The 57,671-nt window shown below is 71.4% G+C and carries 48 protein-coding genes (1 of these 48 running past the window's edge); 18 read left to right on the top strand and 30 right to left on the bottom strand.

Annotation, left to right across the window (positions count from 1 at the left end; translation table 11 throughout):
* Positions 1–101 precede the first annotated feature (101 nt).
* Complete coding sequence (locus IDM40_RS16380) at positions 102–1,340, bottom strand: MFS transporter (protein ID WP_193122885.1); 1,239 nt, start codon at positions 1,338–1,340, stop codon at positions 102–104.
* Positions 1,341–1,408: 68 nt separating this feature from the next.
* Between IDM40_RS16380 and IDM40_RS16385 the strand changes: the two genes are divergently transcribed.
* Positions 1,409–2,401: an ArsR/SmtB family transcription factor gene (locus tag IDM40_RS16385; protein WP_193122886.1), complete on the top strand. Its 993-nt coding sequence runs from the start codon at positions 1,409–1,411 to the stop codon at positions 2,399–2,401.
* Between the two features lie 20 nt (positions 2,402–2,421).
* Here the strand turns inward: IDM40_RS16385 and IDM40_RS16390 are convergent, their stop codons facing one another.
* Positions 2,422–2,829, bottom strand: a complete 408-nt coding sequence (locus IDM40_RS16390; RefSeq protein WP_193122887.1) for a helix-turn-helix transcriptional regulator — start codon at positions 2,827–2,829, stop codon at positions 2,422–2,424.
* A 107-nt stretch (positions 2,830–2,936) separates the two neighbouring features.
* Between IDM40_RS16390 and IDM40_RS16395 the strand changes: the two genes are divergently transcribed.
* Positions 2,937–3,470: a DinB family protein gene (locus IDM40_RS16395; protein WP_193122888.1), complete on the top strand. Its 534-nt coding sequence runs from the start codon at positions 2,937–2,939 to the stop codon at positions 3,468–3,470.
* A 290-nt stretch (positions 3,471–3,760) separates the two neighbouring features.
* Here the strand turns inward: IDM40_RS16395 and pcrA are convergent, their stop codons facing one another.
* Complete coding sequence (gene pcrA, locus IDM40_RS16400; RefSeq protein ID WP_193122889.1) at positions 3,761–6,076, bottom strand: DNA helicase PcrA; 2,316 nt, start codon at positions 6,074–6,076, stop codon at positions 3,761–3,763.
* 205 nt (positions 6,077–6,281) lie between these two features.
* Between pcrA and IDM40_RS16405 the strand changes: the two genes are divergently transcribed.
* Positions 6,282–7,211 carry a nucleoside hydrolase gene (locus tag IDM40_RS16405; RefSeq protein ID WP_193123024.1) on the top strand — a complete coding sequence of 310 codons (930 nt, stop codon included), beginning with the start codon at positions 6,282–6,284 and terminating at the stop codon, positions 7,209–7,211.
* A gap of 105 nt (positions 7,212–7,316) precedes the next feature.
* Here IDM40_RS16405 and IDM40_RS16410 read toward each other — a convergent pair whose 3' ends face one another.
* On the bottom strand, positions 7,317–8,000 hold the full coding sequence (locus IDM40_RS16410; protein ID WP_193122890.1) for a response regulator: 684 nt from the start codon (positions 7,998–8,000) through the stop codon (positions 7,317–7,319).
* A gap of 107 nt (positions 8,001–8,107) precedes the next feature.
* The gene (locus IDM40_RS16415; protein WP_193122891.1) at positions 8,108–9,307 is read right to left on the bottom strand and encodes an ATP-binding protein; all 1,200 of its coding nucleotides are present in this window, start codon (positions 9,305–9,307) and stop codon (positions 8,108–8,110) included.
* Between the two features lie 243 nt (positions 9,308–9,550).
* Here IDM40_RS16415 and IDM40_RS16420 point away from each other — a divergent pair, with 243 nt between their 5' ends.
* Together IDM40_RS16420 and IDM40_RS16425 are read left to right on the top strand one after the other, a co-directional pair.
* Positions 9,551–10,996 (top strand): PspC domain-containing protein, encoded by a 1,446-nt coding sequence (locus IDM40_RS16420; RefSeq protein WP_193122892.1) that lies wholly within the window; start codon positions 9,551–9,553, stop codon positions 10,994–10,996.
* Entirely contained in the window at positions 10,977–11,213 is a 237-nt protein-coding gene (locus IDM40_RS16425) for a hypothetical protein (protein ID WP_193122893.1), read from the top strand. The genes IDM40_RS16420 and IDM40_RS16425 overlap by 20 nt, the downstream gene beginning before the upstream one ends.
* Before the next feature lie 157 nt (positions 11,214–11,370).
* On the opposite strand, the gene rsmA is transcribed toward IDM40_RS16425, so the two are convergent.
* Together rsmA and IDM40_RS16435 are read right to left on the bottom strand one after the other, a co-directional pair.
* A complete protein-coding gene (gene rsmA / locus IDM40_RS16430) occupies positions 11,371–12,255 on the bottom strand; it encodes a 16S rRNA (adenine(1518)-N(6)/adenine(1519)-N(6))-dimethyltransferase RsmA (protein WP_193122894.1) in 885 nt (294 codons plus the stop codon).
* Between the two features lie 213 nt (positions 12,256–12,468).
* A complete protein-coding gene (locus IDM40_RS16435) occupies positions 12,469–13,641 on the bottom strand; it encodes a resuscitation-promoting factor (protein ID WP_216630906.1) in 1,173 nt (390 codons plus the stop codon).
* Between the two features lie 290 nt (positions 13,642–13,931).
* Here IDM40_RS16435 and IDM40_RS16440 point away from each other — a divergent pair, with 290 nt between their 5' ends.
* From IDM40_RS16440 to IDM40_RS16450, 3 genes are all read left to right on the top strand, one after another.
* A complete protein-coding gene (locus tag IDM40_RS16440; protein ID WP_193122895.1) occupies positions 13,932–15,038 on the top strand; it encodes a CaiB/BaiF CoA transferase family protein in 1,107 nt (368 codons plus the stop codon).
* A gap of 111 nt (positions 15,039–15,149) precedes the next feature.
* On the top strand, positions 15,150–17,435 hold the full coding sequence (locus IDM40_RS16445) for a hypothetical protein (protein ID WP_235997675.1): 2,286 nt from the start codon (positions 15,150–15,152) through the stop codon (positions 17,433–17,435).
* A 564-nt stretch (positions 17,436–17,999) separates the two neighbouring features.
* On the top strand, positions 18,000–18,353 hold the full coding sequence (locus IDM40_RS16450) for an STAS domain-containing protein (protein WP_193122896.1): 354 nt from the start codon (positions 18,000–18,002) through the stop codon (positions 18,351–18,353).
* 58 nt (positions 18,354–18,411) lie between these two features.
* Here IDM40_RS16450 and IDM40_RS16455 read toward each other — a convergent pair whose 3' ends face one another.
* The 12 genes from IDM40_RS16455 to ectA form a co-directional block, all read right to left on the bottom strand.
* Positions 18,412–19,122, bottom strand: coding sequence for a M50 family metallopeptidase (locus IDM40_RS16455; protein WP_193122897.1), 711 nt, complete (start codon positions 19,120–19,122; stop codon positions 18,412–18,414).
* Between the two features lie 146 nt (positions 19,123–19,268).
* The gene (locus IDM40_RS16460; protein WP_193122898.1) at positions 19,269–19,715 is read right to left on the bottom strand and encodes an SRPBCC family protein; all 447 of its coding nucleotides are present in this window, start codon (positions 19,713–19,715) and stop codon (positions 19,269–19,271) included.
* A gap of 14 nt (positions 19,716–19,729) precedes the next feature.
* Entirely contained in the window at positions 19,730–20,716 is a 987-nt protein-coding gene (locus IDM40_RS16465; protein ID WP_193122899.1) for an NUDIX hydrolase, read from the bottom strand.
* Entirely contained in the window at positions 20,713–22,770 is a 2,058-nt protein-coding gene (locus tag IDM40_RS16470; protein WP_235997682.1) for an RNA degradosome polyphosphate kinase, read from the bottom strand. The genes IDM40_RS16465 and IDM40_RS16470 overlap by 4 nt, the downstream gene beginning before the upstream one ends.
* 243 nt (positions 22,771–23,013) lie before the next feature.
* Entirely contained in the window at positions 23,014–23,961 is a 948-nt protein-coding gene (locus tag IDM40_RS16475; protein WP_193122901.1) for a CPBP family intramembrane glutamic endopeptidase, read from the bottom strand.
* A gap of 263 nt (positions 23,962–24,224) precedes the next feature.
* Positions 24,225–25,046, bottom strand: coding sequence for an ectoine/hydroxyectoine ABC transporter ATP-binding protein EhuA (gene ehuA, locus IDM40_RS16480; RefSeq protein WP_193122902.1), 822 nt, complete (start codon positions 25,044–25,046; stop codon positions 24,225–24,227).
* The gene (ehuD, locus tag IDM40_RS16485; protein WP_193122903.1) at positions 25,033–25,668 is read right to left on the bottom strand and encodes an ectoine/hydroxyectoine ABC transporter permease subunit EhuD; all 636 of its coding nucleotides are present in this window, start codon (positions 25,666–25,668) and stop codon (positions 25,033–25,035) included. Before ehuD ends, ehuA begins: the two co-directional genes overlap by 14 nt.
* Positions 25,669–26,394, bottom strand: coding sequence for an ectoine/hydroxyectoine ABC transporter permease subunit EhuC (ehuC, locus tag IDM40_RS16490; RefSeq protein ID WP_193122904.1), 726 nt, complete (start codon positions 26,392–26,394; stop codon positions 25,669–25,671).
* 6 nt (positions 26,395–26,400) lie between these two features.
* Positions 26,401–27,264, bottom strand: coding sequence for an ectoine/hydroxyectoine ABC transporter substrate-binding protein EhuB (gene ehuB / locus IDM40_RS16495; RefSeq protein WP_216630925.1), 864 nt, complete (start codon positions 27,262–27,264; stop codon positions 26,401–26,403).
* Positions 27,265–27,877: 613 nt separating this feature from the next.
* Entirely contained in the window at positions 27,878–28,288 is a 411-nt protein-coding gene (locus IDM40_RS16500; protein ID WP_193122906.1) for an ectoine synthase, read from the bottom strand.
* Positions 28,289–28,489: 201 nt separating this feature from the next.
* Positions 28,490–29,755, bottom strand: a complete 1,266-nt coding sequence (gene ectB, locus IDM40_RS16505; RefSeq protein WP_193122907.1) for a diaminobutyrate--2-oxoglutarate transaminase — start codon at positions 29,753–29,755, stop codon at positions 28,490–28,492.
* A gap of 93 nt (positions 29,756–29,848) precedes the next feature.
* Positions 29,849–30,352, bottom strand: a complete 504-nt coding sequence (gene ectA, locus IDM40_RS16510; protein WP_193122908.1) for a diaminobutyrate acetyltransferase — start codon at positions 30,350–30,352, stop codon at positions 29,849–29,851.
* A 767-nt stretch (positions 30,353–31,119) separates the two neighbouring features.
* On the opposite strand from ectA, the gene IDM40_RS16515 reads away from it, so the two are divergent.
* From IDM40_RS16515 to IDM40_RS16525, 3 genes are all read left to right on the top strand, one after another.
* Positions 31,120–31,383, top strand: coding sequence for a WhiB family transcriptional regulator (locus IDM40_RS16515; RefSeq protein WP_193122909.1), 264 nt, complete (start codon positions 31,120–31,122; stop codon positions 31,381–31,383).
* Between the two features lie 122 nt (positions 31,384–31,505).
* Positions 31,506–32,117, top strand: a complete 612-nt coding sequence (locus IDM40_RS16520; protein ID WP_193122910.1) for a copper resistance protein — start codon at positions 31,506–31,508, stop codon at positions 32,115–32,117.
* 21 nt (positions 32,118–32,138) lie between these two features.
* On the top strand, positions 32,139–32,768 hold the full coding sequence (locus IDM40_RS16525) for a copper resistance CopC family protein (RefSeq protein ID WP_193122911.1): 630 nt from the start codon (positions 32,139–32,141) through the stop codon (positions 32,766–32,768).
* Positions 32,769–32,877: 109 nt separating this feature from the next.
* On the opposite strand, the gene IDM40_RS16530 is transcribed toward IDM40_RS16525, so the two are convergent.
* Positions 32,878–33,639: a PP2C family protein-serine/threonine phosphatase gene (locus tag IDM40_RS16530; RefSeq protein ID WP_193122912.1), complete on the bottom strand. Its 762-nt coding sequence runs from the start codon at positions 33,637–33,639 to the stop codon at positions 32,878–32,880.
* A gap of 797 nt (positions 33,640–34,436) precedes the next feature.
* On the opposite strand from IDM40_RS16530, the gene IDM40_RS16535 reads away from it, so the two are divergent.
* Together IDM40_RS16535 and IDM40_RS16540 are read left to right on the top strand one after the other, a co-directional pair.
* Positions 34,437–35,711, top strand: a complete 1,275-nt coding sequence (locus IDM40_RS16535) for a glycosyltransferase (RefSeq protein ID WP_193122913.1) — start codon at positions 34,437–34,439, stop codon at positions 35,709–35,711.
* Positions 35,712–35,844: 133 nt separating this feature from the next.
* Positions 35,845–36,807, top strand: coding sequence for an anti-sigma factor RsbA family regulatory protein (locus tag IDM40_RS16540; RefSeq protein WP_193122914.1), 963 nt, complete (start codon positions 35,845–35,847; stop codon positions 36,805–36,807).
* Here the strand turns inward: IDM40_RS16540 and IDM40_RS16545 are convergent.
* Positions 36,797–37,144 carry an STAS domain-containing protein gene (locus IDM40_RS16545; protein ID WP_193122915.1) on the bottom strand — a complete coding sequence of 116 codons (348 nt, stop codon included), beginning with the start codon at positions 37,142–37,144 and terminating at the stop codon, positions 36,797–36,799. The genes IDM40_RS16540 and IDM40_RS16545 overlap by 11 nt on opposite strands.
* A gap of 244 nt (positions 37,145–37,388) precedes the next feature.
* Positions 37,389–38,126, bottom strand: coding sequence for an ANTAR domain-containing response regulator (locus IDM40_RS16550; protein ID WP_193122916.1), 738 nt, complete (start codon positions 38,124–38,126; stop codon positions 37,389–37,391).
* Between the two features lie 191 nt (positions 38,127–38,317).
* Here IDM40_RS16550 and IDM40_RS16555 point away from each other — a divergent pair, with 191 nt between their 5' ends.
* A complete protein-coding gene (locus tag IDM40_RS16555; protein ID WP_193122917.1) occupies positions 38,318–39,475 on the top strand; it encodes a GAF domain-containing protein in 1,158 nt (385 codons plus the stop codon).
* Between the two features lie 56 nt (positions 39,476–39,531).
* Here the strand turns inward: IDM40_RS16555 and IDM40_RS16560 are convergent, their stop codons facing one another.
* Together IDM40_RS16560 and IDM40_RS16565 are read right to left on the bottom strand one after the other, a co-directional pair.
* Positions 39,532–40,170, bottom strand: coding sequence for a response regulator (locus IDM40_RS16560; protein WP_193122918.1), 639 nt, complete (start codon positions 40,168–40,170; stop codon positions 39,532–39,534).
* Positions 40,171–40,217: 47 nt separating this feature from the next.
* Positions 40,218–44,666: a HAMP domain-containing protein gene (locus tag IDM40_RS16565; RefSeq protein ID WP_193122919.1), complete on the bottom strand. Its 4,449-nt coding sequence runs from the start codon at positions 44,664–44,666 to the stop codon at positions 40,218–40,220.
* A 362-nt stretch (positions 44,667–45,028) separates the two neighbouring features.
* On the opposite strand from IDM40_RS16565, the gene IDM40_RS16570 reads away from it, so the two are divergent.
* Entirely contained in the window at positions 45,029–47,200 is a 2,172-nt protein-coding gene (locus IDM40_RS16570) for a SpoIIE family protein phosphatase (protein ID WP_193123027.1), read from the top strand.
* Positions 47,201–47,243: 43 nt separating this feature from the next.
* Here the strand turns inward: IDM40_RS16570 and IDM40_RS16575 are convergent, their stop codons facing one another.
* Positions 47,244–48,212, bottom strand: coding sequence for a DMT family transporter (locus IDM40_RS16575; RefSeq protein ID WP_328807040.1), 969 nt, complete (start codon positions 48,210–48,212; stop codon positions 47,244–47,246).
* 154 nt (positions 48,213–48,366) lie between these two features.
* The gene (locus IDM40_RS16580; RefSeq protein WP_193122921.1) at positions 48,367–48,972 is read right to left on the bottom strand and encodes a response regulator transcription factor; all 606 of its coding nucleotides are present in this window, start codon (positions 48,970–48,972) and stop codon (positions 48,367–48,369) included.
* Between the two features lie 254 nt (positions 48,973–49,226).
* Between IDM40_RS16580 and IDM40_RS16585 the strand changes: the two genes are divergently transcribed.
* Positions 49,227–51,179 carry a S1C family serine protease gene (locus tag IDM40_RS16585; RefSeq protein ID WP_193122922.1) on the top strand — a complete coding sequence of 651 codons (1,953 nt, stop codon included), beginning with the start codon at positions 49,227–49,229 and terminating at the stop codon, positions 51,177–51,179.
* 91 nt (positions 51,180–51,270) lie between these two features.
* Here IDM40_RS16585 and IDM40_RS16590 read toward each other — a convergent pair whose 3' ends face one another.
* A complete protein-coding gene (locus IDM40_RS16590; protein WP_193122923.1) occupies positions 51,271–52,170 on the bottom strand; it encodes a LysR family transcriptional regulator in 900 nt (299 codons plus the stop codon).
* 121 nt (positions 52,171–52,291) lie between these two features.
* Between IDM40_RS16590 and IDM40_RS16595 the strand changes: the two genes are divergently transcribed.
* Complete coding sequence (locus tag IDM40_RS16595; RefSeq protein WP_193122924.1) at positions 52,292–53,431, top strand: diaminopropionate ammonia-lyase; 1,140 nt, start codon at positions 52,292–52,294, stop codon at positions 53,429–53,431.
* Positions 53,432–53,434: 3 nt separating this feature from the next.
* Here IDM40_RS16595 and IDM40_RS16600 read toward each other — a convergent pair whose 3' ends face one another.
* The 3 genes from IDM40_RS16600 to IDM40_RS16610 form a co-directional block, all read right to left on the bottom strand.
* Positions 53,435–54,901 (bottom strand): sensor histidine kinase, encoded by a 1,467-nt coding sequence (locus IDM40_RS16600; RefSeq protein ID WP_193122925.1) that lies wholly within the window; start codon positions 54,899–54,901, stop codon positions 53,435–53,437.
* 5 nt (positions 54,902–54,906) lie between these two features.
* Positions 54,907–55,602 carry a response regulator transcription factor gene (locus IDM40_RS16605; RefSeq protein ID WP_193122926.1) on the bottom strand — a complete coding sequence of 232 codons (696 nt, stop codon included), beginning with the start codon at positions 55,600–55,602 and terminating at the stop codon, positions 54,907–54,909.
* A 110-nt stretch (positions 55,603–55,712) separates the two neighbouring features.
* Positions 55,713–56,660, bottom strand: coding sequence for an HpcH/HpaI aldolase/citrate lyase family protein (locus IDM40_RS16610; protein ID WP_193122927.1), 948 nt, complete (start codon positions 56,658–56,660; stop codon positions 55,713–55,715).
* Positions 56,661–56,801: 141 nt separating this feature from the next.
* On the opposite strand from IDM40_RS16610, the gene IDM40_RS16615 reads away from it, so the two are divergent.
* On the top strand, positions 56,802–57,671 hold the start of the coding sequence (locus IDM40_RS16615; RefSeq protein WP_193122928.1) for a molybdopterin-dependent oxidoreductase. Its footprint extends 1,467 nt past the window's final position; the window shows 870 of its 2,337 coding nt (coding positions 1–870); it begins with the start codon at positions 56,802–56,804; its stop codon lies beyond the right edge, outside the window.

The following is a 57,671-nucleotide window of genomic DNA, read 5'->3' on the forward strand; positions in this document are numbered from 1 at the left end:
ACCGGCACGCCCGCGAGATCCGCGTTCGTTTCGCTCGGTCGTCTCCACTCTACCCCTGTACCGGAGTGCTCGTGACGGGTTCGGGGAGACCCGTCCGTGGCTCACCGCACTTCCGGGTCCCGCCGACGGAACGGGGAGAACGCCAACGGCATCCACGCCAGAGCCATCACGGCCGCCCCGACCGCGAGAGCGGTACGCACGTCCGCGGCCTCCGCGAGCACACCCGCCGCGAGCGAGCCCAGGGTCAGGGCCCCGGTCATCAACAGGCGCATGGTTGCGGTCATACGCCCGAGCAGGGCGTCGGGGGTGAGCCTCTGGCGCAAGGTCGTCTGGACCACGTTGAGCAGGCCGACCCCGCCCTGGGAGAGCGCCCAGACGGCGCACACCGGCCAGAAGGCGGACTCGCTCAGGAACGGCACCGCGAACGCGGTCGCCCCTGCGAGCACGGTGGCAACGATCAGTGCCCGCCCCGTCCCGATGCCCGCGGCCAGCGCCCCGGCGACGAGCGAACCCGCCACTGCCCCGGCGGCACCGACCATGAAGAACAGCCCCACCCGGCTCTCCGGAAGGCCCAGGTCACCCACGATCAGCACCGGGGCCAACACCAGGAGCGGGCTCAGGCCCAGGTTCAGGATCAACGTGGAGAAGGCGATCGGCCGCAGGAGCGAGTGACCGAACACGTGGCGCACACCCTCGGCGATCTCCGCGGACATCGACCGCGATCGGCGTTCCGGATCCGGTTCACTCACCCGCACACCCGTGGTCACCGCGGCAGAGGCGCACTGCACCACCCCGTTGAGCAGGACCGCGTGCGGTGCGCCCAGGGTCTGCACGAGGTAACCCCCGACACCCCGTCCCGCGACCACCGCCGCGGACCCCATCCCCGCGAGCGCCGTGTTCGCCGGCATCAGTCGCTCCCGGCCGACGACGGCAGGCAGGAACCCCTGTTGGGCGGTGCGGGAGAAGAGCGCGGCCACCCCGCCCAGGAACGCGCACACGTACAGCTGCGCGAGTGTCAGCACGCCGGCGGCCCACGCGAGCGGGATCGACAGCAGCACCACCCCGTGCAGGAACTGGCTGAGCACGATCACGGGCCGTCGCCGGACGCGGTCGGTCCACGCCCCGGCGGGCAGGCCGACGACCAGGTACGCGGCCGTGCTCAGGGCGCCGAGGAGCCCCACCTGCCCGGGCCCGGCGTCCAGGGTGAGCACCGCCAGCAGCGGCAGGGCGAGCGCGCCGACCTCGGTACCCAGGTCGGCCATGGTGCGGGCCGCGAAGAAGCGGCGGAACGGCGCGGACGAGAACGGCCCGCGCGCAGTGTCATCGGAGAGCGTGGTCATACCCGGGATGCTCGGCCCGAGACGGGGTCCGCCACCATGGGTTCGGACATGGCCGAACCGGAGGCGTGATGCTCGAGCTGACCTTCACCACCGAAGAGATCGCCCGGACCCGGTTCGCGATCTCCCCACTGTGGGAAACGGTGGCTGCGCGCATGCAGCTCAGCCGCCCGTCCCCCTCACCCGTGCATCGACGGTGGGCCGCGCAGGTCGCCCCGCGTGTGAGCGGCAGGGACCCCGAGTGGCCGCTGCTCGCCGAGCTCGTCCCGCCGGGCGCTCGGCGCATGCCCGCGCTCGTGTGCCCGGTCCCCGCCCGGTCGATGCCCGATCTGGAACGGGAGCTGGAGGGGCTGCGCGCCCAGACGCCCGAGTTCGTGCGGACATCCCTCGACATGGTTCCGACTGCGCAAGGGCCGGAGGTCGACCGGTTGCGCGACGACCCCGTGGACTGCCTCCGGCGGCTGTCGGACGAGCTCACCGCGTACTGGGAGACGGCGGTCGCCCCCTACTGGCCGCAGGTGCTGACGCTCCTGGAGAGCGAGGTGCTCCACCGTGCACGGCGTCTGGCCGAGGGCGGGGTGGGCCACGCGTTCGGTGACCTGGACCCGGGCATCCGGTGGAAGGACGTGACCCTGCACGTCCCGAGCCGTACCGCCGACGGCAGACGTGACCTGGACGGGCGGGGGCTGGTGCTGACCCCGACGGCGTTCGAGTACCCGGGTGTGTGGCACATCCTCTCTCCCCTGGCCCCGCCCACGGTGCGGTATCCGGCGCGCGGTCTCGGCACGCTCTGGGAAGGGCGTTCGGCCCCGGTACCCGAGGCGCTGACCGGGGTGCTCGGGCGTACACGCGCACGACTGCTCGCCGAGCTGGAGACCCCCGCGGGCCAGGGCGATCTCGTCCGGCGCACAGGCAGGTCGAAGGCCTCGGTCTCGGAGGGCCTCACCGCCCTGCGGCGGGCCGGTCTGGTGAGCCGCCACCGCACCGGACGGCACGTCCTGTACACGCGCACCGGGCTCGGGGAGCACCTGGTGGAGAGTTCGGGGACGTCCGACGGGCGGTGACCCCCGAACGCCGGGAACGCTCAGCGGGTGTGCGGGGCCCCGCGGTCCTCGGCGAGCAGGTCGACCAGTTTGGCGAAGGCCGAACGTGCGGTCGCGGAGGTGAAGGGGCCCACGGCCACGAGGGCGGCGAGCAGCGCCGAGACCTCCCCCGCGGTGAAGACCGCAGCCGGGACCGTGCCACGTGCGGCCAGCCGGTACCCGCCGCCGGGCCCCGTGGTGACAGCGAGCGGAACGCCGGCGTCGCGGAGCCGGGCGATGTCGCGCTCGACGGTCCTGGTGCTCACCCCGAGGCGCTCGGCCAACTGGCGCGCGGTGGTCACCTGCGGATCGCGCACGCGCAGGTTCTCGATGAGGGCGTGCTGCCGTTCGACCAGGGGCACGACCTGGTGTGCCTGGATCTCCGGACCGCCCGGTTCCGACTCGTTCACGCGAGCAGCATGACACGACACGGTTCACGCAAAGACCGTCACAGCCTTGTCGGGCATGCCGGTGCAGGATCGAGGTACCGGCAAGCACACGAGGGACGGAGCCCGCCATGACCTGGACCGATGACCTTCTCTTCCAGCTCGACTTCTACTGGGACCGGATGCTGATGCCGCGGTTGGAGGGGCTCACCGACGAGGAGTACCTGTGGGAACCCGTGGAGGGGTGTTGGAGCATCCGTCCGCAGGAGGACGGGACGGGGATGATCGACTGGTCGTTCCCGCCGCCGGAACCGCCGCCGTTCACGACCATCGCGTGGCGCATGGCGCACCTCTCGGTGCTCGTCCTCGGTATGCGGGCGAGCTCGCACTTCGGGGACGGCTCGCTGACCATCGGGACCGCGCAGTGGCCGTTGACCGCCGCCGAGGGGTTGGAGTCCCTGCGCCGCTACCACGCGGAGTGGCGGAACGGCCTGGCCACGCTCGACGACGCGTCCATGGCGGAGCCCGTCGGTGAGGCGGAGGGCCCGTGGGCGGAGTACCCGATGTCGACGTTGGTGCTCCACCTGAACCGGGAGATCTTCCACCACGGCGCCGAGATCGCGCTGTTGCGGGACCTGTACCGCGACGGGTTCCGCAAGGGCTGAGCGCCACAGGCCACCGGGGGCCGGGACCACTGGGCCAGCAGCAACCGGGCTGCGGGGACCGCGTGCAGCGGTGACCGGGTTCGCCCGAAGGGCGAGCCCGGTCCGGGCCCGCGCGCCGAGGTCCTCCGGGGGGCCGACACCGACGGGGCGTTCGGCCGACACGGCGGTCGAGCCTCGGCCGGCACGTCCCGCCTCGGGCCACGCTGTGGGTGAGGCCTACGGAGGGCTGTGGCCTCGGTCTGATCCGGGGCACCCGCGCAGGCGGGCCGGGGCGACCGGCCCGCCCGGGGTCAGAGCTTCTGGATCGGGGCGTACTTGACCATGAGGTCCTTCTCCCCGATGTCGGCCCCGAAGTCGATGCGGGCCTTGGTCTTGTCCCCGCCGCCCTCGACGAGCTCTACACGGCCCATCCCGAAGGAGTCGTGGTTGACCAGGTCGCCGACGCTCAACGTGGGCGCGGCCGGCGCGGACTGCTTGGGGCGCCCGCCGCGGGACCCGCCGCCGAAGCCGGAGGAACCGAACCCGCCGCCGAGGCCGCGGCTGGGCGGCGGGGCCAGGGTGGACTCCTCGCGCTTCCACTCCACGAGGTCGGAGGGGATCTCGTCGAGGAACCGCGACGCCGGGTTGTACGACGGGGTGCCCCAGGCGCTGCGCACCGCGGCCCGGCTGATGTACAGCTTCTTCTGCGCGCGGGTGAGCCCGACGTAGGCCAGGCGGCGCTCCTCCTCGAGCTGCTGTTTGTCGCCGAGGGTGCGGTTGTGCGGGAACACCCCGTCCTCGAGCCCGGTCAGGAACACGACGGGGAACTCCAGCCCCTTCGCGGCGTGCAGGGTCATCAGGGTGACCACGCCGCCCTCGTCGTCCTCGTCCGGGATCTGGTCGGTGTCGGCGACCAGGGCCACACGTTCGAGGAAGTCCACGAGGGTGGGGTCGCCCGGGTCGGTGACGGGCTCGCCGTCCGCCTCCTCGGGCGGTTCCTGTTCGACGAGCGAGGCGAAGGTGGTCTCGAACTCGCGGGCGACGTCGACGAACTCCTCGAGGTTCTCCACCCGGGTCTCGTCCTGGATGTCCTTGGAACCGGCGAGCTCCGACAGGTACCCGGTCTTGCTCAGGACCGCCTCGACGATGTCCGCGGGGCTGTTGTCGGGCACCAGCGCGGCGAGCTCGTCGAGCAGCGCCACGAAGTCGCGCACGGCGTTGGCGGAGCGCTTGGCGATGCCGGGGATCTCGTCGACGCGGCGCAGGGCCCTGGCGAAGGAGATGCGTTCCCGGGCGGCGAAGAGCTCGACGGCCTCCTCGGCGCGGGCGCCGATGCCGCGCTTGGGCACGTTGAGGATGCGCCGCAGGCTGACGGTGTCCTCGGGGTTGGCGAGCACGCGCAGGTAGGCGAGGACGTCGCGGATCTCCTTGCGCTCGTAGAAGCGCACGCCGCCGACGATCTTGTACGGCAGCCCGGTGCGGATGAAGACGTCCTCGAAGACCCGGGACTGTGCGTTGGTGCGGTAGAAGACCGCGACCTGGGAGGGCAGCACGCCCTCCTCGTCGGTGAGCCGGTCGATCTCACCGGCGACGTGGCCGGCCTCGTCGTGCTCGTTGTCGGCCACGTACCCGACGAGCGCGCTGCCCTCGCCCTGTTCCGACCACAGGTTCTTCGCCGGCCGTCCCTCGTTGCGGTCGATGACGGCGTTGGCGGCGGTCAGGATCGTCTGGGTGGAGCGGTAGTTCTGCTCCAGGAGGATCGTGCGCGCGTTCGGGAAGTCGCGCTCGAACTCCAGGATGTTGCGGATCGTCGCCCCGCGGAACGCGTAGATCGACTGGTCCGCGTCACCCACCACACACAGTTCCGAGGGCGGGACGGTTGCGTTGCCCGGGTCCTCGTCGGTGCCGACGAGTTCGCGCACGAGCGCGTACTGGGCGTGGTTGGTGTCCTGGTACTCGTCGACGAGCACGTGGCGGAACCGGCGCCGGTAGTGCTCTGCGACGTCCGGGAACATCTGGAGCAGGTTGACGGTGACCATGATGAGGTCGTCGAAGTCGACGGCCCCGGCCTCGTGCAGGCGGGTCTGGTAGAGGCGGTAGGCCTCGGCGAGCTTCTTCTCCTGCTCGTTCTGCGCCTGCCCGGCGAAGGTGTCGTAGTCGACGAGCTCGTTCTTGAGGTTGGAGACCTGCGCGGAGAACGACCGGGGCGGGTAGTGCTTCGGGTCCAGGTCGAGCTCCTTGCAGACAAGCTGCATGAGCCGCTGGGAGTCGTTCGAGTCGTAGATCGTGAAGCTGCTCGGGTATCCCAGGCGGTGGCCCTCGCGCCGCAGGATGCGCACGCACGCGGCGTGGAAGGTCATCGTCCACATGGTGTTGGCGGCACGGGCGCCGAGGAGGGCCTGGATGCGCTCCTTCATCTCGGCCGCCGCCTTGTTGGTGAACGTGATCGCGAGGATCTCACCGGGGCGCACACCGCGTTCGGCCATGAGGTGGGCGATGCGGTGGGTGAGGACACGGGTCTTGCCCGAGCCGGCGCCGGCCACGATCAGGAGTGGACTGCCACTGTGCGTGACGGCGTCGCGCTGGGGACCGTTCAGACCTTCGAGAAGCTGCTCTTGGGACGACACGCCATCCAGGTTACGGGCGACCGGGGACGGTCCGGTCCGGTACGCCGTCGGCCGGAGCGGGACGGAGCGCGGGCACCGGCCCCGACCAGGGTGCCCTCCGGCCCGTGCAGCCCCTGGGCACGACGGGTCCGGCCCAACTCCTAAGCTGGTTCGGTCCAGGTCCCGACGCGGGGCCGCAGCAGTACCTTCTGGGGGTTCCTTGACCATGCGCGTCTTCGTCGACTGCGACCCGGGGATCGACGACGCGGTCGCTCTCGCCTACCTGGCCGCCCGGCCGGACGTGGAGATCGCCGGGGTCGGTGCGGTCTTCGGCAACAACGCCGTCGAGGTCACGGCCGACAACGCCCTACGGCTCCTGGAGCTGTACGGGCGCCCCGACGTCCCGGTGGCCGTGGGATGCGCGCGCCCGCTCGTGCAGGAGCCGCGCCTGGCCCCGCACGTGCACGGCGCGAACGGGCTCGGCGACGTGGAACTGCCCGAGCCGGCGCGCAAGCCGGTGGCGGAGTCGGCGCCCGAGCTGCTGGTCCGGTTGGCGCGGGAGAACCCGGGCGAGCTGGACGTGCTCGCGGTGGGGCCGCTCACGAACCTGGCCGTGGCCGTGGGGATGGAGCCGAAGCTGCCGCAGTTGGTGCGCAAGCTCGTGGTCATGGGCGGTGCGGTGAGCGCCCCCGGCAACGTCGGTCCGCACGGCGAGGCCAACATCGTCAACGACCCGGAGGCGGCCGAGACGGTGTTCGGCGCCGGTTTCGACCTGGACCTGGTCGCGCTGGACGTGACCATGGAGACGGTCGCCACGCCGGAGTGGCTGGCGGAGCTGGCGCTGGTGTCCGGTGAGAAGGCGCAGCGCACGTCGGGGTTCCTGGACTTCTACGCGGGGTTCTACGCCGGTATCTACGGTGTGCGCCAGTGTGCGATGCACGACCCGCTGGCCGCCGCCGTGCTGGTCGACCCGCGGCTGATCACCGGTTCCTTCGAGGCGCCGCTGCGGGTGGAGACGGCCGGAACGCTGACGCGCGGCATGACCGTGGCCGACCGGCGCCCGGTGCCCAGCGCGGACGAGCGCAGACCGGTGCGGGTGATCACGTCGGTGGCCGACGCCGAGTTCCTGCGGCTGATGCTCGACGCCCTGCGCTGACGCCCTGCCCTGAGGCCCGGGCCCTCCCCCGGGCCCGCCCGGACACAACTGCGCCCGCCTCCCTCGACGGGGGCGGGCGCTACGTCTGCGCGGCGGATGGTCCGGTCAGACCAGGCGGCGCGCGGTCGCCCAGCGGCTGAGTTCGTGCCGGTTGGACAGCTGGAGCTTGCGCAGCACCGAGGACACGTGGGTCTCCACCGTCTTGACGGAGATGAACAGCTCCTTGCCGACCTCCTTGTACGCGTACCCGCGCGCGATGTGCCGCAGGACCTCGCGTTCGCGCTGGGTGAGGCGGTCCAGCTCGGGGTCGACGGGCGGGGCGTCGGTCGCGGAGAACGCGTCGAGCACGAACCCGGCCAGGCGGGGCGAGAAGACCGCGTCGCCGTCGGCCACCCGCACGATCGCGTCGGCGAGTTCACGGCCGGAGATGGTCTTGGTGACGTAACCCCGGGCGCCGCCGCGCACGATCCCGATGACGTCCTCGGCCGCGTCGGAGACCGACAGGGCCAGGAACCTCACCTGCGGCTGCCGCGCCAGGACCCGCCGCAGCACCTCGACGCCGCCGCCCCCGGGCAGGTGCACGTCCAGGAGCACGAGGTCGGGCTGCTTCTCCGCGATGACGTGTACGGCGCCGTCGACGTCGCCGGCCTCCCCGACGACCTCGACGGCGTCGCCGAGTTCGCCGCGCACGCCGCTGCGGAAGAGGCGGTGGTCGTCCACGATGACGACGCGGGGCACCGCGCCGCCTTCACTGAAGCTGGGGCTGGGGCTGGTCTTGTCGTCGTCCACACTGTGGACCCTACCCACAGGCGTCCCGGCCTCGGCTCCGACTGTCCGGTTCCGGTCGCGACCCGGTTCCGCGGGGTTCACGGCTCCGGGGTTCGCCGGTCGTGGTCTCACAGGTTCGGGATGCGGGGCATGCGGAGCTGCACCTCCGTGCCCTCGCCGGGTTCGGTGCGCACGCGCGCGGAGCCGCCGTGGCGTTCCATCCGGCCGAGGATCGAGCCGCGCACGCCCATGCGGTCCTCGGGCATCTGCTCCAGGTCGAACCCGACACCGCAGTCGCGCACGAACACGAGCACTTCCTCCTCCTCGACCTCCCCGAAGACCGAGATGGTGTCGGCGCCCGCGTACTTGGACGCGTTGACCATGGCCTCGCGGGCGGCACGGAGCACCGCGCTGAGCCCGTCGTCGATGTCGCAGTCGCCCACGCACACGACCTCGATCGGAACGCCGTGTTCCTCCTCGACCTCGGCGGCGACCCGTTCGAGACCGGGGCGCACGGTGGTCTCGGCGTCGGCGGGGCGTTGGTAGAGCCAGCTGCGCAGCGCACGTTCCTGCACACGGGCCAGGCGCTGGACCTCGCGGGGGTCGTCGGCGCGGCGCTGGATCAGGGTGAGGGTGTGCAGGACGGAGTCGTGGATGTGGGCGGCGAGTTCGGCGCGTTCGGCGTTGCGGATGCGTTCGCGGCGTTCCTCGTCGCGTTCGCGCACCAGACCGATGATCCAGGGGGCGGCGACCAGGGCGATCCCCGCGATGATGGTGAACGCGAAGGTCAGGCCCGCGCGGGCGTTCTGGAGCTGCTCCTGGAAGACGAGGAACCCGATGACTCCCACGACGATGAGCAGCACACCGGCGCCCGCGCGCATGAGGGCCTTGCGTCCGACCGGGACGACGTTCGTGCTCATCCACTCGTCGCGCTGGGCGGGGTTGGCCTGCTGCCACAGGATGACGGCCCCCAGCGTCCCGAAGACCATGAACCACAGGAGCGGGTCGAACACGCCCCCGAACAGCAGGAACAGCAGCCCAAGACCCAGGGCGAGGGCGGTGTAGGCGATGAGCTGGGAGACCTCACGGCCCTTGCGCTGGTGGTCGGGGCCCTCCTCTTCTGCGGGGGCCTCCTCCTCGGGCACGAAGAAGTACAGCGCGAGGTAGATCGGGACCCCGACCCCGCCGATGGACAGCGCCATGAACGCCAGCCGCACCACGACCGGGTCGACCCGCAGGTGGCGGGCCATGCCGGAGGCCACACCGGCCAGGAGTCTGCCGTCCACCGCGCGGGTGTACCGCGGGGTGTGGGTGGGCGCCTGTGCCACCGCCCGATCACCGCTTCCGTCGTCGTCGTTGGTCCGGCGCGCCCCGCCCGTGCGCGGGGCCGTCAACCCAAGAATGCACGGTGCGGGCCCCGCCGGTCATCGGGGCACGGCCCTGGCCGGCTCGTGGGGCAGGTCAGGGGTGGGGTCAGGGTCGTCCCCGATGCGTGCGGGGAAGCTGCTGGGCGACGATGGTTCCGGTACCTCCGCAGGAACGACGGTGCCGCCGCTGGAGAGAAGGACGAGATGGCTGACGCTCCGAGGTCCGGGGTGCCCGAGGGCGGGGAGCCGCCGGGCGCGACCGGTCCGGCCCCCGGGCCCGCGCCGGAGCTGCGCAAGGGCGAGGACCGTGTGCTCACGGGTGTGTGCTCGGGCCTGGGCGCGTACACGGGTGTGGACCCGGTGGTGTGGCGTGCCGCGTTCGTGCTGACCGCGTTCGCGGGCGCGACGGGGGTGCTGCTCTACGTCGCCGCGTGGATGCTCATGCGCGACACCGGGGGCGGTCCCTCGACGCTGGAGCAGATGCTGAACAGGGCGTTCCCGTCCGCGGTGGTGCTGAAGCTGTTGGCGCTGGGTCTTGCGTTGGCGACGGCGATGAGCCTGGTCGGCGGGTTCGGCTGGGGGACGATGGTCCTGGCGACCCCGCTCATCATCGGGCTGCTGTCGGCGCGCAACCGGGGGGTGGACCTGCGGTCGACCTTCCTGGGGTTGCGCGGTGAGATGCGGCGTACGGAGCCGGCGCCGGCGGTGCCCGTTCCGGAGCCGACCCCCTCCTATTACAACCCGGCCCAGCCGTGGGCGTCGGCCTCTCCCGGGCCGGTCGACCTGGCGGTGGTCTCGGAACGTTCCTCGCAGGGCGTGGAGCCCGACCACGAGGAGGACGACGAGGACGACCCGGAGGACGACGACCACACGGGCGGTGCCGAAGAGGCGCAGTGCCCGAAGGGGTTCCCACTGGCCTCGAGCGTGTGGTGGGTGCTGGTCGCGACCGTCGTGCTCGCGCCGATGCTCTTCTTCGGGTGGGGTTCGGAGCTCTGGAGCGGGGACACCGCACGGCTGCTCATCGGGCCCGACACGGGGGTGTTCTTCGTCGCGGGGGCTCTCGCGTTCGTGGGGCTCCTGGCGATCGTGGGCACCTGGTGGGGCAACCCGTCCGGGCTGTGGTTCCTGGGGATCGTGCTGAGTCTGCTGGCCGCGACCGCCTCGGTGGCCGACCTGACGCGGATCGGTTCGGCCACCTGGGAGCCGCGCACCGTCGCCGAGCTGGAGGAGGGCGATCACCGGGTGACGTTGGGCAGCGGGGTCATGGACCTGCGGATGCTGCACGACCTGGAGCCGGGCGAGGAGGTCGACGTGCAGGTGTCGGTCAACGGCCACACCCAGCTGCACCTGCCCGAGCACGCGCGGGTGGAGCTGACCTCGTGGGTGGGGCTCGGCGGGATCCAGGAGGAAGGGACGGACGCCGGGCCCTCCGGTGCCGATGTGGACTTCCACCGCGTGTACGAACCGGTCGAGGAGGACGGTGAGGAGCGGGACGGCGAGGACGCCGAGCGCGACCCGGCCGAGGGTGAGGACGCCGACGCCGGCAGCGACGGTGAAGGTGGAGAAGAGGCCGGACCGCCGGTGATCAATCTGAGGACCGACTCCTACGTCGGGCACGTGGAGGTGGAGCATGGCCGCTCGGGGAACTGACTGGGGGTCGATGGTCGCCGGCCTGCTGTTCGTGGGCCTGGCGGTCGCCTTCGTCCTGCGCGGGACCGGCGACTGGTCGTTCCCGGTGTGGTGGGTACTCCCCGCGCTCGCGGTGGGGTTGGCGCTGGCCGCGGTGGCCCGGCGGCTGTCGCGCAGGGCCCCGGCCGAGGAGACCGGGGGCACGGACCGGGAGCCGGGGCCGTCGCAGGAGGGCTGACGCGGGGTCCGTGAGCGGATCCTGTTCCGGACCCCGATCCCCGGGCCCGGCCAGGACGTCCCGATGAGGGGCACGGACGGCCGTCGAGCGCATCGAAGAGGAGCGGCGCTCGGCGGCCGTCGGCGTGTGTGCGGGGCCGGCGGGACGGGCCCTGCGTTCAGGAGGGGCGGTGCTCGGCGATGGCCGCGAACTGTTCGACGGTCAACGACTCGCCGCGCGCCCGCGGGTCGACGCCGGCGCCGCGCAGGGCCTCCTCGGCGGCGGGCGCGGACCCGGCCCACCCGGCCAGGGCGGCGCGCAGGGTCTTGCGGCGCTGGGCGAAGGCGGCGTCGACGACCGCGAAGACCTCCTCGCGGGTGGCGGAGGTCGTGGGCGCGGGACGGCGGACCAGTTCCACCAGGCCGGAGTCGACGTTGGGGGCGGGCCAGAAGACGTTGCGTCCCACGGCGCCGGCACGCCGGGCGTCGGCGTACCAGGCGATCTTGGCCGAGGGCACCCCGTAGATGCGGCCGCCGGGCTCGGCGGTGATGCGGTCGGCGACCTCGGACTGCACCATGACGAGCACACGCCGGATGCCGGGCAGGAGCTCGAGCAGGTGGAGCAGGACCGGGACGGACACGTTGTAGGGCAGGTTCGCCACCAGGGCGGTGGGTTCCGGCCCGGGGAGCTCCTTCACGCGCATGGCGTCGGCCGGGACCACGGTGAGCCGGTCGGCGAGGTCCGGGGCGTGGTCGGCGACGGTGCCCGGGAGCGCCTCGGCCAGGGCGGGGTCGACCTCGATCGCGGTCACGTGGCGCACGTGCGGGAGGAGGGCGAGGGTGAGGGATCCGAGCCCGGGCCCGACCTCGACGACCACGTCCTCGTCGGTGACGCCGGCCACGCGGACGATGCGGCGGACGGTGCCGTGGTCGATCACGAAGTTCTGGCCCAGGGTCTTGGTGGGCCGGACACCGAACCGTTCGGCGAGCTTGCGCACGTCGGCGGGCGTGAGCAGGCGGGAGCGGTCGGCGGGGTCGGGTTCGGGTGTCTGTGTCACCCCCACATCTTGCCATCCCCGCAGGACCGGACCCGGAGCGCACGGCTCCCCGTCCCCCGAGCGCGGTACTGGCCCCACGCGCACACGCGCGTGCACCCGTCGCACGCGCGAGAACCGACCGGAGACAGGTCGTGCTCCGCGTGCACACACGAACGCAGGGCCCACCGGAGGCAGGCCCTGCGCCATGGACCGAAGGGTGCCGGGGCCCGGCACCGGGGGTCACTCGTGGAGGTGGACCCCGCAGGTCGGCCACTGGCTCTGCCAGTCGCCGCCGACGTCGTTGTAGAGCTGCTGGGCGCGCTGGGTCTGCTCGTCCGGGCTGGCGTCGGAGGGCAGGCCGGTGCCGCCCACGGACTGCCAGGTGTCCTCGCTGAACTGGTAGAGCCCGTAGTAACCGCCCGCGGAGTTCACGGCGTTCGGGTCCCCGCCGGACTCGCAGTCGGCGAGCCCGGCCCAGTTGAGGTCGGCCGCGTCGCCGCCGCCCTCGGGCTCGGAACCCTCTTCCTCTTGCTCCTGGGTGCCGACCTTGACGAGGCCGTCGACGGGTTCGGTGACGACCTCCTCGTCGAGCTCGTACTCGCGCTCCTGGCCGTGGTGGAGGATCGTCGCGGTGGTGACCTCCTTGACGCCGTCCTCGGCCTCGGTCACGACCTCGCGCTCACCCTCGGGTAGGTCGGGGTCCTCCTCCTCTTCCTCCTCGGCCTCGATCGGGACCTCCTCGACGACCGGCTCGTCCAGCACGGGCGTGATGGAGACGGAGGTCTCGGGGGTCACGGGTTCGTCGAGCCCGGGGCGGACGATGTCGTGCTCGCCCACCTCCACGTCCGCGGCGTCGAGCACGTCCTGGACGGTCTCCCCCGTGGTCCGGGTCTCGGTGCGCACGGTGTCGTACATGACGACCATCCGCGGCGCCTGCTCGGCGGTCACCTCCAGGCCGTCCTCGGGGATCTCGGTGTCGGGGTCCTCCGACATGTCGACGCCCTCGAGGTCGAGGCCGAGCTGCGGCAGACCCTCCTCCAGGGTGGCCGCGTGCACGCCGCCGGAGACCTCGCGGCCGTCGAGCTCGACGGTCAGGTCGCGCGGGGACCGCACGACCACGTGGTCACCGGAGGCGACCTCGGTGTCGAGCGAGGGCGCGACGGCGTCGTCATCGTCGAGGGTGACGTCGGCGGCGTCAAGCACGTCCTGGACGGTGCCGCCGCCGAGGGTGCGCACGGACTGCTGGTCACCGTCGTTGTCGAGGGTGACGCCGTCGTCCATGGCGTAGGCGGTCCCGCCGCCCACGGCGACCAGGGCCAGGGCGGCGCCTCCGGCGATGAGGATCGCGGGTTTGAGGCGGCGTTCGCGGCTCGCGTTGGCGCGGCGGCGCCTGGGGGTACGGGTTCCGGACATGACGGGAGGTGCCCTTCCGAGGGACTGGGGTGTCAGACAGTGTCGGGCGCGGGTGGAGGCCCCACTGCTGCTGCACATTAACACCCCCACCGAAACAGATTGCGGACTTGGCCGAAACCCGGGAACGGGATGTGCGCTTCGCCCCGTTCACCCCTTCGGGCAGGTCCGGGGCCCGCTCCCCCACCACGGAGGGCCCACCCGCGTCGGCCCCGACGAGGGGTCGGCGTGACGCGGGCCACTCCCACCCGGCACAATGAAACCGAATCTCGTTCTACTCAAGGAGAGCGCCAATGGGCACGGGCCCCCTGCACGGAATCCGCGTCGTCGAGTTCACCGGGATCGGCCCCGCACCCATGGCCGGGATGCTCCTGGCCGACCTGGGTGCGAGCGTCATCCGCCTCGACCGCCCCGCGGCCGCCGACGCCATGAACGACGGCGCGCCCGGACCCCACATGAGCGAGGGGCGCACCGTCATGGCCGCCGACCTCAAGTCCGAGGAGGGCATGGAACTCGCCCGCGACCTCGTCTCCCGCGCCGACGTCCTCCTCGAGGGGTTCCGGCCCGGGGTCATGGAACGCCGCGGACTGGGCCCCGAGGACGCCCTCGAACTCAACCCGCGCCTGGTCTACGCACGTGTGACCGGCTGGGGTCAGGACGGCCCGCTCGCCCACACCGCCGGCCACGACATGAACTACGTGTCCCTCAACGGCGCCCTCCACTCGATCGGCCGCGCCGGCGAGGCCCCGGTGCCCCCGATCAACCTGCTGGGCGACTTCGCGGGCGGGACCATGTTCGTGGTCACCGGCGTGCTCAGCGCCCTCGTGGAACGTCAGACCTCCGGGCGCGGGCAGGTCGTGGACGCCGCCATGGTCGACGGCAGTTCGCTCCTGCTCTCGATGATGCTCGAGGACCGCCACCGGGGCGGCTGGAGCGACGAGCGCGGTACGAACTACCTCGACACCGGCGCCCCCTGGTACGACGTCTACGAGTGCGCCGACGGCCGCCACGTGTCGGTGGGCTGCATCGAGCCGCAGTTCTACGCCGCGTTCCTTGAGGGCACCGGGCTCGCCGGCGAGGACCTGCCCGGCCAGTGGGACCGCGAGTCCTGGCCGGCCCTGCGCGCCCGGTTCGCCGAGGTCCTGCGCACGCGCACCCGCGACGAGTGGGCGGAGGTCTTCGACGGCACCGACGCCTGTGTGATGCCGGTCCTCTCCCCCGGCGAGGCCCCCGACCACCCGCACGTGGCGGCCCGCGGCAGCCTCACCCGCGGGGAGGACGGCAGGATCGTCCCCGGCCCCGCGCCCCGGTTCGACCGCACGCCCGGGCAGGTCACGCGGGCCACGCCTCAGCCCGACACCTCCCGGGTCCTGAAGGAATGGGGCATCGACGGGGCCTGAATCGACCCGGTCTGATCGGCCCGGCCCCGAAAACGCCGCTTTCCCCCGTACGAGGGGGCCCGATCACTATCGTGAGCCGCTGAAAACGCCGCGCACGAGGGGGTCAGGGCCATGTCGGAGGGGCGACGGACCACGGCGGGGACGGTCGGCCCGCGGGCCGTGCGCCCCCTCCTGCTGCTGTTGTCGGCGCTGCTGCTCCTGGGCGCGGCCCCGGCGGCAGCGGCGCCGTCCGAGCCGGCCCCGGACCCCGACGCCACCGCCACCCGCGAGGGTCCGGTGGTGATCGTGGGGGTCCCGGGTCTGCTGTGGTCCGACGTCTCCCCCGACACCACCCCGCACCTGTGGGAGATGGCGGGCGAGGCCTCCATCGGCAACGTCTCCATCCGCAGCGCGACCTCCCGGACCTGCCCCACCGACGGGTGGCTGACCGTCTCGGCCGGGCAGCGCGCGGTCGCCAAACGCGCTGAGTTCACCGTGTGCGAGCCGGCGCCCACCCCGCGGAGCAGCGGGTCCGGCGCGTTCGTGCCCGGCTTCGACACGTTCATGGCCGACAACCGGGACTCGGAGTTCGCCGCCCCCGTCGGCCTCCTGGGGCAGAGCGTGCGCGAGGCCGGCGGCACGACCCTGGCGGTGGGCCCGGGCGCCGCCCTGGGCGCGGCCGACGGCCGGGGACACGTCGACCACTACCTGTCCGACCCGGCCGACCTGACCGCCGACCGCCTCGACGGGGTCTCCCTGGCCGCGGTGGAACTGGCCGAGCTCACCAGCCTCCACCCGGACCCCGCCCGGGCCTCCGCCGTCTCCGAGGGCGCCGAGCCCGCCGAACCCGATCGCGACGAGGTACCCGAGCGCGACCGCGAGGAAGCGCTGCGGGTCGTCGACGACCGGATGCGCGCGCTCCTGGACGTGCTGCCCGAGGGCTCGGCCCTGAACGTGGTCGGGGTGTCCATGGACACCGGACCGTCCGAGCTCACCGTCGGCATGAGCGCCGAGACCACCGCCGAGGGCCTGAACGGCGACGCCGGATACCTGGCCTCGGAGTCCACGCGCCGCCCCGGGCTGGTGGTGCTGACCGACACCACGCCCTCGGCCCTGGCCGAGCTCGGCCTGCAGCAGACCGCGCCGACCAGCGGGCGCGCCTGGCACACGACCGAACGCCCCGACACCACGGGGGGCGCGGTCGGGGAGCTCGAGGACTTCAACACCGCGGCCGTGGTCGTGGGCGCCGCCGTCCCCGGGTTCTTCACCGGGCTGGTCGCGTTCCAGCTGCTCACCTACGCCGCGGCCGCCTTCGCGCTCAGCCGGTTCTCGGGCCGGCGCCCCGGCGAGCGCGGCAAACGCGCGCTGGTGCTGTCGGTGACCCGGGTCGTGGCGCTTGCGGCCGCGGCGTTCCCGGTGGCGAGTTACCTGGCCAACCTGGTCCCGTGGTGGGCCTCGGCGACACCCCTGGCGGCGCTGCTGGTGTGTGTACTGGCGGCGGACGCGCTCGTGGTGGGCGCGGCGCTGCTGGGGCCGTGGCGGCACAGCGTCCTCGGCCCGATGACGGTGGTGGCCGGGTCGACCGCCGCGGTGCTGCTGATCGACATCTGCCTGGGCGCGAACCTGCAGATGAACTCGCCGGTGGGGTACTCCCCGATCGTCGCGGGACGGTTCTACGGGATCGGCAACATCGCCTTCGCGGCCTTCGCGACCGGGATGCTCATGGCGGTCGCCGGGATCGCGCACGAGCTGATCCGCAGAGGCATGCGCACGCTCGCTGTGTGGGTCGGCCTGGCCGTGGGGGCCACCTCGGTGGCCGTCATCGGCTGGCCGGGGCTGGGCACCGACTTCGGAGGGGTGATCGCGCTCGTCCCGGGTGTGGCGGTCACGGTCATGATGATCGCCGGGGCGCGCATCACCGTGCCGCGGGTGGCCGGCGCGGTGGCGCTCGCGCTGGGTTCGATCGCCCTGCTGGCCTGGTGGGACCTCCTGCGTCCGGTGAACGAGCGCAGCCACTTCGGGGCGTTCGCGGCGCAGGTGGCGGACGGGGACGCGGTCACGGTGCTCACCCGCAAGCTCACCTCGATGCTGGGCACGCTCGGCAACTGGCAGCTGACCCTGCTGGCCGGGTGTGCGCTGGTCTTCCTGTTCCTGGTGCTCCGGCGGCCCACGAACTGGCGTATAGGCGCACTGCAGCGGGCCTACGAGGACGCGCCGATGCTCCGGGCGGGGCTCACGGGTTCGCTCGTGTGTGCCCTGGTGGGGTTCGCGGCCAACGACTCGGGTGTGGCCATCCCGGCGATCGCGTTGACGGTGGCGGTCCCGCTGACGCTGTCGGCGTGTGTGTGGGCGCTGCAGGGGCGCGAGGAGGAGGCCGCCGAGGGTTCCGTTCCGATCGCCGACACGACACGGGCATGAACGACGTCACACCGAGTAGGGCACGGAGAAACGCGCGAGCACGACCATGCGTCACTCACGTCACGAAACGGCCACAGGGCTGTGGTACAGTCCGGGGCTGGACGGCCCTCTTGGCGACAAGCAAGGTACCCAGTACCATCCGAGAGCGGCCGATGACCCACCATCCCCGGATCCCGCACGGAACGGCCCCCGCCGTCCGTTCGGAACCTCCATCTGGCCGTGGAAGGGGAATGCCCGCCCCCACGGGAGGGTTCTGGGTTCTGAAAGAGGCAGCGAGCCGACCGGCCCCGCGCACACCGCGGACCGACCGCCCGCCCGGACCCCGGCGGAACTTCCGCCGGAGATCGATCGTTCGACGAGCAGCCGTGCTTTCCCAGACAGACCAGGAGACGACAGCGTTCCGTCCCCGACCCCGGCCCGGGGCACCACGCGAGGAACCAGATGAACCGACAGCTTGGCCTTCCCGGTAACACTCCGAAAGCAGTGGCCGACACGAACACCTGGAACGGTGTTCTCCCGGCCGCGTCGACCCATCGGGCACGTCCCGAACTCGCCGGAGTCGCAATGCCCGACCTGACCATCTCCTCCACCCTGCATTCGGCCGGGCGTGTCCTGGCGCTGAACGGGGAGATCGACATGGCCACCGAGAACCGCTTCCAGGAGGCGGTCACCGAAGCTCTGACGACCCAGCCGCACGGCCGGGTCGTGCTCGACTGCACGGAGCTGCGGTTCATCGACTCCAGCGGCCTGCGGGTCCTCATCCGGGCGCACAAGACCGCCAAGGAGCAGCAGGCGCTCCTGGCCGTGGCCGCGCCCGTCCACCGGGTGATGCAGACGCTGCGCGTGACCTCGCTGGACACCCGCATCCCGGTCTTCGGCACCGTGACCGAGGCGCTCACGGCCCCCAACTCCCAGTAGGGCCCCGCCGGCACAGGACGGACGGCCGGCCCGGTACCCCACCGGCCGCCCGGCACCGCTACTGGAGCAGCAACAGCCACACGCCCAGACCGGTCACACCGATGTTGACCAGGGCGAAGACGACCACCCACAGCGTGCCCGGCATACCCGTGAGCCGGGCCAGCTGGTCCGCGTCGGAATGGGGCGAGGGCTGGCGCATGCGCTGCGACTGCAGCTCGAAGACCGGGCGCACGCCGGCGAAGAGCAGGAACCAGATGAAGACGTAGGCGAACGCCGCCTGCACCTCCGGTTCGGTGTACCAGCTCACGCCGAAGACCACCGCACCCGTCGCGACGATCGACACCACGCCGTAGACGTTGCGGATCATCACCAGCATCAGCGCCAACAGCACGATGCTCAGCCACAGCAGCGCCGTGATCCGGTCGGCCATGAGCATGAGGATGCCGAGCAGGCCCACCACGGAGGGCGCGACGTACCCGGCGAACACCGTCAGGATCATGCCCGGGCCGGTCGGCTTGCCGCGGGAGACCGTCACCCCCGAGGTGTCGGAGTGCAAGCGGATCCCGGTGAGCTGGCGGCCGCTCAGCAGGGCCACGAGCGCGTGCCCGCCCTCGTGCGCGATGGTGACGACGTTGCGGCCCACACGCCAGGTCGGGCCGAGCACGACCGCCAGCAGCGCCACCACCGCGGCGCCGACGACGATCCACCGCTCCGGCTCGGGTTGGACCGTGAGGACCTCTTGCCACACGTCACCGAAGGTTGTTCCCACCACTGCTCCCTGAGTCGACAGACGGGCGGGCCCGACCGCGGCGCTCACGGCTCAGGGGGGAGCCGCGGGGCGCGGGCCCTCGCCGAACTGTAGGACATCTCGGAGATCTGCGTGTGACCGGAACTTTCCGGAAGAGGTGTGCCCCGTCAGACCCGGTTCTCGGCCTCGGCGACCTCGCGCAGGCGCAGCAGGGTCTGCTCGATCGCCTCAGCGTTCTTGCGGGGGAACCCGGTCAGCACGTAGAAGAACGACGGGCCGCGGGAGTAGTCGAAGGTCTCCCGGACCCGGGTGCCGCCGTCCGGGAGCTCGCCGAGCTCGTAACCCCAGCGCTGCGGGCCCGTGGTCTTCCAGACCAGGCGCCGCCCCTCCTCGAACTCCACGACCTCGTTGCTCATCCGGTACGGGACGCCGTACATACGCATGTCCACCCCGAACCGGACACCGGGCGCCAGGCGTTCGGGGCCGAAGGTCGGGCCGCCCACGGAGCCGGACCCGTCGATCTCGGAGTGGCGGGCGGGGCGGGCGATGATGTCGAAGACCACCGAGGCGGGGGCGTCGACGTCGATGGTGCGGGAAACCTTGTGCGTGGCCATGAGCCCATCCTGCCTCACGGCCGGACGGTGTGGCGTTCGGCTCCGGCGAGTGCGCCGCCGTCCGCGGACACGTGCAGCACCCACAGCGAGCCCTTGCGCAGGCCCAGCTGCTGGGTGACGGGCGCGCCCAGGCGTTCCAGGGCCTCGGCCATGAGATGGGGCACGAGTTCGCCGTGGGTGCACACGACCACGGGTTCGCACCGGTCGAGCAGCGCGGCGAAGGCGGCGCGGGCCTCGCCGATGTCGTAGGACCGCCCCGTCGGCCGCACGGTCAGGGCGCGCTCGGTGTACATGGGAGCGTCGCACTCGACCGTGTAGGGCAGCAGCGACTCCGTGCAGCGCGCGGCGGCCGAGGAGACCGCGTCCGGCCTCCCGTAGGGGGACAGCAGCCGCGGCAGGGCGAGGGCGTCGGCGCGGCCCTGTTCGTCGAGGGGGCGCAGGAGGTCGTTGCCGCTCCACCCGCGTTTGTCCCCGGCCGACATGTGGCGCACGAGCACCACCGGGAACGTGCGGGCCGGGCCGGCGCGGAAGTTGTCGAGCACACGGACGTCGTGGTCGTAGGTGATGCGCGTGCGGGCCTCCTCCAGGGGCACCCACTCGACCAGGTCGATCTCGTCGTCGGGTCTGCGGTCGAGCTCCGCGCGGGGGTCGGCGGGGGTCGCGGCCCACCACTCGACCTGCTTGGGCCAACCGTCCTTGAGGTAGCGCTGCGGCGGCAGGCGGCGGCCCAGGACCGGGGTCACACCGGTCTCCTCGGCGACCTCGCGCACGGAGCCCGTGATGATGTGCTCGCCGCCCTTGAGCTTGCCCTTGGGCAGCGTCCAGTCGCCGCGGTCGGGGCGGCGCACCAACACGACCTCGCGCCCGCCGCCGGGAGCCTCGCGCCACAGGACGGCCCCGCCGGCGCGGATCGGTTCGAGGTACCCGCCCACCGCGGTCTCGCGCGGCGGGAAGGCACTGGTCACGCGGATGCCGTCGGGGGTGCTGTGCTCGTCCTTCACGCGTGCTCCACCACCCGGAACCGGCGGTCCCCGCGCAGGGCGTCCTGCAGGTCGACCAGGCGCCGGCCCTGGTCGTCGCGTGTGTGCCGGGTCCAGGAACCGTCGGGCTCCAGGTGCCACGAGGTCGTGCCGTCGTCCATCGCGAAGTCCATGAGCCCGATGAGCCGCCGCCGCTGTTCACCGTCGGAGACCCGGATGAGCGCCTCCACACGCCGGTCGAGGTTGCGCGGCATGAGGTCGGCGCTGCCGATCCACACCTCGGGGTCACCGCCGCCCTCGAAGACGAACACCCGGGAGTGCTCCAGGAACCTCCCGAGGATGCTGCGCACCCTGATCCGGTCGGACAGCCCCGGCACCCCGGCCCTGAGCACGCAGCTGCCGCGCACCCACAGGTCGACGTCGACGCCGGCCTGCGAGGCGCGGTAGAGCGCGTCGATGATCTCCTCGTCGACGAGCGAGTTCACCTTGATGCGGATGCGCGCGGGCCGTCCGGCAAGGGCGTGCTCGATCTCCCCGCCGATGCGCTGCATGAGGCCCTCGCGCAGGGCGGCGGGAGCGACCATCAGCCGGCGGTAGTGCCTTTTTCGGGAGAACCCGGTGAGGCTGTTGAAGAGGTCGCTGACGTCCTGCCCGACCTCGGACGCGGCGCTGAACAGCCCGAGGTCCTCGTAGATGCGTGCGGTCGCCGGGTTGTAGTTGCCGGTGCCGACGTGGCAGTAGCGGCGCAGGACCCCGTCGTCGTCCTTGCGGATGACCATGGAGAGCTTGCAGTGGGTCTTGAGTCCGACGACGCCGTAGACGACGTGGCACCCGGCGCCCTCGAGCTTGCGGGCCCACTCGATGTTGTTCTGTTCGTCGAAGCGCGCCTTGACCTCGACGAGCACCACGACCTCCTTGCCGGCGCGGGCGGCGTCGATGAGCGACTCGACGACGGGCGAGTCGCCGCTGGTGCGGTAGAGCGTCTGTTTGACCGCGACGACGTCCGGGGCGGTGGCGGCCAGCGCCAGGAACCGTTCGGTGCTGGTGGCGAAGGACTCGTAGGGGTGGTGCACGAGGACCTCGCGTGCGCGGATCGCGGCGAACAGGTTCCCGGAGGTCAGGGCCTGCGGTTCGACCGGGACCATCGGCGGGTAGCGCAGTTCGGGCCGGTCGAGGTCGGCGATCTGCGCGAGCCCGGCCAGGTTGAGCGGTCCCGGGACGCGGTGGATCTCCTCCTCCTCGGCGCCGAGCTCGGCGGTGAGGATGCCCAGGACCTCGTCGCTGATGTCCTGCTCGACCTCCAGGCGCACGAGCGGGCCGAACCGGCGGCGCAGGAGCTCGTTCTCCAGGGAGTGCACGAGGTCGTCGGTCTCGTCCTCGTCGACCTCGAGGTCGGCGTTGCGGGTGACGCGGAAGGCGTGGTGCTCGACGATCTGCATGCCCTCGAACAGCTGCGGCAGGTGTGCGGCGATGACGTCCTCGACCGGCACGAACCGGCCGCCGCCCGCGGTGTCGAGCTCGATGAAGCGCGGCAGGGCGCTGGGCACCTTCACGCGGGCGAACATGCGCCGTTCGTCGCGCGGGTCGCGAACGGTGACGGCGAGGTTGAGCGAGCGCCCGGAGATGTAGGGGAACGGGTGCGCGGAGTCGACCGCGAACGGGGTGACCAGCGGGTAGACGGACCGGTGGAAGTACCCGTGCAGGAAATCGCGTTCGGGCTGGTCGAGCTCGTTCCAGCGCAGGATGCGGATGCCGACCTCGGCCAGGGCCGGGCCGACCGAGCGCACGAAGCAGGCCGCGTGCCGGAGCATGAGCTCGTGCGTGACCCCGGAGATGCGTTCGAGGAGGTCGCGCGGGTGGTGGCCGCTGGCGGAGGCGACGGAGAGCCCGGTGGCCTCGCGGCGCTTGAGCCCTGCGACGCGGACCATGAAGAACTCGTCGAGGTTGCTGGAGAAGATCGCCAGGAAGCGGGTGCGTTCCAGGAGGGGGATGTCCTCGTCCTCGGCGAGTTCGAGAACCCTCTGGTTGAACCGCAGCCACCCTTCCTCCCGGTCCATGAACCGGTCGGAGGGCAGTGTGTCGGTGACGGTCCGGGGTGCGGGGATCGATTCCGTGCTCACCGTGGCCAGACTCCCCCCGTTGCGGAACGTTCCGGTGACGCCCGTATGAGAAGAAGGCGACCGGAAAGCAACCTCTGCACTCATGACTCCCCAGTTCGACACATAAGCTGACGAACCGGGCAAATCAGACTACGAGGGTCCGCCTCCAACGCCGTGAAAAGCAGGCGGAAAGAAAATGCAAGCCGAAGAGGCCGGCCGTCACAGCGCGTCGACGATGCCGAAGGTCAGGTCCGGCGGCACCAGGACCATGAACACACCGACCCGCATGAACACGTTGAGCCAGAGGTTGCGGAAGCACGCCCACAGGTACCCGTAGAACAGCCCGGCCGCCGAGTAGGTCAGCATGGCCAGGCCGATGTCGTGGACCAGGTCGTCCCCGGGCAGCTGGGAGACCGCGTCGAAAGTCTGCACGAGCGCATAGGTGAGGGCGAAGGCCACGGAGGTCGACACGATCCCGCCCCAGCGCCCCATGAAATGCTCCAGGCGCGTCTGGAGCATGGCCCGGAAGAAGATCTCCTCACAGAGGGAGATGACGGTGAACGCCGCGAGGAACCCGATCAGGGCGATGCTCGGCGGCGGGTATCCGGTGTAGGGCACGAACAGCACCGTCATGAGCCCCAGGGACACCACGACGGGCAGCAGACCGCTCCACCGCCACGGTTCGCGCACCCTGAGGGCGATGCTGGGCATCTGTGCTCCGCGGCCGTCGGTGGTCACCCCGGAGCGGTCCAGGATCAGCACGGGCAGCGTGAACAGGAACAGCACCCGGCACACGAGCGAGACCGACATCGCCAGGTCGGCGCCGATCTCGGTCTCGAAGACGTCGAAGACCAGAGTCAGCACGACCATCGACAGCAGGAACGCCGCCAGCAGGGCCAGGAGGAACACCGTCTCGGAGCGGAGCGGGTGCCCCACGAACGCGCGCACGACCTGCGCGTCCAGGGCACGCCGATCGCCCAGCGCCCGCGCCAGGGCCCAGATCAGGACCCCGCCGATCAGCAGCGCGCCCCAAGAACCGAGATAGAACGGGAGACCGTCACCGAACACGTGCGCACGCAGTTCGGCGTGCAGTCCCACCGACAGCGCGACGAGTGCGATGGCGAGGGCGGTCCACGCCGGGAGCCCCCATCTTCGGACCGTGGTCACAAGTGTCCCCCCTGTCTCAGAACCCCCATTCTGCCTATGCAGCGACTAAACGCTGCTTAATCACCACCGCATGTCGCTTCGCGAAGAACTGGCCCCATCCACCCGCAGAAGCGAACAGAAACCACAGATCAGAAAAGAGCGAGCACAACGGAATGCAATGGACCGGGGCGGGAGGAAAAGAGCGGGGAAAGCCCCCGGACACGGAACGGCCACCGCGCGGTGCGCGGAGGCCGTGAGGACGGGGCGGGCCGGGGCCCGGGACCTCAGCCGTTCTCCAGGACGGACTTCAGGAAGGCCTGGGTCCGCTCGTGCTGGGGATCGTTGAAGATCTGGTCCGGGTGGCCCTCCTCGGCGATCCGGCCCTTGTCGAACATCAGCACCCGGTGCGAGACGTCACGTGCGAAGCTCATCTCGTGCGTCACGCACAGCATGGTGATGTCGGTGGTCTCGGCGACCTCGCGCAGGACGTCCAGGACACCGGCCACGAGCTCGGGGTCCAGAGCCGAAGTGACCTCGTCGAGGAGCAGGATCTCCGGCTGCATCGCCAGGGACCGGGCGATGGCCACACGCTGCTGCTGGCCGCCCGAGAGCTGGGTGGGGTGCGCGTCGACCTTGTCGCCCAGGCCGACCAGCTCCAGCAGCTCCTCGGCGCGGGCGTTGGCCTCGTCCCTGGGGGTGCCGAGGACGTGCACGGGGGCCTCGGTGACGTTCTTGCGCACCGTCATGTTCGGGAACAGGTTGAACTGCTGGAAGACCATCCCGAGGCGCTTGCGGCGGGCCCGCAGGTAGCTCTCGCTCGCCGGCGCGAAACCGGAACCCCGGGGCATGTGGCTGAACGGCTCGCCGCCGACCCAGACCATGCCCTCGGTGACCTTCTCCAGGGTCATGAGCAGGCGCAGGATCGTGGTCTTGCCGGAACCGCTGGGCCCGATGAGGGTGACCCGCTCACCGGGGGCGACACGGAAGTCCAGGTGGTCCAGGACGGTGAGGTCACCGAAGCGCTTGACCACCTGGTCGAACACGATCAGGTCCTCGCCCGCGACACCCTGGTGCAGGTCGTTGTCAGGGGTATCAGACGGCGACATAACGCTTCTCCAGTCGACGGATGATGATCGCGGAGGGGATGCTCACGACCAGGAACAGGAGGCCCACCAGGGTGTAGGCCTCCACGACCCGGAAGCTCTCGCTCCCGACCCGCTGGGCCTGGGTGAGCAGTTCCGTCACACCGATGGCGAAGAGCAGCGGTGTGTCCTTGAACATCGAGATCAGGTAGTTGCCCAGGGCCGGGATGACCTTGCGGATGGCCTGCGGGAGCACGATGGCGCCCCAGGTGCGGCTCGTGGGCAGGCTCAGCGCCCGTGCGGCCTCCCACTGGCCCTTGGCCACGCCCTCGATGCCGGAGCGGTAGACCTCGGCGGTGTAGGCCGCGTAGTGCACGCCCAGGACCACCACACCGACCGTGAAGGCCGAGATGTTGGCGGGCGTCAGCAGGAACACGAACACCACCTGGATGATCAGGGGTGTGGTCCGGATGAACTCCATGACGAAGTGCAGGACCCCGCCGATGATCGGCACCCGGCGCACGATCGCCACGAGCAGCCCCAGCGTCAGCGCGATGGAGTAGCCGATGAGCGTGAGCTGGACGGTGGTGAGGAGCCCGTTGAGCAGGTCGGGCATGGCCTCGAAGGTGAACTCGAAATCCCACATCTACTTCGCCACCCCCACCTGGGTCCCGACCGTCGGCGGCCGCAGCAGCGACAGGAGCCCGCCCCCGGCAGGGGCACGCCCCAGCTTCTGGTTGGCGCGGCGTTCGAGCAGTCTCATACCGAAGATCAGCACCTGTGCCAGCAGGTAGTAGAGGACGAAGGCGACGCCGAACGCCAGGAAGGTCTCACCGGTGGCCGAGCGGATCTGCTGCGCGACCGAGGTGAGGTCGACGATCCCGACGAGGTAGACGACCGCGGTGGCCTTCATGAGCTCGATGATCAGGTTGCCGAACGTGGGCAGCATCTGCGCCCAGGCCTGGGGCAGCACGACCAGGCGCACGCGCTGGAACCACGAAAAGTTCAGCGCGACGGTGGCCTCCACCTGGGCCTTGGGCACGGCGTTGATGGCCGCTCGCACGACCTCGGCACCGTAGGCGCCCACGTTGAGCCCCAGCGCGAGGATCGCGGCGAAGATCGGGTCCAGCTCGAAGCCGGTGAGGTCCGGGAACGCGAAGACGAACCAGAACATCACGACCAGCGCGGCGATCCCGCGGAAGGTCTCCACGTAGACCGTGGTGATGGCCCTGGCCCACCAGAAGCGCGTGGTCCCCAGGACGCCCACGACCATCGCTAAGACGAACGCGAGCGCGGCCCCGCCGACGGTGAGCTGGAGTGTGATCCAGGCACCGTCGACGTAGCGCGGTAGTTGTTGTTCGAGGAATTCCAAACCGGATCAGCCGCCCTCACCCGAGCACAGCTCTTCGGTGCTGGTGCCGTCGGGCAGGTCGTCCTCGGTGAAGCCCCATTCCTCGCCGAGCTCGAGCAGGCGGCCGCTCTCGGTGAACTCGGCGACCACGCGGTTGATCTCCTCGAGCAGCTCCGTGTCGCCCTGGCGGACGCACAGGCCGCCCCAGCCCTTCTCCTCGAACCCGTCCATGACGGGGAAGAAGGGCTCGGTGACGTCGAAGTCGTCCTCCTGCCCGCGCTCCTGGAGCAGGTAGTTGTGGGAGACCGCCAGCATGGAGACCGCGTCCACACGGCCGGCCTCCAGGTACTCGAAGCCGGTCGTCTGGTCGGGGATGAGCTCCATCTGGTCCTCGGACACACCGAAGTACTCGGCGTAGGTCTGCTCGACCGAGGCGTTGAGGACGGCCAGACGGACGTCCGAGTCGGCGGCGATGTCCTCGAAGGTCTGGATGCCGGTCGGGTTGCCCTTCTCGACGAGGAAGGCCTCCGGGGAGGTCGCCGTCGGCTCACTGAAGGCGACCTCCTCGCAGCGCTCCGGAGTGATGAACACACCGGCGGCGAGGATGTCGAACTGGTTGTTCTGCAGCCCCGGGATCAGGCCGTCCCAGCTGGTGGCGGTGGCGACGATCTCGGGGATGCCCAGCTCCTCGAACACGGCCTGGGCGACGGCGGGCGACTGCCCCGCGGGGTCACCGGAGTCGTCGACGAAGCCGAACGGGATCTCGTTGGCAAGGCCCACCCGGACGAACCCCTGCTCGCGCAGGTCGTCCAAGGAAGCACCTTCGTCGGCCCTGGAACACGACACGAGGGTGGGAGCGAGCGCCGCGGTGGCCAGGCCGACCCCGCCCAGACGGAAAGCATCCCGGCGTCCCCAGGCCCCACGGCTTCTCGCACGTACCTTCTTCTTCACGACTGCTCCTCAGAATCACTCGCGGGAGCGGTGCCACCGCCCTGGCAGAACGGGACGGCGGCGCCGCACATTCGGATGGTGGGACGCCTGGTGTGGGCGAACCGCGGCGTGGTGCCGGTCGACGTACGCCGTCGTCGGGGCAGGGCTCGGCGGCGCTGGTACGGGGTGTCCCTCCCCCGGCCCCGGACCCCGGTAACGACAGACATTTGCTCCGTTATGCACTGGTTATGCGGTTCCCACTATCGGGCGACAGGATCATTCTGCTGGCCAGGGCTGGTTACCTGTGCATTGTGACCCTGCGTCCCCCCTCTTGCCACCCAGGGAAGTATTTCCCCATTCGGTCCATTCTCGAACGCGGAATCATGATTTTCGGCAAAGGAGCGGTCACACGAAGATCACGCTTACTGCAATTGGTAGGACGAAGAAACGACCTGGAAACAACAAGAGCGGGGCCGAGGGTTTCCTCGGCCCCGCTCCCGGAGCTTTGCGCCCCGACGGGCGCGGCGTCCCCGACAGGTCGGGGACGTTCCCGACTAGGCGGGGGCGTTCCCGACTAGGCGGGGGCGTTCTCCGCGTCGTCCTCGACGACCAGCGGGTAGACGCCGTTCTCGTCGTGGACCTCGCGGCCGGTCACCGGCGGGTTGAACACGCACAGGACACGGAAGTCGGTCTTGGGGCGGACGGTGTGCTGCTCGTGACCGTTGAGCAGGTAGAGGGTGCCCGGGGTGATGATGTGCTTCTCCCCGGTCTCCTCGTTGGTCAGCTCGGCCTCACCCTCGATGCAGTGCACGAGCTCGATGTGGTTCGCGTACCAGAAGGTCGACTCGGTGCCCGCGTACAGGACGGTCTCGTGGAAGGAGAAGCCGACCTTGTCCTTGGCGAGGACGATCCGACGGCTGCGCCAGTTCTCCGTCTTGATGTCGGCGTCGGTGTCGTTGACCTCGTCCATGTTGCGAACGATCACTGCTGACTCCTCAATCGCGCTGCTGCGCCTCGTGCGTGGTGGTCGACACGGTGCGGGGCCGGTCGGCGGTCCCTGCGACCAGGATCCTCCGACCGACCCCGTTCCGTCAGTAGAAAGTGGGGGCCACGTGGGAAAAATTCCCGTGGCCCCCACGCCGGCCGGGGTACGGCCGGCAGAGGCTCAGAAGCCCCGTTGCGCGCTCTAGGCGGCCTTGCTCTGCTTGACCGCGGCGCGGGTCGCGTCGGCGATGATGTCGAGGCCCTGCGTGAGCTCGGCCTCGGTCGCGGTCAGCGGCGGGAGCAGCTTGAGGACCTCGTCCTCCGGGCCGGAGGTCTCGAGCAGCAGGCCGCGCTCGAAGGCCTCCGCGGAGACCTCGTTGGCCAGCTCGGTCTGCTCGAAGGCCAGACCGCGGGCCAGGCCGCGGCCGCGCACGTGCGCGCCGGTCTCGGGGTGCTCGGCGGCGATCTCCTGCAGACGCGCCGCGACGAGTTCGCCCTTGGCCTTGACGGCCTCGGAGAAGGAGTCGTCGCTCCAGTAACGGCGCAGGCTCTCGGTACCGGTCACCATCGCGGGGTTGAAGCCGCGGAAGGTGCCGTTGTGCTCGCCCGGGCCCCACACGTCGTGCTCGCGCTTGAACAGCGTGAGCGCCATCGGCAGGCCGTAACCGCTGATGGACTTGGACAGCGTGACGATGTCGGGCACGATGCCGGCCTCTTCGAAGGAGAAGAAGTTGCCGGTACGGCCGCAGCCCATCTGGATGTCGTCGGCGATCAGGAGGATGCCGTACTCCTTGCAGAGGTCGGCGAGCCCCCGCAGCCACTCGGCGCTGGCCGCGTTGATGCCGCCCTCGCCCTGCACGGTCTCGACGATCACGGCGGCGGGGGCGTCCAGGCCCGAGCCGCTGTCCTCGAGGAGGGTGCGGAGCCAGAGGAAGTCGGGGGTCTGCCCGTCGAGGTAGTTGTCGAAGGGCATCGTGGCGACGTGGTCGAGCGGAACGCCCGCACCGCCGCGCTTCATCGAGTTACCGGTCACCGCGAGGGCGCCCAGGGTCATGCCGTGGAAGCCGTTGGTGAAGTTGATGATCGTCTGGCGGCCCGTGATCTTGCGGGCCAGCTTCAGGGCAGCCTCGACGGCGTTGTTGCCCGCGGGGCCGGGGAACTGGACCTTGTAGTCCAGCCCCCTGGGTTTGAGGATGATCTCCTCGAAGGTTTTCAGGAACTCGCGTTTGGACGAGCTGTACGCGTCCAGGCTGTGCACGATCCTGTCGTCGGTCAGATAGTCGATGAGGTGGCTCTTCAGCTCCGGGTTGTTGTGCCCGTAGTTGAGGGAGCCGGCCCCGGCGAAGAAGTCGAGGTAGGGCTTGCCGCTCTCGTCGTAGACGTGGCTTCCGAGGGCCTTGTCGAAAACGACAGGCCAGCTCCGGCAGTATCCGCGGACTTCGGACTCGAGGCGCTGGAAGGTCTCCATCGTGTGTTCCTTGGTTCCTTTCCCCAAGTTCGTGGGCTCATGGCTTGGACGACGGGGCGGTTCAGGATCGGTCGATCCGGTGCGGATGGTCAGTCACGCTTCTTGACTCGGACGGGCCCCGAGGGGTCCGATACGGACGAGGTCCTCGGGCTCGTGCGGGGTTCCGTCCTGCGGGAAGTGTTCGGTCCCGAAGAGGGGGCTCCACACGGCCTCGGCGCCGCGGTCCCTTGCGAAGGAGCCGAAGAGCGCCCGTGAAGCCGTGTTGTCCGGCGTCACGGTCGCCTCGAGGTAGCGCAGGCCCTGATCGGCGATCGCGTCGCCGATGAAGTCGAGCATCCGGCGGGCCAGCCGCTGTCCGCGGTACGCGGAGTCGACGGCGACCTGCCAGAGGAAATACGTGTCCGGGCTGTCGGGGCGCACGAAACCGGTGACGTAGGCGGCCACCCGGCCGTCGTCGTCGCGGGCGACGACACTGGAACGGGCGAAGTCGCGGCACCAGAGCGTGTAGGAGTACGGGGAATTCACGTCCATCCCCGTCTCACCCGCCAGCCGCCACATGTGCGGCCCGTCCTCCGGGGACGGGTGCGACAGTTGCACACCTCCCAGGCCCGCGGCCTGTGTGGCCTCAGAGCCTGTGGCCCCGTTGTCGGTCCGGTCGCGTGCATGGAGGTCAGTTCGTTGATGTGGCACGTCGATCGAACTTAGCGAACGATCCTCAAGAGAGTTTCAGACCGCAAGCGCCTACATGTTTGGGCGGTTCAAAACTGGGGAGGACTAGCCTATTTGGTAGCTCTTCGGGTTCACCCTCGGTGCACCGGGGCCACCGCGACGGAGGGTCAACGGCGCAGCTCATCCCCCACTCACCAGGGGCTCCGGACTCTCTCACGAGGGGGCGTTCGCCCCGCGGACGGCACCGAGTGTCACGCCGCGACGACAACCGCCACGGTCAAACATAGAGCTTCATGGCGGCAGATTAAGCGTGCGTTAAGTCACATCAATTCGGTGGAAACCTCGAGACATAACGGGCCCAACGCTTGCAGCGTACATCACACGCCGGTAACGGCGCAGGGGTTCCGCACGCAAAATCCCCCGTCACACAGGGGTTCCACCCTCCGCCCGTGCCCCTCGCCCGGGGGCGCCCCCATGCCTCCCGGATCCCCCGAAACCACCGGGACCAGCACCGAAGGTCCTTGCCCTCGCTCCGACTTTCGAGCAGACTCCGTGTAGTACGACCTCATGTAGTACTACACTTGGTCGCGTCGCACGGACGGCCCCGAGACCCGTCCGGCGGCCACAACTCTTCTCTGCGCCCGCCGTGGGTCCCCCGCACGGGCCAGGATCAGCACGACGGATCGGAGGCGCCCGTGAACCGCCTGTACCACGAGAGCGAGGACTGGGTCCTGCAGGGCAACTGCCGCTCCTACGACCCCGAGATCTTCTTTCCCGTCAGCAGCACCGGCATCGGGCAGGCCGACACAGAACAGGCCGTCGCCGTCTGCCGCAGTTGTACTGTTCGCCAAGAGTGCCTGCGGTGGGCCCTGCGAGCCGGAGAGGCGCACGGCGTCTGGGGTGGCACCACCCCCGAGGAACGCCGCTACATGCGGCTCGAACTCGCCCCGGCCAGCTGAGACGACGGCACGGGCCGCCGGACACGAGGCCGTCCGGCGGCCCCCGCTCTGTCCCCGCGAGGGGACCGTCCCTGTGAGGACGGCCCTTGCGGGCGTACAGGGCTTTGCCTAGGTTCGATCCCGTGCGACCCGCTCATGGCACGCTCCACGCGCTGCGCACCGCCTTCCTGGCCGGTGCGTCCACCGGGCTGGCCTACGGCGGGCACAACCTCTGGGCGCCCGAACCGGCCTCGTCCGCCGGGTTCTTCGCCGCGACCGCGTTCCTCTTCCCCGTCCTGCTGTTCTTCACCCGCAGGATGCGCGGGATGGGCGACATCTTCGCGGTCATGGCCGCCGCCCAGGTCGGCATCCACCTGATCCTGCAGGGCTCGGGCGGCGCCGCACACAAACTCCTCGACGCCGGCGCCGACCACAGCGGCCACGGCCTGCTCACGCACGTCCTCGGGTTCGCCCCCGGGATGCTGTTCGCACACCTGTGGGCCGCGCTCCTGGCCGCCGCACTGCTCGCGCACGGCGAGGCCGCGCTGTGGGCCCTGGCGTCCCTGCTCTCACGGTGGCTCCCACAGGGCCTGCGCGCCCGTGTCCCGGTCGTGCACCGGGCCGCCGTCCGTCCCCTCCACCGGGACGTCCCAGCTCTCTCAACGGTCGACCTCTCCACGCACGGACCACGCGGGCCTCCCGGTTCGGCCGCTTTCCGTGCCGAACCGGAGCGCACCGACGCGCTCCGGACGTGAGACGACCCTGAGAGAAGGAAGATGACCACCCCGAACACCACGGCCCGCGCGGCCGCCCTGGCCCTTGCCCCGTTCACCGCGGCCGCACTCGTCCTCGCCCCGGCCCCGGCGCTGGCGCACGACGTGCTCATCTCGTCCTCGCCCGAGGACGGCGAGAGCCTGGACACCGTGCCCGAGGAGGTCGTGCTGACCTTCAACAACAACCCCCTGGAGACCGGCGACGGCAACGCGATCGCCGTGACCGGGCCGGACGAGGAGACCACCTACGAGACCGGCGGGCTCGAGTTCGACGGTGCCGACGTCACCACCGAGCTCGAACCGCTCGACGAGGCCGGCGACTACACGATCGGGTACCGGATCGTCTCCTCCGACGGCCACCCGATCCAGGAGACCCTGACCTTCTCCGTCTCCGAGGAGGCCGTGGCCGCGGCCGCGCCCGAGGAGGACGAGGACGCCCAGGAGGACGACGCCGCCGAGGAGGAAGCGGCCGAGGAGAACGCGGACGACGCCGCGGAGGAGACCGGTGCCGAGGAGGCCGCCGACGAGGGCGGGATCTCCGGCACGACCGTCGCGGTCATCGTCGTCGCCGCGGTCGTGGTCCTGGCCGCGGTGATCCTGATCGCCGTGCGCATGCGCAAGAGCACCCAGTAGGCGCACACGTCCCCTGAGGACACGGACACAGCACAGGGCCCGGTTCCCCTCCGCGGGGGCCGGGCCCTGTCATGTGTGCTGGGTGCGCGCGGTGCGTGTCCGCGGGGGCTCAGACGCGGCGCGCGAGCATGATGCTGATGTTGTCCTTGCCGCCGCCCTCCATGGCGGCCTGCCACAGCGCGTGCACGGCGGCCTCGTCGCTGCCGGCCTCGGCCATCATGCGTTCCATCTCCTCGGTGGAGACCAGGTCGGAGAGGCCGTCGCTGCACATCAGCCAGGTGCTGGGGTCAGGGGCCTCGTCCCGGCCCACGTGGGGGACCATCGTGCCGCCGGAGCTGCCGCCCAGGGACTGGGTGATGAAGTTCGTGGTGACGGGACGGCCGTCCTCGGACGGGGGCAGAGCCGGGGAGTCGTCCTCGCTCAGCTGGCGCAGCCGCCCGCCCTCGATGCGGTAGGTGCGGGAGTCGCCGACGTTGAACCAGAAGTTGCCGTCGCCGTTGAGGAGCACGCCCGCGACCGTGGTCCCCATCCCGGAGAACTCGGTGTGCTGCTTGGCGTGGTCCTTGATCTCCTCGTCGATGTTGCCGAGGATCTGGGCGATGTGGTCCGGGCCCTCCAAGCGGGCCCCCACCTCGGCCATGCGGTGCACGGCGTGCTCGGACGCTATCTCCCCGGCCGCCTGGCCCCCGATGCCGTCGGCCACCGCGAGGATCACGGGTTCACCGACGGGGAGGACGCAGCGGACCGGCGCGGTCATGTTCGCGCCGGCGACGGTGAGAGCGCCCATGACGATGGCGTCCTCGTTGGCAGGGCGGACCGCGCCCCGGTGCGTGAGGGCGGTGACAATGACTTCCCCACCAGCGACACCCATACGCCCTTCCTCCGTTTCGTCGGCCGTGGCCGGTTGCCCGGCACGTGGCGCCGGACCATTGGTCGAGTCCCGTTCAACGTCTGGATTCTGCAACCGTACCGAGCTACCGCCGGAGTCGGTCAAAATCCGCGTACATCATGGCGGAAAACACCCGGATACGCAGTTCCCGCCCGGCATTCCGCGCCCGGAAATGCAACGGCGGGAGACCGGCCGAACGCCGCACGCCCGATCCGACAGTAACGGTGCGCAGCGCATCCCGGCAGGGGACCTCCGCCCCTGCGCCCGCGTACGCGCCCCGACCGGCCCGGACCGGGTTACGGACAGCCCCGAAGAGGGGTTCGGGGCGAACGGGCGCACAGCGTCACGTTGTCCCCCTCGGGGAGCCATGGCAGAATGGCATGCGTTGGGTGTCTAAGACGCAGACACACACGACCGGTCCCCGGCCGCGCCACCGCGCGCGTGCCCCGCGGGCCTCCTCTCTCTCGACGGTCGTCTGGTGTGATCTCGCATGCGTCTGCCCTTCCCTCCTCCTTCTCTCTCCTCAGCGGAACCGCACGTGTGCCCTGCCTGCGCACGTTCCGGTCCCGTGCACACGCTCCCGCCCCCGCACGTGCGCATGCACGGCCGGGCGGCACCGTGTTCGCCTTCCCCGTGACCGTCGGCCGAGCCCCGGACACGCACGCGTCCGGCACGCCGACAGCCCACTCGCCACGCGGATCCCGTCTCCCCGCTCCGGGATCCCCGGGCGGCAACCGATGCAGGACACCGACCCCGATCGTGTCCAAGGAGTCATTCCAGTGAAGATCGCCCTGATCGCCGAACACGCCAACCCCCTGCCCGCCCACCGGGGTGAGCCGGCGTGCCCGGCCAGCCTGCACGCGTGCGCACTCTCGCGGCAGCTGGCCAAGCGCGGCCACCGGGTCACCGTCTACGCCCGCCGCAGCGACCCCGACCAGCCCACCGGGCGCACCCGCATGGCGCGCGGTGTCTCGGTCACCTACCTGGACGCCGGACCCTCCCGTGTCCTGCAGGCCGACGAGCAGGCCCAGCACACCGGAGAGTTCGGCACCGCACTTGCCGGGGCCCTGGACGAGGACACCCCGGACGTCCTGCACGCCGTCGGGTGGACCAGCGGCCTGGCCGCGCTGCACGCCCAGGCACACAGCGACCGGGACCAGAGCGGTATCCCGCTCGTGCAGACCTTCCACTCCCTCAACGCGAGCGAGCAGCGCGCCGGGCTGCCCGAACAGCCCGAGCGGGTGCGCATGGAGGCGGTCCTGGCCTCGCGCGCCGACCACGTCATCGTGGGCTCCACCGACCAGCAGGGCGAGCTCGCACGCCTGCGGGTGCCCCGCCACCACGTGAGCGTCGTGCCCTTCGGTGTGGACCCCGACCACTTCACGGTCGAGGGCGGTGCGGCCACCGAACCCTGGAACACCCGCCGCGAGGAGCGCACCCGGCTCGTGTCGGTCACCGCGCTGCACGAGGCCGGGGGCGCCGAGCGGCTCGTGGAGGCCGTGGCGCACATGCCCGAGACCGAACTGCTGCTGGTCTCCAACGCCGAGGACCGCGACGTCGCCCTGGACTCCGACGCCCGCCGGCTCGAGATCCTCGCCAAGGAGCTCGGGGTCGACGACCGGGTTCACCTGACCGGCCCGGTGGAGCGCAAGGAGGTGCCGCGCCTGCTGCGTTCGGCCGACCTCTACGTCTCCGCGGCCTCCTACGACCCCTACGGCGGCGGGGTCCTGGAGGCCATGGCGTGCGGTCTGCCCGTCGTGGCGACCGCGACCGGCGCCGTGCCCGAGGCGGTGCTGCACCGCACCAGCGGGGTCCTCATGCGGTTCGGCCGCCCGGAGGAGGTCGTGCGCGCGGTGCGGACCGTGCTCAACACCCCCACCATGAGCACCGCCTACGGGATCGCCGCGGTCGACCGCGCCCGTTCCCGTTTCCCTTGGTCGCGCATCGCCATCGAGACGGAGCTCGCCTACGAGCGCGCCCGCCCCTCGGACTCGAACACCGCGGACGAGGACGACGACTCCGACGACCTGGCCCTTTCCGGCTCGCTCCACTGACATGGACGGCTCGCTCCACCGACAAGGTCCGCCCTCCCGCGCCGAGGCACGGGAGGGACGGCCCTTTCGGGGTACATCCGGGACACGGGTGCCCGGACCGGGGTGCCCGGACGCCGGAGACGAAGCCACGACCATGACCTTCACGCACCAGGCCCTGTTGTTCGCCCGCGATCAACGGTTCCGCTCGGTGGCCGGCGGACGGTTGCGCGCCGCCGTCGCCTCGGGCCGGCCCGCCGTGCTCGCGGTCGCGCCGCACCGTTCCGCGCTCCTGCTCGACTCCCTGCCGCCCGTGGTGGCCCGGAGCGTCCAGGTCATGGACCGGGAGACCCTCTACGACGCCCCCGGCCGGATGCTGGCCGCCCTGCACCGCACGGCGCTCACGCACGCGCCCTCACGGGTGACCGTCGTGGCCGAACCCCCGCCCGTGCGGGGCCCGGCCCCGGCCGCGCAGGAGTGGCAGCGCCTGGAGGCGGTCCTGGCCACCGCACTGGAGGACACCGCCCTGGACCTGCTGTGCGTGCACGACACCCGCACGCTGGACCCGGGGACCCTGGCGGCCGTGCACGCCACCCACCCCGTCCTGATCGGGGAACACGGGGCCGCGGCCAACCACGCCTACCTCGGCCCGGCCGCGCACTCGCAGCGCCCGGCCGTGCCCGAACCCCTCCCGGTCGCCGGCGCGGTGCACCGCGCGGAGATCGGGCAGTCCCTGCCGCGCCTGCGCCGCGACCTCACGGACCTGGGCGCGGCCCTGCGGCTGCCCGCGGCCCAGGTCGACGGGCTCGTGGTGGCGGTCAACGAACTCGCCGCCAACGTGCTGGAACACGGTGCGGGCAAGGGCGGGGTCGCGCTGTGGCGCTCCCACGACAGGTGGGTGTGCGAGGTCTTCGACGAGGCCGGGCTGCTCACCGACCCGCTGGCCGGCTACCGTCCGGCCGACGGGGTGCGGCCCCGCGGGTACGGGCTGTGGATCACCCGGCAGACCTGCGACTACGTGGAGATCTGCGGGGACGCCGACGGCACGCTCGTACGTCTGCACTTCCTCGACCGCGCCGAGGACCCGCCGGCCCGCGCGGCCGAGCGGCTCACGCCCTGAGCAGGGTCACCGCCTCGTCCACGGACCCCTCCACGGGGATGATCTGGTCGATACCGGAGATGACGAAGAGCCGGTGGACCTGTTGCTGGGGTTCGGCGGTGCGCAGGCCCACGCCGAGGTCGCGCGCCTGCCGGTAGGCGGCCACGAGGACCCCGATGCAGCGGGAGTCGCAGAAGCTCACCTTGGCGAGGTCGACGACGACCCCCTTCACCGGCTGCTCCCCCAGGAGCCCGTCGATGACGTCGGCGAGCGCCGGTGAGGCCACCGCGTCCATCTCCCCGACAGGAACGACCACGGCGATGTCACCCTCGTGGCGGATCGAGATGTCTGACGTCACGCTCGGTTCTCCTTGTCGAGAAGACGGCCCCCGTAGGGCCTGCTTGGCGGACACCCAGTTACCTGCTGCGCGACGCCCCAGCGGCACTCTCGCTGCGTTCTCATCAGTCGACGGCGTGGCCGCCGACTCCTTCTTCGGCTTTGCGATAGCACCACCGGCTGCGCCGCTCGCGACGGAAGGCGCCCACCAAACAGGCCCTGCCCCCATCATCACGCCCCGGGATCACGCTGCGGACTCAGCTCACCTAACGCCTACGAACGGTCGCGTTCTCGGCCACCAGGTCGCGGGCGACCTCGACGACCTTCTTCCGGTTCCGCTGGGCCACCTCGCGCAGGGAGGCGAACGCGTCGTCGGGGCCGCACCCGCGCGCGTGCATGATGATGCCCTTGGCCTGATCGATGACGGTCCGCGCCGACATCGCGCGCCGCATGTGCGCGGACTCGCGAGCGGCGTCGGCCTGCCGGTCGACGGCGTGCAGGGCGGCCGCGGCGTGCTCGGCGAGCAGGGCCGCCAGCGGGTTGAGGTTCTCCTCGTCGAAGGCGTCGGCGCGGCCGGAGTGCATGCCGAAGGTCAGCACACGCTCTCCCCCGGGCATCGGGCTGGGCTGGGTGAGGGAGGAGCGGTCACCGCACTGGATCGCCGTGCTCGTGTACCGGGGCCAGCGGTGCTGCTCGCGCAGAAGATCGCGCACGTGCACGGGACGGACCCTTCGAACCGCCTCGACGGCCGGGCCCTGGTCGCTCGTGTACTGCTGCTCCAGGGCGATCGCCAGGTCCGGGTGAGAGGCCCCGTAGTCGGCGACCACGTGCCGCACCGAACCGTCGGGCCCGGTCACCTCGCGCCAGACCACGACGAGGGCGGCCGAGCACCCCGGCACGTTGGCGGCCGTGCTCCGGCTGATCTGGTCCAGTGCGCGCTCGACCGTGGTGCTCTCGGAATGCCCCAGTTCCCTGAACTCCCGGGCCAGGCGTTCGAACCACATCCGGCCCTCCAAGAACGGTGTTCAGTCGTGGGACGGAAAGCGGGGCCTCCGGGTTCCGGCCACGCATCAACCGTAACCGCAGGCGTCCACCTGCCCTCACATCCCTTACGGTCGATAGACGCATGTAGGTGTCGGTGTCCGCTCCCGCGGGTGCTGGTGCTCCGCCCCCGACGAGGACCGGGAGACCTGACGTGTCGGAGAACCTGGCCGGGCTGCAGCGCGAGATCACCGCCCTGGGAGAACGGGTCGGTGCGCTGCGTTCGGCCCACACGATGTACCCCGACGACGCCAGGGGCACCGCCGAGGCCGCGCTGGCCGAGCTGGAGTACGCCGAACGGTTGCTCGGCGACGCCGGTTCCGAGCTGGCCGAGGCCCTGTCGGGGCGTTCCGGTCAGCAGCGGCGCGAGGGCGGCAGCGACGAGCGGGCCCTGTTGCGGGCGGTCTTCTCCGAACTGACCGTGCCCGTGGTCCTGCTCGACCAGGACGGCCACATCCGGCGCATCAACAACGCCGGCGCCGACCAGCTCGGCGGCGCCCCCGGCTACCTGACCGGAAAACCCTTCACGCACTTCGTGGACCTGCGCAACCGCGCGGCGCTGCGGTCGTGGCTCGCGTCGGTGCTGCGCGGGGACGGTCCCGCCTCCCTGGACTCGCGGATGGCGCAGCGCGGGTGGGCCGAGGACGTGCACCTGTCCCTCACCCGGCTGGAGCTGCCGACCGAACCGCACCCGCTCGTGCTGGTGGCGCTGTCGCCGACGGTGCACGGGGGCGAGGACGAGGGCCCCGCTCCCCTGGAGCCCGAGGTCGAGGACCAGGTCGTCGTCCTGGCCGCCCGCCGCCTGGACGTGCTGACCCGGATGACGCGGCTTCTGCTGCGGCGTTCCGGACCGGCGCTGGGCGAGGCCGCGGAGCTGCTCGCCGACTCCTACGCCGACTGGGTCGTGCTCGACGTGCTCGACCGGGCCGACCCCGCGCCCGCCCGCCGTGCCGCCGTGGCCGGGCCCGCCGACGCACCGGAGGAACTGCGCGCGAGCGTGGAACGGGCGGTCCCGGAGGACTCCGACGTGCCCGGCCGGGTACTGGCCGAGGGCGAGTCGCTGCTGCACCCGCTCATCGAGGACGGCGCGGTGCTGGGCCACGACGACGCCGGCGCTCCCCTGCTCGGGCTCATCGGCGCGGGTTCGCTGCTGTCGGTGCCCCTGCGCGGGAGCCGTGGCGTGCGCGGCGCGCTGACGCTGATCCGGCGCAGCAACCGGGGCAGTTTCCGCCTGGCGGACCTGGGGCTCATCGAGGAGATCGGTGAGCACATCGGCCTGGCGATGCCGCCCCGCCCGCCGGTCGAGCCGTAGAGGTCGTCCCGGGCCCCACCGGCCGGAGAGGAGCGGAGGCCCGGAGCGGGCACGGACTACTCGGGCCCGTGGAGGGTCTCCACGAGGGTGCCGAGACGGTTGACGGAGCGGTCGAGGCGATGGATCTCCTCCACGAGCGCCCGGTCCTTGTCGCCGTAGGTGTCCTGCACCCGCTCGCGGATCGCGTCGAGGTCGGCCTGCACCTGGCCGGTGCGCTGCGCGAGCTGCTCGGCCAGCACCTTGCCCGGCTCCCCGGTCTCCTGGCCGAGGTCCCGCTGCAGGGTGCGGGCCTGCTCGCGCATCTGCGCCTTGAGCTGGTGCAGCTCCACGAAGACCTCGACCTTGGACCGCAGCACCCACGGGTCGAAGGGCTTGAGCAGGAAGTCGACCGCCCGGGACGCGTAACCCCGGAAGACCTGGTGCCGGTCGATCTCCTGGGCGGTCAGGAAGATGATCGGCACGTCCTTGGTCTTCTCGCGCTGCTTGATGTGCGAGGCGGTCTCGAACCCGTCCATGCCGGGCATGATGACGTCCAGCAGGATGACGGCGAAGTCGGTGCCCAGAAGGTGCTTGAGCGCCTCCTCACCGGAATTGGCCCGGACCAGGTTCTGGTCGAGGGAGGTGAGGGCCGCCTCCAGCGCGATCAGGTTCTCGTCGCGGTCGTCGACGAGGAGGATGTTGGCCTTCTGGGTCACTGCTCGTTACTCCAGGTCTTCTTGGGGCTCCGCGGCTGCGGTCGGGCTCACCCGTCCCCGTGGGTCTCGGTGTCGTCCCTGGTGTCGTCGGGTCCGGTCTCGTTCGTCCCGCCATTCTGCCCGGGTCCGGGGTCCTGCGTGTCCCCGGCCCCGCTCGCGAGCGCCGCGTCGTCGGCGGCCGCACCCGCACGTGTCTCGGCGGGGTCGGCCGTGAGCCAGCGTCGCATGACGTCCAGCAAGTGGTCGAGGTCGACCGGTTTGGTCACGTAGTCGGTCGCACCGGCGGCCAGACTACGCTCCCGGTCGCCCTGCATGGCCTTGGCCGTCAGGGAGATGATCGGCAGGTCCGCGAACTGGGGCATGTCCCGGATCGCCCTGGTGGTGGCGTTGCCGTCCAGCTCGGGCATCATCACGTCCATCAGGACGAGGGAGATGTCCTCGTTGGCCTCCAGGCGCGAGATGCCCTCGTGCCCGTTGTCGGCGTAGAGGACCTCCAGGCCCTGAGCCTCGAGGGCACTGGTCAGGGCGAAGACGTTGCGCACGTCGTCGTCGACGATGAGGACCCGCTGTCCGCTGAGCACCGCCCGGCGTTCGGGGTCGGTGCGGGCCTCCACCGTGGCGACCGGTTCCTCGGCCTCCTCGCCGCCCTCGGCCGCGGCGGACGTCTCGGCGGTCTTGAGCACCGGGACGGTCGGCAGGGGCTCGTCCTCGCCCAGGTCGGTGAGGGCGCGGATGGCGTCGTCGAACTCCTCGTCCGGCATCGCCGGGGTCGTGGCGGCCGCGGGCTCCTCCTGGGCCGGCGCGGGGCCGACCTCGGGGGCGACCGCCGGGCCGTACTCCGGCGAGGGGTGCGGGACCGGCTCGATCGCGGCCGGCGGGGTGATGACGGGGCGCTCGTCCGGGTCACCGGCGTCCTCGGGCAGGTGGACCGGGAGCAGCAGCGTGAAGGTCGACCCCTGGTTGGCGACGCTCTGCACGCGGATCTCACCGCCCAGCAGGCGGGCGAAGTTCCGGCTGATGGACAGCCCCAGGCCGGTGCCGCCGAACCTGCGGGAGGTGCCGCCGTCGCCCTGGTGGAAGGCCTCGAAGATCACCTGGAGCTTGTCCTCGGCGATCCCGATGCCGGTGTCGGCGACGGTGAAGGCGATGACCTCCTCGTTCTCGACGAACATGTCGAGGTCGGCGTCCTCGAGCGCCCAGGCGGGTTCGATGAGCAGCCGGACCTCGCCCTGCGGGGTGAACTTCACGGCGTTGGACAGCAGGTTGCGGAGGATCTGCTGGAGCCGCTGCTCGTCGGTCCACAGGGAGTCGGGGATGTCGGGCGAGACGTCCACGCTGAAGGCCAGGCCCTGGTCGCCGCTGAACGGCCGGAAGGTGGCCTCCACGTAGTCGACGAGCTGGCTGATGGAGACCTCGGTGGGCTGCACCTCGGCGCGGCCCGCCTCGACCTTGGACAGGTCCAGGATCTCGTCGATGAGCAGCAGCAGGTCGCTGCCGGCCTTGTGGATGGTCTGTGCGAACTCGACCTGCTTGGCCGACAGGTTCTCCTCGCCGTTGTCGGCCAGGAGCCGGGCCAGGATCAGCAGGCTGTTGAGCGGCGTGCGCAGCTCGTGCGACATGTTCGCCAGGAACTCCGACTTGTACTTGGAGGAGACCTGGAGCTGGTGGGCGCGCTCCTCCAGGGCGTTCCTGGAGCGCTGGATCTGCTGGTTCTGCAGTTCGATCGCGCGGTTCTGGTTGGCGAGCTGGGTGGCCTTCTGCCGGAGCTCGGCGTTCTTGCCGCGCAGCTCCTCCTGCTGGCGCTGGAGCTCGTTGGAGCGCTCGCGCAGCTGGTTGGCCATCTGCTGCGACTGCTCCAGCAGCATCTCCGTGCGGCTGTTGGCCAGGATCGTGTTGATCGTGGTCGCCACCAGGGAGCCGAGCTGGCGCAGGAAGCTCTTGTGGATCTCCTTGAACTCGTCGTAGGCGGCGAACTCCAGCACGCCCAGGGTTCGTTCCTCGGAGACGATCGGGAGGATGAACAGGTACTTCGGCTGTGCCCCGCCCATGCCCGAGTGCACGTCGACGTAGCCCTCGGGCAGGTTGTGGATCTGCAGCTCGGTGCGCTGCTCGACGGCCTGCCCGGCCAGCCCCACGCCCCGCTTGAGGGTGCGGCGTTCGTCGGAGGGCTCGAAGCCGTAGCCGGCGTAGAACCGGAAGGTCTTCTGGTTGTCCATGTCCGCGGGCAGGTAGAAGGCGCCGTGCTGGGCCTCCAGCAGCGGCGTGACCTCCTCCATGATGAGGCGCGAGAGCTCGTTGAGGTCGCGGTGGCCCTGCAGGTGCCCGGAGATGCGGTTGAGGTTGGACTTGAGCCAGTCGGCGTCGCGCTGGGTCTCGGTGGTCTCGCGCAGGTTGGACACCATCAGGTTGATGTTGTCCTTGAGCTGCTCCATCTCACCGCGGGCGTCGACCATGATGTTCTGGGTCAGGTCGCCCTTGGCCACTGCGTTGGCCACGGCGGCGATCGCACGGACCTGGGTGGTGAGGTTGCCCGCCAGGCCGTTCACGCTGTCGGTGAGCTGCTTCCAGGTGCCGGAGACCCCCTCGACCTTGGCCTGGCCGCCCAACTGTCCCTGGTTTCCGACCTCGTAGGCCACGCGGGTGACCTCGGTGGCGAAGGCCGACAGCTGGTCGACCATCGTGTTGACGGTGGTCTTGAGCTCGAGGATCTCGCCCTGCGCGTTGACATCGATCTTCTTGGTGAGGTCGCCGCCCGCGACCGCGGTGGTGACCTCGGAGATGTTGCGCATCTGGGTGGTCAGATTGTGCGACATCGAGTTGACGTTGTCGGTCAGGTCCTTCCAGATGCCGAGCACGCCGCGTACGTCGGCGCGGCCGCCCAGCTTGCCCTCGGTGCCCACCTCGCGGGCCACGCGCGTGACCTCGTCGGCGAACGCGGAGAGCTGGTCCACCATGACGTTGATGGTGTCCTTGAGCTCCAGGATCTCGCCCTTGGCGTTGACGGTGACCTTCTTGGTCAGGTCGCCGGCGGCCACCGCCCGCGTCACCATGGAGATCTGCCGCACCTGGTAGGTGAGGTTGTTCGCCATGGAGTTCACGTTCTCGGTGAGGTCCTTCCAGACCCCGGAGACGTCGCGCACGTGCGCCTGGCCGCCCAGCTGCCCCTCGGTACCGACCTCGCGGGCGACCCTGGTGACCTCGCTGGCGAAGGAGTCCAGCTGGTCGACCATCTTGTTGATGGTGTCCTTCAGGTCGAGCATCTCGCCCTGGGCGTCCACGGTGATCTTCTTGCTGAGGTCACCCTCGGCGACCGCCGTCGTCACCTGCGAGATGTTGCGGACCTGGTAGGTGAGGCTGTTGGCCATCGAGTTGACGTTGTCGGTCAGGTCCTTCCAGATGCCCGACACGCCCTTGACGTTGGCGCGGCCGCCCAGCTTGCCCTCGGAACCGACCTCGCGGGCCACGCGCGTGACCTCGTCGGCGAAGGAGTCGAGCTGGTCGACCATGGTGTTCACGGTGTTCTTGAGGGCGAGCATCTCGCCCTGCACGTCGACCTGCACCTTCTGGGTGAGCTCGCCCCGGGCCACCGCCGTGGTGACCTGGGAGATGTCGCGCACCTGGTTGGTGAGGTTGTCCGCCATCGAGTTGACGTTCTCGGTGAGGTCCTTCCAGATGCCCTGGACCCCGCGCACGTTCGCCCGGCCGCCGAGCTTGCCCTCGGTGCCCACCTCGCGGGCCACCCGGGTCACCTCGTCACCGAACGTGGAGAGCTGGTCGACCATCGTGTTGACGGTGTCCTTCAGCTCCAGCATCTCGCCCTGCACGTCGATGGTGATCTTCTTGCTCAGATCACCGCGGGCGACCGCCGTCGTCACCTGGGAGATGTTGCGGACCTGGTCGGTCAGGCGGCTCGACATCTGGTTGACGGCCTCGGTGACCTCGCGCCAGGCACCGGAGACGCCGTCGACGCGGGCGGTACCGCCGAGCTTGCCCTCGGTGCCCACCTCGCGGGCCACACGCGTGACCTCGCCGGTGAAGCCGCTCATCTGGTCGGCCATCTGGTTGACCGTGTTGGCCAGGCGCAGCAGGTCGCCCTTGAGTTCGCCGCGGCGGCCGTCGCGGGAGGCCCGGCGGCTCAGGTCACCGGCGGCGACCGAGACCAGGACGTCCGCGACGTTGCTGACCGGCTCGGAGACCTCGTCCAGCAGGTCGTTGATGGCGCGGGAGCTCTCGGCCCACGCACCCCGCGCCGGGTTGACCGCGATCCGCTCGCCGAGACGGCCCTCCTCGCGCACGACCTCGCCCACACGCTGCAGCTCGCTGTTGAGCTGTTCGCTGTGGTCGACCACCTCGTTGAAGACGGAGGCGATCTCCCGGATCGTGCCGCTGCCCCGTTTGCGCAGGCGCACACTGAAGTCGCCGTCGCGCATCCGGTACAGAGCCTGCAGAATCTCGTCGAGCTGTTCGTCGGCCAGTTCCTTGACCGCCTCGGGCATCGGACCCCTCCTCAACCTGCCTGTCACCCGTCCCTTCTGGCCCGGACGGACGGCCCCGCACCCGCGCCGCGGCAGGGGGGAGACCCGGACCGCGGACAGGTGGAGGGCGCGCACGTGCCCCCGCGTACCCTCGGTGACACCTCGTCACGCTACCGGCGCGAAGTACCACCCGAAAGAAACGGATGTGTCGACTTACACTAACCGGCCGCGACAAGCGTCACAGGCCGGTTGCGAAGACTCGTCCGCACGTGAGGTCCGGGGACGGCCCACACGCGCCGATCACCTCCGCGTATCGTGGCAATGACACCCCTGTCCCGGGCCCGGCTATGAAGGACACTGACGGCTTGCCACCACACGACGCGTTGAAGGTCGCTCGACGAGAGTTCCCCGCTGCTCCGGAGACCGCTGCGGCCGCCCGCGAGTTCGTTCACGACACACTCCTCAGCTGGGGTGTGCCCGACCCGTTCGACGACGTGATCCTGCTGGTCAGCGAGCTCGTCACCAACGCGGTCATCCACGCGCGTTCGTCCCTCGAGGTGACGGTGCGCCGCGGGGAGGGCTCCACCGAGATCATGGTCACCGACTCCGCCCCCGAGCGCCCCGTCCCCCAGGCCGGGCCGCTGGCGGTGGACACCTCTCCCTCGGACGGCGAGGAGCGGGTCGGCGGCCTGGGCCTGGCCCTGGCCTCGGCGATCGCCTCCAGCTGGGGTGTGAGTTACGGGCGCAGCGACAAGGCCGTGTGGTTCCGCATCGAGGACCAGCCCGGCGAACACCCGTCGCTCCGGTCGCCCCAGGTGCGCAAGGGCAACAACCGTCCCGCGAGGCCCACCGCGTGGTCGGCGCTGGACTCTGCGCTCGGGTCGCGGCTGAGCCTGCCCCAACTGCTGGAACGCACCGTCGAGTACGCCACGAGCGCCCTGGGCGGGGACGCCGCGTACATCGCACTGGCGACCTCCGACGAGACCATGTGGGAGGTGCGCTCGGCCATCGGACTGACCTCGGGCGGCGCCCCGTGGCGGCCCATACGGATCCGTACCGAGGAGGCCTTCCCCTCCGCCGCACCGGAACCGGGCGCCGTCATCAACGACGACCTCATGATCGCCCGTGCCAACCGGGGCGCCCTGGCCCGCGCGGGGATGCGCTCGCTGGTGACCGCCCCGCTCATCGTGGACGGCCGTGTCACCGGCCTGCTCGGGGTCGCCTCCACACGCACCCGGCACTTCGGGGCCGCCGCCGCCAAGCGCCTGCAGGAGGGCGCCGACCTCATAGCGCTGCCGATGGAGCGCTCTCGCCTGGCCGAGGTGGAGCTGGCCCGGCGTGCGTCGCTGAGCTTCCTGGCCGAGGCCAGCGACCTGCTCGCCGGAACGCTGGACGAGCGCATGACCGGTGCCCTGGCCGCGCAGCTCATCACGTCCCGGCTGGGCCGCTGGTGCGCGATCCACAGCACCAACGACCTGGGCATCTCCCACCTCACCCACGTGGTGCACGGTGACGAGAACCTCAACGACGTGCTCCACTCGCTGCTGACGACCCTGCCCCCGCGCGAACAGCGGGTGCCGCAGGCGCTGTGGAGCCCCGCCGAGCTGTCCGCCGAGGGCCTGGACAAGCAGGCCGTGCGCGAGCTGGCGCGCGGCCCGGCGATCAGCGTTCCGCTGGTGGCGCACGGGCGTCCGCTGGGCCGGATGACCATCGGCAAGGACGACAAGGACGAGTTCACCCGCGAGGACGTCGACGTCGCCGACGACCTCAGCCGCCGTGTGGCCACCGCGATGGAGAACGCCCGCCTGCACGAACGCCAGGCGGCGATGAGCTCGGCGCTCCAGCGGAGCCTGCTGCCCGCCAAGGAGAAGGAACCGGTGATCCCCGGCGTCGACCACGCCGTGTACTACCGGCCCGCCGACGAGAAGAACGTGGTCGGCGGCGACTTCTACGACGTGTTCAAGGCCGAGGAGGGCCGGTGGTGCTTCGCCATCGGCGACGTGTGCGGCACCGGCCCCGAGGCGGCCGCCATCACCGGTCTGGCCCGGCACACCCTGCGCGCCCTGGCCAAGGAGGGCCTGGCGCCGGCCGACATCATGGCCCGGCTGAACCTGGCGATCCTGGAGGAGAGCACCTCCACCCGGTTCCTGACCATGCTGTACGGCGAGATGACGCCCAACTACGACGACGAGGGCGGCATGCGGGTGCGCATGGTCTCGGCCGGGCACCCGTTGCCGTTGCGGTTGGACCAGAAGGGTGAGGCGTCCACGTTCGGGAGCTCGCAGCCGCTGTTGGGGGCCTTCGACGACGTCGGGTGGAGCACCGAGACCTACATGGTGCGGCCGGGCGAGCTCGTGCTGGCGGTCACCGACGGTGTCACCGAGCGGCGCAACAACACCGACATGCTCGGTGAGGAAGGGCTGCTGGACATCTTCGGGCACGCGCAAGGGCTGAGCGCTCAGGCGGTCATCAGCCGGATCGACCGGGAGCTCGAGTACTACGCCCCCGGTGGCAGCGTGGACGACACGGCGATGCTGGTGCTGCGGTTCCTCTAGGCGAGGTGGCGCCGCGGCACGGTACGGGCGCCGCGAGACCGGCTCAGCGCGGGCTGCGGGCCCGGCGGAGCTCCACGCGGCGGATCACCGGTTCCGCGCCCATCGACGCCACCAGGATCACCGCGCCCACCAGGCCCAGCGCCGTCATCTGCTCGCCCAGGAGCGCGGCCGACAGCAGCGCCGCGGTGAGGGGTTCGGCGATCGTGCCGACGGCGACCCCGGTGTCGGAGGCGGTCCGCAGCCCCATGAAGTAGGCGAGGTAGGCCACGACCGTCGGGACCAGCCCGAGGAAGAGCAGAAGCCCGAGCGCCTGGGCCTCCACCGGGACGGCCATGCCGAACGCGAGCCCGGCCGGCAGGAGCAGCAGACTGCCCAGCAGCATGCCCAGGCCCGCGTTGGTGAGCGCGTCCAGGCCCTCGACCGGGCGCCGGTTGGCCAGTCCCATCACGGAGAAGGCCACGCCCGCGCCGAGTGCGCACGCCAGTCCGGCCGCCAACTGTGCGGGCGGGGCGTCGGTGCTCGGGAACCCGGCCAGCAGCGCCAGGCCCACGACCGCCAGGACCACCGGGATCATGAGCGCGACCGTGGGGCGGCGGCGGGCCAGGATGCAGACCCCGGCGGTGATGAAGACCGGGACGCTGCCGATCTTGACCAGGGTGGCGAGCCCGACCGGGATCAGCGCCAGGGACCCGAAGTAGAGCAGCTGGAAGAGCGCGTGCAGCACACCGTTGAGGGCCAGGCGCCCCACGAGCGGGCGCGACCACACCATGCGGCGGAGCCGTCCCATGAGGAGCAGGACGAGCGTGATGGCCACACCGGCGATGAGCAGGCGGTAGACGGCCGCGGACATGCTCGTCAGGCCGTGGTCGCTCTGGAGCACGGCCGCAGCGGGGCCGCCGGTTCCCCAGAGCGCGCCCGCGAGCACGAGCAGGACGAAACCGCGCTGCGCGAACTGCGCGGGGTCCTCGGAAGGACCGGTGGGGCGGGCCGGGGGCGAGGGGGTCGACGCCACGCGGGAACCTTCTTCCTGGGGCCGGTGGGAGACGGGGGCCGGACCGACCTCCGCAGATTCTGATCCGATCATAGGATCTGTTGCCCTCGCGGCGCCGGTGCCGGTGGGCGGGGGCACGGCGCGGATGTGCCCACCGTCTCCCCGTGGCACCCGGTCAGAGCCAGCCCATGTCCTGGGCCGTACGGATCGCCGCCATCCGGTTGTCCGCCTGCGTCTTGCCGATCGCGTTGGACAAGTAGTTGCGGACCGTTCCGTCCGACAGATGCAGGCGCGCGGCGATCTGCGAGACCGAGGCGCCGTCGGAGGCCGCGCGCAGCACCTCCGTCTCGCGGTCGGTCAGAGGGCTCTCCCCTCCCGCCATCGCCGCGGCCGCGAGCTCGGTGTCGATGTAGCGCCCGCCCTCGTGGACCTTGCGGATCGCACCCGCCAACTGCTCCACGGGGGCGTCCTTGGCGAGGAACCCGCGCGCGCCCGCGGCGAGGGCCCGGCGCAGATATCCGGGCCGTCCGAAACTGGTCAGCACCACGACGCCGCAACCGGGGACGGCGGTGCGCAACTGCGCGGCCACCTCCAACCCCGTGGCGCCCGGCATCTCGATGTCGAGCACGGCGACCTGGGCGCCGTGCTCACGCACCGCGTCCACGACCAGGTCGCCGCGGCCGACCTCCGCGACCACCTCCAGGTCCTCCTCCAGCCCCAGCAGGGCGGCGATGGCACCCCGCACGAGGTGTTCGTCATCGGCGAGCACGATATTGATCAAGGTGGGGCCTTTCACCGTGTGTGAGCAGCGACTGCACGGTATCGTTTCCGGACATTACGGCGGGTTGTTCGCAGGGGCGCCGCATCGTCACTGGGGGGCGACGGGGCCGGCCGACCGGGGACAGATCCTGAGGCCGACCGGACTCGAAACCCCGCTGTATCGGCCTCTCACCCGGTTCTAACCCGCCCGGAGCATGATGGTTCTCGACATGGACGACCACCAGTAGACACCGTCCGGCCAGTCGGAGGATGAGTTTGAGTCCCAACGAACCCCACGGGGGCAACGAGCCCGGCGAGGCGGCCGGGGACGAGGGCCCCGAGCAGCGTCCGTCCGAGCCCGTCGGGGAGAACGAACAGGACCCCCGCGACGGAGCCGGACCGGTCGGCGAAGACGCACAGCGTGCCGAACAGACCGAACAGTCCGAACACCCCGCCGACGGCGGGCAGGGCGCGGAACCACCGCTCCCTGAGGACGGCGGTGCGACCGGGGTCCGCGGGGGCGGCTCCGGTGAGGCACCGCGCTCCTTCGAGGACGAGCTCTTCGAGAACGAGTCCGAAGGAGAGGTGAGCGGCTCCGCCCCGGGCACCCCGCCCGGCGGCGCCGCTGCACCAGGTGGTGGCGAGGGTCCCGGTGCGCCCGTCCCGCCCGGGACCCCCACCACGCCGGGGGAGCCCTCCCCGTGGCAGCGGCCGCCCGGATGGGCGTCCGGCCCCGGGGGCGAGGAGCGCCCCGGTTTCGCGCCGCACTCCGACCCGAACGGGCCCCATGCGGGGGCAGGCGGCCCGTTCGGCGGAGCGACCGGGTGGCGGGCGCCGTCCGCGTCCGGTGACTCCGGCGCGTTCAGCAGGCCCGAGGACGCGCACGCCGCGTACGGCGGCGGGTACACGGGGGCGTACGCGGCGGCCGGGGGGCACCCTGGCGGCGCGTACCCGTACCCGGGTCAGCAGACGCCGCACGGGGGACAGCCCGGCGGACCGGGTGGGCCGGGGGGCGGCCCGGGTGACACCGCGTCCTTCGGGATGGGCGGCCACGGGGGTCCCGGGCAGCCGCCCGGGGGTGTGCCGCCCTACGGACCGGAGGGCTACCCGCACGGTCCCGTCCCGCAGCAGGAACCGCGCAGGCGCACCGGACGCATCATCACGGTCGCCGCGATCACCGCGCTCATCACCAGCCTGATCGTCGGTCCGGTCGTGGCGCTGGCGACGGCGTTCCTGTTCCCGGGCGGGCCCGGATCGCCCGTGAGCTCGCTCGAGGGGGAGAGCGGCGGCACCGCCACCGAGGGAGAGGTCGGCGACGTCGCCGAGGAGGTCCTGCCGAGCGTGGTCTCCATCCAGGCCGCCGGCGGCGGGGGCAGCGGCGTCATCATCTCGTCCGACGGGCAGATCCTCACCAACTCCCACGTGGTGCAGGCCGCCGAGGACGGGCAGCTCGAGGTGCTGTTCAACGACGGTTCCGGCGCCCGGGCCGAGGTGCTGGGGGCCGACCCGGTCTCCGACATCGCGGTGATCCAGGCCGAGGGGCAGAGCGGGCTCACCCCCGCGCAGCTCGGCGACTCCGACCAGGTCGGGGTCGGCGGCGAGGTCGTCGCGATCGGTTCGCCGCTCGGACTGTCCGGAACGGTGACCACCGGCGTGGTCAGCGCCCTCGACCGCCCCGTCAACACGGGTGCGTCCGAGGGTGAGGAGATGCAGACGTCGACGGTGATCAACGCGATCCAGACCGACGCCGCCATCAACCCCGGCAACTCCGGGGGGCCGCTGGTGAACATGGCCGGCGAGGTCGTCGGCGTCAACACCGCGATCGCCGGCGTCTCGCAGGAGAGCGGTTCGGTCGGGCTCGGGTTCGCGATCCCGATCAACCAGGTGCAACCCATCGCCGAGCAGCTCGTCGAGGAGGGCAGCGCCAGCTACCCCGCGATCGAGGCGACCATCTCCGGCAACCTCTCCGGCGGGGCGCAGATCGTCGAGGTCGCGGACGGTGGCGCCGCCGACGAGGCCGGCCTGGAGCCCGGCGACGTGGTCGCGTCCGTGGACGAGCACGAGGTGAACTCGCCCGACCAGCTCATCGCGGAGATCCGTTCGCGCCAGCCCGGCGAAGAGGTGACCCTCGGGGTCCTGCGCGGGGGCAACGGTGACGAGGAAGAGGTCCAAGTGACGCTCGGCGAGCAGAGCGCCGCCAGCGTCGAACAGGAGGCCGAGGAGGACTGACGGGGTACCAGTCCTCGTTCGGCCGTCGGAGGGGCCCGGGTTTCGCCACACCCCGGGTCCCTCCGCATGTGCGGGGTCCGTGCGGCTCCTGTCAGCGGTGCAATCGATCGACCGCGTGCTCGAAGGCCTCGTGGAAGGCGGTGCAGGCCGGGTGCGTGCTTCCGCCCGCACGCACCACGGAGAACACGGTGCGTCGTGGGCGCCCCGGCAGGTGCTCCACCGCGACACCCGAGGGGGCGTGCGGGACGACGGTCTCCGGCACGAACGCGGCAGCGTGCCCGCGTCGGACCAGGCTCAGTTGCACGAGCATGTCGTCGGAGACATGGCGCACCTCAGGCTCGAACCCGGCTTCCCGGCAGATCTGTGTGGCCCAGTCACGGGCCGCCGACCCGGCGGGTTCCATCACCCAGGGATGTTCCGCCAGCTCGCGGAGGGGAACCCGGGTCCAGGACTTGGGGACGGCCAGGACCATCTCGTCGGTCATCACCTGTCGGAGCGTGACCCCTGCTCGCCGGGGACCGGGACGGGAGGGGTACTCCTCCTCCAGCACGAGGTCGTACTCGTGGGCCGACAGGGCGGGCAGCGCATCCTCCGGCTCGAGCCGGCCCGTCTCCACCCGCAACCGCGGATGCAGGTGTGCCAGCCGCTCCAGGGCCATGGGGATCACGTCCAGCAGCACCGTCTGGAACGCCGCGACCCGGAGGCGGCCGCTGAGTTCCTGGGACTCCGACGCCAGCACCGAGACCTCGGACTCGGCGCGTTCCATCTGTTCCAGGATCGGCCCGGCCCGGCGCACGAGGGCCTCACCGGCAGGCGTCAGTCTAACCCGCCGCCCGCTCGCCTCCAACAGAGCGGTTCCCATCTCCTCCTCCAGCACCGCCAGCTGGCGTGAGACAGCGGACGGGCTGTAGTTCAGCGCCCCCGCCACCGCGGTGACGGTGCCGCGTGCCGCCAGCTCGCGCAGGACCAGGAGCCTTCTGGCGTCGAACACGTCGTCCCTCCTCCCTGCCCGCCTCGAGCTCTGTTTCCGGGAAATCATGCGGTTTTCCTGCACGGTATGGCACGAGAACCACCGATGGACGTGGACGTTCTCCGTCGACGAAGGTGGCGTCATGGATGATCCACACCGCAACGACCCCCGGAACGCTCGGGGTGACAGCACCGACGACTGGTACACGAACCCTCCGGCGCGCTCCTGGCGCAGGCCGTCCGACCACGACGGGTCGACCGGGGCCCGCGCCTTCCACGCCGGGCTCCCGGGGTACGCGCCCACACCCCTGCACGACCTCCCCGCCCTGGCCGCGGAGCTGGGTGTGGGCCGGGTCCTGGTCAAGGACGAGTCCGACCGGTTGGGTCTACCCGCCTTCAAGATCCTCGGCGCCTCGTGGGCGTGCGCCCGCGTGCTCGGCGAGCGCGGTGCCACAGGCACGGACCTGGCTTCGCTCCGCGCCGCCGGCCCGCTGGACCTGGTGACGGCGACCGAGGGCAACCACGGGCGGGCCGTGGCACGGATGGCGGGACTGCTCTCCTGCCACGCCACGGTGTTCGTGCCCGAGGGGATGACGGCCACGGCGGCCGCCGCGATCGAAGGAGAGGGCGCCCGGGTCGTGCGGGTGGACGGCGGTTACGAGCACGCCGTGGGACGAGCCGCCGACCACGCACGGCAGGACCCCGACGGGCGCGCCCTGGTGCAGGACACCGCGTGGCCCGGGTACGAGCGTGTTCCGTCCTGGATCGTGGAGGGCTACGGCACCCTGTTCGCGGAGATCGACGAGGCCCTGGACGCTCGCGAGTGGCCGGCCGCCGACCTCGTGACCGTCCCGGTCGGCGTGGGTTCACTGGCCCAGGCCGCGTTGGCGCACTACCGCGACCCGGCGTGGTCGGTCGCCCCAGCGGTGCTGAGCGTGGAACCCGTCGCCGCACCCTGCGCGCTGGCCAGTCTCCGGGCGGGCCGTTCCACCACGGTGGCCACGGCCGGGACGACGATGGCCGGGCTCCACTGCGCGGAGGTCTCCGAGCTGGCGTGGCCGCTGCTGCGCGACGGCTGCGACGCGGCGGTCGCCGTCAGCGACGACCAGGCCTCGCGCGCCGAAAACGACCTGGCGGAACTGGGCGCCGGGGCGGGCCCCTGCGGAGCCGCGTCACTGGCCGGGGTGCGTGCGGCCCTGTCCCGGCCCGGGCGCAGGGAGGCGCTGGGCCTGGACGGCGGCTCCACCGTCGTGCTTCTCAGCACCGAGGGGGCACGCTCGTGACGGCTACTCGGGCGGGGTCGAAAGCGGCAGCCAGAAGCCTATGACCGATCCGCCGCCCTCGCGGTTGCGGGCGAACACGTCTCCCCCGTGTGCACGGGCGATCTCGCTCACCATCGACAGCCCGAGGCCGGAACCGGGCAGCCCGCGGGCCTCCGTCGCCCGGTAGAAGCGCTCGAACACCCGCCCGAGCTCCTCCGGGTCCACGCCGGGTCCGCGGTCCAGCACCTCGACCACGCCCTCGCGCACCCGGATCTCGATCGGGTAGGCGCCGTCGGGGTCGAACTTCGCGGAGTTCTCCACGGGGTTGGCCAGCGCCCGTTCCAGCGAGCCGGGCCTGCCCCACACGACGCTGTCGTCGGCGTCCACGACGATGTCGCGCCCGGTGCGCCGGCTGGTCCGCTTGGCCACCCGGTCGGCCACCTGCCGGAGCGGGACGGACACCATGTCCTCGTCCTCGTGGTCGCCGGTCGCCAGGCCGACGAGCTCGTTGACCAGCCCGGTCAGCTCGCGGGTCTCCCCCTGGAGGTCGTCGATGAGCCGGTCGCGCGCGGGCGGGCTCAGGCGGTCGGCGTTCCCGAGCACCTGGACGTTGGTGTGCAGGCTGGTCAGGGGCGTGCGCAGCTCGTGCGAGGCGTCCTGCACCAGGCGCCGCTGCTCCTCCTTCGACCGGGTCAGGCGCGCGAGCATCGCGTTGAAGGCGTCACCGAGGCGACTGACCTCGTCGTGCCCGCCGATGCCGTTGCGGGTCTCTCCCCCGCCGCTGCCGGGCGCGACCGGGTCCAGGCGCCCGGTGGAGCTCACGTACTCGGCCGCGTCGGTCAGGCGCACGAGCCGGTCCGTCATCCGGTGGCCGACCAACCAGCCCACCGCGGCCGCGCACAGGGCCACGAACAACCCCACCCACAGGATCTGGGTGGCCAGGCGGTCGATGATGCTCTCGGTCGGCGAGATCCGCTGCACGAGCTGCACGGCGCCGGTGCCGTCCCCGAGGGAGACCGTCGCCAGGCGCAGGCGCTGGTCGTCGGCCTCGGCCTCGCGGATGTCGACCTCGCCGGGTTCCTGGGCGCCGGCGACCTTCATGTCCGACTGGGCGGGCGGGAACTGGAGGATCTCCGTCGTGGCCTGGTCGGCGACGGCCACGGTCCGGCTCCCGTCGGGCCCCAGGTACTGCACCTGCGAGTGGCCGCCCGGCACGATGAGGGCCCCGGAACGCCCGAGCCCCCCGTCGCGCTCGTACCGGTCCACGACCGCGTCGGAGACCTCCCCGACGGTGCGCTCGAACTCGTTCTGCACGTCGGTGCGGATCAGCGTCGCCGCCGTGGTGTAGGCCAGCGACCCCACCAGCGCGATGGTGACGGCGGAGACCAGCGCGAACAGCACGGCGAAGCGCGTGCCCAGGCGCCAGCCGCGCGGGTTCAGCAGCACACCCTGCCGGTGGTGATCGGGGTACCGGGTGTCCGGAGCGGTCACGGGGCTCACCCCTCGGGTCGGATCGTGTACCCGACACCGCGCACGGTCTGGATGAGCGGCGGCCCGTCGTCCTCCAGCTTGCGGCGCAGGTAACTGATGTAGACGGCGAGGTTCTTCGACTCCGGGCCGAAGTCGTAACCCCAGATCCGGTCGTAGATGGTGGCGTGGTCGAGCACGATGCCGGCGTTGCGCACGAGCAGTTCCAGCAGGTCGAACTCGGTCTTGGACAGCTCGACCTCACGTTCGTCGCGCCACACGCGGCGGGCACGCGGGTCAATGCGCAGCCCGCGCACGGCCAGCGGCCCGTCCTCGCCCGCCTCGGTGGCGGGGGTGGCCCGCCGGAGCAGGGCCCGCAGCCGGGCGAGGAGTTCCTCGAGCTCGAACGGTTTGGCGAGGTAGTCGTCGGCTCCCGCGTCGAGCCCGGCGACCCGGTCGGGGGTCTCCACGCGCGCGGTGAGCATGAGGATGGGTGTGCGGTCGTTCTCCGCCCGCAGCACGCCGGCCACGCCGAGCCCGTCCACGCCCGGCATCATGACGTCGAGCACGAGCAGGTCGACGGGTTCGGCGTGCACCTCCGCGAGCGTGCGCACCCCGTCCTCCGCCGTCCGTACCCGGTAGCCCTCGAGTTGGAGTGCACGCTCCAGGGAGTCCCGGATGGCACGGTCGTCGTCGGCTACGAGCACGGTGGGCGTGGGTTCCATGGCGCCATGCTGCCGTATCCGGGTGAGAGGCCGGTAAGAGCTCGCCGAGATCCGAGTGGAGGTCAGGAAGCCGGGACCAGCACCGCAGCTCGCCCCGGGGCACGCCGCGCTCAGGCTCCGGGGTCGAACTTCTCCGTGCGCTCCATGCCGGCGGCGCGGCCCTTGCCGGCGACGACGAGCGCCATCTTCCGGGACGCCTCGTCGAGCATCTCGTCGCCCAGCATCACCGCGCCCCGGCGGTCCACGGTGGTGGCGTGCTCGTACGCGTCCAGGATCAGCTCGGCGTGGTCGTAGTCGGCCTGGCTGGGCGCGTACACCTCGTTGGCCGCCTCGACCTGCAGCGGGTGCAGCACCCACTTGCCGTCGAAGCCCAGCGCCGCGGTGCGCCCGGCCGAGCGGCGGAACGCGTCCACGTCCTTGATCTGCAGGTACGGCCCGTCGATGGCCTGCACGTCGTGCGCGCGGGCCGCCATGAGGATGCGCATGAGCACGTAGTGGTAAGCGTCACCGACGTCGTAACCGGGCGGCTGCTCGCCCACGACCAGGGACTTCATGTTGATGGAGGCCATGAAGTCCGCGGGCCCGTACACGAGCGTCTCCACACGCGGGGAGGCGCCGGCGATCGCGTCGGCGTCCACGAGCCCGCGTGCGTCCTCGATCTGCGCCTCGATCCCGATGCGCCCGACCGGCAGGCCCTCGGCGCGTTCGATCTGGGTGAGGAGGGTGTCGAGCCACTGCACGTCGCGGGCGGCGGTGATCTTCGGCAGGACGAGGGTGTCCACGTTCGCGCCGGCGCCCTCGACGACGGTGATGACGTCGCGGTAGCACCACTCGGTGGAGATGTCGTTGACACGCACGGAGCGGATCTTGCCGCCCCAGCCGCCCTCGTTCAGCGCGGTGACGACCGTGTCGCGGGCGGGGGCCTTCTCGGCGGGCGCGACGGCGTCCTCCAGGTCGAGGAAGAAGGCGTCGACGTCGAGCCCGCGCGCCTTCTCGATGAACCGGGGGTTCGACCCGGGGACCGCGAGGACCGACCGGCGCGACCTGAGTTCAGCCATGTTCCGCCACCACTCCGTAACAGCGTGTTCGTCTTCGTCCCGGACCGGGGACGCCTGCCCCATGGTGGCACCGGCCGGTGCGTAGAGTGAGCTCCGGGGCCTGTATCGGGCCCGCGGGACGTCTTCGAGGGGAGCAGGGTCATGGCCGCGACGTCACACCCGACCAGCGCGCACTGGGGCAGTTACCAGGTGGTCGTGGACGGGGGCCGGGTGGTGGGCGTGCGCCCGAACCAGGAGGACCCCGCCCACTCCCCGATCATGCAGAACGTGCCCGCGGCGCAGCACCACACCACCCGGGTCGCGCGGCCGACCGTGCGCCGCCGGTGGCTGGACCACGGCCCCGGCCCCGACCCGCGCCGCGGCGACCCCGAGGACGACTACGTCGAGGTCGAGTGGGAGACCGTCCTGGACCTCCTCGCGCGCGAGCTCGACCGGGTGCGCACCGAGCACGGGAACCGGGCGATCTACGGGGGTTCCTACGGCTGGGGCAGCGCCGGCCGCCTGCACCACGCGCAGAGCCTGGTGCACCGCTTCCTGAACTCCATCGGCGGTTACACACGTTCGCGTACGACCTACAGCCACGGCGCCATCGAGGTGCTCTTCCCACGGATCCTGGGCACCCCGATCGCCAACCGGATGCTGCACCGGGCCCCGTCGTGGACGCAGATCCGCGAGCACACCGAGCTGCTGGTCTCCTTCGGCGGCCTGCGGGTGTCGAACACGTGGAACACGTCGGGCGGGCGTGCCGCGCAGACGGCGGGACCGTCGATGCGCGCCGCCTCCGACGCGGGGGTCCAGTACGTGTCGCTGTCCCCGCTGCGCGACGACATGCCCGACGACGTCAAGGCCGAGTGGGTCCCGGTACGTCCGGGCACCGACACCGCAGTGATGCTCGGCCTCATGCACGTGCTGTTCACCGAGGACCTCGCCGACACCGAGTTCCTGGACCGCTACACCGAGGGCGCCGACGTGGTGCGTTCCTACGTGTTGGGCGGCCGCGACGAACAGGGC

The organism is Nocardiopsis coralli, assembly GCF_014892575.1.
In the GTDB taxonomy this organism is placed as follows: domain Bacteria; phylum Actinomycetota; class Actinomycetes; order Streptosporangiales; family Streptosporangiaceae; genus Nocardiopsis; species Nocardiopsis coralli.

What these genes read in the sequence shown, in the direction of transcription:
- IDM40_RS16380 (WP_193122885.1), bottom strand. Translation starts at nt 1,340, where the DNA reads ATGACCACGCTCTCCGATGACACTGCGCGCGGGCCGTTCTCGTCCGCG.
- IDM40_RS16385 (WP_193122886.1), top strand. Translation starts at nt 1,409, where the DNA reads ATGCTCGAGCTGACCTTCACCACCGAAGAGATCGCCCGGACCCGGTTC.
- IDM40_RS16395 (WP_193122888.1), top strand. Translation starts at nt 2,937, where the DNA reads ATGACCTGGACCGATGACCTTCTCTTCCAGCTCGACTTCTACTGGGAC.
- IDM40_RS16405 (WP_193123024.1), top strand. Translation starts at nt 6,282, where the DNA reads ATGCGCGTCTTCGTCGACTGCGACCCGGGGATCGACGACGCGGTCGCT.
- IDM40_RS16420 (WP_193122892.1), top strand. Translation starts at nt 9,551, where the DNA reads ATGGCTGACGCTCCGAGGTCCGGGGTGCCCGAGGGCGGGGAGCCGCCG.
- IDM40_RS16425 (WP_193122893.1), top strand. Translation starts at nt 10,977, where the DNA reads ATGGCCGCTCGGGGAACTGACTGGGGGTCGATGGTCGCCGGCCTGCTG.
- IDM40_RS16435 (WP_216630906.1), bottom strand. Translation starts at nt 13,641, where the DNA reads ATGTCCGGAACCCGTACCCCCAGGCGCCGCCGCGCCAACGCGAGCCGC.
- IDM40_RS16440 (WP_193122895.1), top strand. Translation starts at nt 13,932, where the DNA reads ATGGGCACGGGCCCCCTGCACGGAATCCGCGTCGTCGAGTTCACCGGG.
- IDM40_RS16445 (WP_235997675.1), top strand. Translation starts at nt 15,150, where the DNA reads ATGTCGGAGGGGCGACGGACCACGGCGGGGACGGTCGGCCCGCGGGCC.
- IDM40_RS16450 (WP_193122896.1), top strand. Translation starts at nt 18,000, where the DNA reads ATGCCCGACCTGACCATCTCCTCCACCCTGCATTCGGCCGGGCGTGTC.
- IDM40_RS16460 (WP_193122898.1), bottom strand. Translation starts at nt 19,715, where the DNA reads ATGGCCACGCACAAGGTTTCCCGCACCATCGACGTCGACGCCCCCGCC.
- ehuA (WP_193122902.1), bottom strand. Translation starts at nt 25,046, where the DNA reads ATGTCGCCGTCTGATACCCCTGACAACGACCTGCACCAGGGTGTCGCG.
- ehuD (WP_193122903.1), bottom strand. Translation starts at nt 25,668, where the DNA reads ATGTGGGATTTCGAGTTCACCTTCGAGGCCATGCCCGACCTGCTCAAC.
- ectB (WP_193122907.1), bottom strand. Translation starts at nt 29,755, where the DNA reads ATGGAGACCTTCCAGCGCCTCGAGTCCGAAGTCCGCGGATACTGCCGG.
- IDM40_RS16525 (WP_193122911.1), top strand. Translation starts at nt 32,139, where the DNA reads ATGACCACCCCGAACACCACGGCCCGCGCGGCCGCCCTGGCCCTTGCC.
- IDM40_RS16530 (WP_193122912.1), bottom strand. Translation starts at nt 33,639, where the DNA reads ATGGGTGTCGCTGGTGGGGAAGTCATTGTCACCGCCCTCACGCACCGG.
- IDM40_RS16540 (WP_193122914.1), top strand. Translation starts at nt 35,845, where the DNA reads ATGACCTTCACGCACCAGGCCCTGTTGTTCGCCCGCGATCAACGGTTC.
- IDM40_RS16550 (WP_193122916.1), bottom strand. Translation starts at nt 38,126, where the DNA reads ATGTGGTTCGAACGCCTGGCCCGGGAGTTCAGGGAACTGGGGCATTCC.
- IDM40_RS16565 (WP_193122919.1), bottom strand. Translation starts at nt 44,666, where the DNA reads ATGCCCGAGGCGGTCAAGGAACTGGCCGACGAACAGCTCGACGAGATT.
- IDM40_RS16595 (WP_193122924.1), top strand. Translation starts at nt 52,292, where the DNA reads ATGGATGATCCACACCGCAACGACCCCCGGAACGCTCGGGGTGACAGC.
- IDM40_RS16605 (WP_193122926.1), bottom strand. Translation starts at nt 55,602, where the DNA reads ATGGAACCCACGCCCACCGTGCTCGTAGCCGACGACGACCGTGCCATC.
- IDM40_RS16610 (WP_193122927.1), bottom strand. Translation starts at nt 56,660, where the DNA reads ATGGCTGAACTCAGGTCGCGCCGGTCGGTCCTCGCGGTCCCCGGGTCG.